Consider the following 57,090-nt stretch of genomic DNA (forward strand, 5'->3'; position numbering starts at 1 on the left):
GCGATTTCGGCGTCGACTTCGCACAGGGCTACTTCCTCGGCCGGCCGGAGGCGTTCCCGAAGCCGCCGTCGGGCTGAACCCCCTTCGTAGCGGGACGTGGCTTCCTGCGCGAGACCGTCCGAAGTTGAAAACGCGAGTTCACCCGCAAACCCCTCGGCATCGAGTTACGGGAGTGAACCCGCTCTGCACGGGTGCTAGTCTGAGTAGCACAATGATTCGCGTGCGCATCGACCGTGCCGACCCCGCGCTTCTCCACGATCAGGTCGCGGGCGACATCCGGCGCGCGATCGCGGAGGGGGAGGCGGCCGCGGGAGAGAGGCTCCCGCCCGCCCGCGACCTCGCGGCGGTGCTCGGCGTGAACACCAACACCGTGCTCCGGGCGCTGCGGATGCTGCGGGAAGAAGGCGTCCTCGAGTTCCAACGCGGGCGCGGCATCACCGTCGCCGGTCGAGCGCAGGAGAAGAGCGTGGTGCTCGCGAAGGCCCGCGAGCTCGTGCAGCTCGCCCGCCTCCAGGGCTACCGCCGCGAGGAGCTGATCCGCCTCATCGAGGGTCTCGCGTAGGCGGCCGGGGCACCCGCCGCGGCGCCGGCGTCGCCCGCGGGACCGCTCCTCAGAGCTGCGAGGTCGACCAGTTCACGTTCTTGAACGAGACCGCGGGCTTGCCCACGTCGAGCTGGATGTCGACGTGCGATCCGAGGGTCACCGAACGGGGGTTGCCGCGGTAACTGCGGCCGTTCACGTAGGTCGTCACCGTGCCGCGCGCCGCGCCGACCCCGTCGGGGGAGAGCGACTGGCGCCAGATGTCGAAGAACTCGCCGAGGGTGTAGGTGCGCGCGCCCGGCGACTCGATGTGGATCACGCCGTCCTGGGTGTGCACGTGCAGCCAGTAGTAGCAGGTGGTGGCGCCGTAGAAGGGGCCGTAGGCGGTCTGCTCGCCGACCGGGACGACGAGGCCGACGCCCGGCGGGAGGGGGCGCAGCGACCCGTCCACGTAGATCGCGAGGTGCGTGTGCACGTGGTAGGCGACCTGCTCGTGCGCGTCACAGGCGATCCCGTCGACGGTCTTACCCTGTGCCGCCGTCGAGGCCGGCGCGAGCACCTTGCCGATCTCGAGGGGGATGCCCTCCGGCCCCATCGGCGCCGCCGAGGCGGCGCGCGCCACCCCGGCGAAGGTGAACGGGGCGAGCAAGAGCAGCAGCAGTGCGGCGAGGCGGCGCATCGCCTCACCCTAGGGGGGCGCGTCCCCGCCCCCGTCGCCGCGCCGGGTGGTCGGGGGTGGGTCGTCGTCGCGCCGCGGCGGCTCAGCGGTGCGGCGCCCGCTCGCTCTCGCGCAGCAGCGCTTCGGGAGTCGGCGGGGGCACGGTCTGGTCGACGATCCGCCCGTCACGGATGAAGACCACCCGATCGGCCCACGAGGCGAGCTGCGCGTCGTGGGTGACGACGACCGCGGCGACCCCCTGCTTGCAGGCGCCGAGCACCATCCGCATCACCGCCTCGCCGTTCGTCGAGTCGAGCGCCCCGGAGGGCTCGTCGGCGAGCAGCAGGCTGCGCTCCCCGACGATCGCGCGCGCGATGGAGACGCGTTGGCGCTCGCCGCCCGAGAGCTGGTCGGGGTAGTGCGTCGCGCGGTCGGCGAGGCCGAGCTCCTCGAGCACCTCCATCCCGGTCGCGTGGGCCTTCTTCGCGGCGACGCCGTCGAGCTCGAGGGGGAGCGAGACGTTCTCGACGGCGGTGAGCCCGGCGAGCAGGTTGAAGTCCTGGAAGACGTAGCCAATGGTGCGCCGCCGCAGACGGGCCTGCGCGTTGCGGGACATCGCCTGCACCGAGGCACCCTCGATCAGCACCTCCCCCGCCGAGGGGTCCTCGAGGCTGCCGGCGATGGTGAGCAGCGTCGACTTGCCCGAGCCGCTCGGGCCCATCACCGCGACGAGGTCACCGCGCTCGACCCAGAGGTCGACGTCGCGCAGCGCGTGCACCTCGGCGGCGCCCTCCCCGTAGGACTTGGAGACGCCCCGCAGCTCGAGGTAGCTCACCGCCGCACGACCAGCCGCCGCGAGAGGCGCGGCAGCGGCGAGGGACGGGGCGGCTCGAGGGCGGCCCGCTTCAGGCGGCCGTCGGCGGTGTCGAGCCAGCGCACGACCGAGTCCAGCCGGAAGAGCTCCGCGTCGACGACGAGGGCGAAGGAGAGGTCGAACTCGGCCTCGTCCTCCTTCAGGCGCGTCCACTGCTGCATCAGCTCGACGAGGTAACGGCGATGGACCTGGATCACGTCGTGCACCGAGACGCCCGGCACGCGCAGCGCGGAGAGCACCTTGATCACGAGCTCGTCGCGCGGCGGGGAGGTCATGTCGGGCGGGGTGTTCAGCCACGAGGAGAGCTCGACCGAGCCGGCTTCGGTGATCCGGAAGCCCTTCTGCGGCCCCTCCGTCTCGGCCTCGTCGGACTCGACGAGGCCGTCGCGCTCGAGGCGCTGGAGCGTCGTGTACACCTGGCCGATGTTGAGCGGCCACACCTCGCCGGTGTTGGACTCGAACTCCTTCTGGAGCTGCAGGCCGTACTTCGGGCCCTCGCTCAGCAGGGCGAGGATCGCGTGGCGGACGCTCACTGCGTGGCCGAGTCGTTGAACATACGCAGTATGGTACAAGGACTCGCGGCCGGGTCAAGCCCTGTCCCCCACTGCCTGCGCCGTCGAGCGAGAATGGGATGGTGCAGCGCCGGACCACCGCCCTCACCGCCCTCGCCTCCCTCGCCGCCCTCGCGGGGGCGCTCCTCGTCGCTCCCCGCGGCGCCGGCGCGGCGCCGCTCTTCCCGCTGCCGGTGACCGCCGTGCAGCCCGAGCCCTGCCCGCCCCCCTACCACCCGCCGGGCCCCCCTCCCCCGCCCCTCGCCGCCCCCGCCGTGGCCGAGGCGGCGATCCCCCTCGCCGCGGCACCGGCGCGGCGGCACGTGAACCTCGCGGCGATCTCCGGGAAGGGGATCTGGGTGACCCCCTTCCCCGGCGCCCCCGCCAACGTCGCGGCCGTCGTCGCCGCGGCGCGCGCCGCGGGCCTGCAGCAGATCTGGATCCGCACCGGGAGCACCCACGACGGCTACTACGGCGCGCCGACGCTCGCGCGCCTCCTCCCCGCGGCGCACGCGCTCGGGATCGACGTCATCGCCTGGGACTTCCCGACGCTCTCCAACCCCGCGGCCGACGCGGCGCGCGCCGCGGCGACGCTCGCGAGCGGGATCGACGGCTTCAGCGCGGACATCGAGGAGCACCCCGAGGGGACCTACGACACGGCCCGGCGGGTCACCGACTACCTCTCGCTCGTCCGCCGGGCGGCGGGCCACCGCCCCGTCGTGGCGACCGTTCCCCGCCCCCTGTCGGTCTCGCTCACCGGCTTCCCCTACGCCGCCGCGGCCCCCTACGTCGACGCCTTCGCCCCGATGATCTACTGGTCCTGCAACGAGCCCGGCGTCGTCACCGAGCTCGCGCTGCGCGCCCTCAACCGCCTCGGGAGGGTCGCCCCGATCGGCCAGGACTACAACATGGCCGACGAAGGCGGCCGCGTCGGCCTCCCGAGCGAGCGGGAGATCTGGCGCTTCCTCGACGTCGCACGGCGCGGCGGCGCGATCGGCGCCAGCCTCTATGACCTCGAGTCCGGCGGCGCGACCGACCTCGCGGCCCTCGCCGCCTACCCCTGGACGAGGCGCTGAGGCCGGGCGGGTTCAGGCCGGGCGGGTTCAGGCCAGGCGCGTTCAGGCCAGGCGCGTTCAGGCCAGGCGCGTTTAGGCCATGCGCACCAGCTCGACCGAGACGTCGAGCGACTCGAGCGCACCGCCCTGGTACACGCCGCGGAAGGGCGCCACGTCGGCGTAGTCCCGGCCGCGGGCGACGGTCACGTGGCGATCGCCGACGGCCTCGCCGTGGGTGGGGTCGATCGGCAGCCAGTCGCCGAGCCAGCACTCGATCCAGGCGTGTCCCGCCCCCGCGACCGTCGTCCCGATCTCGGCCTCGCGCGAGGGGTGCAGGTAGCCCGAGACGTAGCGCGCGGGGATCCCGAGGGAGCGCAGCAGCACGAGGCCGATGTGCGCGAAGTCCTGACAGACGCCGCGCCGGGCGTGCCAGGCCTCGAGCGCCGAGGTGGAGACGGCGGTGGCGCCGAGCTCGTAGGTCATCTCGGCGCGGATCCACCCGCTCGCGCCCTCGACGGCCTCGCTCGGCGAGGCGGCGACGCGAAAGCCCTTGGCGACCGCGAGGAGCTCGTCGTCGCCGGTCGTGAAGGGCGTCGGGCGGAGGTACTCGATGAAGCGCTCCCCCTCGGCGAGGGAGGCGAGGCCCTCCCAGGTGAGCGCGGCGGGAAGGGGCCGCGCCGAGGCGGTCTCGACGGTCGAGGTGCCGATCACCACCAGCTGGTCGTGCGGCTCGGGGATGTCGAAGGCGACGACGGCGCTCCCGAAGTAGTCCCGGTAGTGGTAGAGCGCGGTCTGCGGGTGGACCGCCACCGCCGACTCGAGGACGCGCTGGCCGTCGCGCTCCTGGGGGGTGATGCGGGCCTCGTTGTAGGAGGCGACGACCGGCGCCCCGTAGCGGTAGGTCGAGGTGTGCCGGGTCGCGATCCGCCAGCTCATCGCGCCGCCTCGGCCTCGCTGGAGGGGGCGCTGCCGGTCCGCCAGGCGAGGGTCGAGTCGCGCTGGAAGTAGCTCGTCGCGATCGCGTGGCTCGCCGCCGCGCAGGCCGCCTGCACCTCGGCGAGGTGGCGCGGCACCTGCTCGAGGATCTCCTCCGCGGTGTGGTAGCCGAGCGCGGTGCGGGCGCGACCGACGATGCGCGCCGCCTCGTCGCCCGGGCCAGCGCGGCTCGGCTGCTGCTCGAGCGCGAGGAGGCAGTGCTCGGCGGTCGCGAGCGCGTAGTAGATGCTGCGCGGGAAGTTGCGGTCGAGGATCAGGAACTCGAGGGTGTTCGCCGCGCTCATCGCCCCGCGGTAGGTGCGCAGGCAGGCCTCGTAGGCCGAGCAGGCGCGCAGCGTCGTCGGCCAGTCGGGCTCCCCGCGCGGGTCGTCGAGGCGGGCGGCGAGGAGGCGGGCGGTCATGTCGGCGCGCTCGATGCTGCGGCCGAGGACGAGGAACTGCCAGCCGTCGTCGCGGTACATCGTCGCGTCGGCGAGTCCGGCGGCGATCGCCACCCGCTCGCGGACGAACAGCGAGAAGCGGAAGAACTCGTGCGGGCCGATCTGCTCGCCGGTCGCGATGCGCGCGTCGAGGGCGACGATCGTTCCGTTGAGGCACTCCCAGAACTCCGAGGAGAGCGACTCGCGGATCCCCCGCGCGTTCTCGCGCGCGCCGCGCAGCGAGCAGGCGATCGAGCTCTGCTGACGGGGCGAGAGCGCGAGCAGCGCCGTCACCCGGCCGAGCTCGAGCGCCCCCTCGGGCTCGGGGACCCCCATCACCTGCAGCAGCGTCGCCGAGACCGCGGCCTCGTCGAGCGTGGCGTCCTCGAGGTGCTGGTGGATCTGCACATCGAGCAGGCGCGCCGTGTCCTCGGCCCGCTCGAGGTAGCGGCCGATCCAAAAGAGCGACTCCGCGATGCGGCTCAGCACGGCGGCTGCTGTTGCTGCTGTTGTTGCTGCTGGGTGCCGCCGAAGCCGGGGCCCTGCTCCGGCTCGGGAGCGGCCGCGAGGGCGCCCGCCGCCGGCAGCGGCGAGGGGCGGGCCGGGACCTCGACGATCGCCGCGGGGCGCGCCGGCGCGAGCACCCAGGTGTCCTTCGAGCCGCCCCCCTGGCTCGAGTTCACGACGCTCGAGCCCTCCCGGAGCGCGACGCGGGTGAGGCCTCCGGGCGCGACCCACACCGAGGTGCCGTCGTTCACCGCGAAGGGGCGGAGGTCGACGTGGCGGGCGACGAGGCCGCTCCCCGCCTTGGTCGGGACGGTCGACAGGTCGACGAACTCCTGGGCGATGAAGTCCCGTGGCGCGGCCGTGATCGCCGCCGCCGCGGCGGCGAGCTCCTCGTCCCCCGCGGTCGGCCCGACGACGAGGCCGTAGCCGCCGGAACCGTCGACGGGCTTCACCACCAGGCGGTCGAGGCGGCCGAGGGCGTGCGCCAGCTGGTCGGGGTCCTCGAGGCGGTAGGTGTCGACGTTGGCGAGGATCGGCTCCTGCCCGAGGTAGTAGGAGATGAGCTCGGGGACGTAGGTGTAGAGGAGCTTGTCGTCGGCGACGCCGTTGCCGATCGCGTTGGCGACCGTCACGTTGCCGGCGCGGGCGGCGTTCACCACGCCGGCGCAGCCGACGAGCGACTCCGGGCGGAAGTGCACCGGGTCGAGGTAGTCGTCGTCGACGCGGCGGTAGATGACGTCGACGCGCCGCTCCCCCGCCGTCATCCGCATGTAGACGACGTTGTGGCGGACGACGAGGTCGCGCCCCTCGACGAGCTCCACGCCCATCTGGCGGGCGAGGAAGGAGTGCTCGAAGTACGCCGAGTTGTGCACCCCCGGCGTGAGCACGACCACCGTCGGGTCGGCGCCCGCGCCGAGCGGGGCGGCGGCGCGCAGCGCCGTGAGCAGCCGTTGGGGGTAGTTGGCGACGGGGCGGATGCGGTGGCTGGCGAAGAGCTCGGGGAAGATGCGCGCCATCGTGCGGCGGTTCTCGACGACGTAGGAGCTCCCCGAGGGGACGCGCACGTTGTCCTCGAGGACCCGGAAGGCGCCCTCGCGGTCGCGCACGAGGTCGATCCCCGCGACGTGGATCCGCACGTGGTTCGGGGGCTCGACCCCGGCGCTCGCGCGCTGGTAGTGGCGCGAGGTGAGGACGAGGCGTCGGGGTACGACGCCGTCGGAGAAGACCTCGCCGGCGCCGTAGACGTCGCGCAGGAACAGCTCGAGCGCCCGCACCCGCTGCGCCACCCCGGCCTCGATCGTGGCCCACTCCTCGGCGTCGATGAGGCGCGGCACCGGGTCGAGCGGGAAGGGGAGCTCCTCCCCGGAGTGGGCGAAGGTCACCCCGCGGTCGCGCAGCGACCGGTCCCGCTCCGCGCAGCGCTCCTCGAACTCCTCGGGGGACATCGAACGGAGCGCGTCGTAGAGGCCGAAGGAGGCCGCACGGGGCTGCCCGACGCTCTCGAACATCTCGTCCCAGGCCGCTCCGAGGGTGTAGCCCGAGAACAGATCGTCACCCACTGGCTACAACTTCTACCAAGTGAGTGTTGCCGCGGTGTTTCGGAGGGCCACTCCCCCTCGGAGCGGCCCGGTTATCCGGCGGCGAGCGCGGGGTCAAGGGCCGGGATCGTGTCGCGCGTCGCGGTCACGAAGATCGCCACCGCGAGGCCCGCGAGGGCGAGCAGGGCGGAGGAGACCATGAAGCCCGTCGTGTAGCCGTGCACCTGCGCCTTGGCCACCTCGGCGGCCGTGTGGCCGTGCGCGCTGAGGTACCCCGCCGTCGCGGTGGCGGCGATCGTGTTGAGGAGCGCGGTGCCGAGCGAGCCGCCGACCTGCTGGGTCGCGTTCAGCGTCGCCGAGGCGACGCCGGCGTCATGGTGCGAGACCCCGATGAGGGCGGTGCTGCTCATCGGGACGAAGATGAAGCCGAAGCCGAGGCTCATCACGATCTCCGAGGGCAGCACGTGCGAGACGTAGCTCGTGTGCACGCCGATCCGGGTGAGCCACAGCAGCCCGACGACCGCCGCCGCGAAGCCGCCGACCATCGGCGCGCGGGCGCCGATGCGCGGCAGCACCTTGCTCGCGATGCCCGCCGCCACGATGATCCCGCCCGAGAACGGCAGGAAGGCGAAGCCGGCCTTCAGCGCGCTGTAGTGGAGCGTGATCTGCAGGTAGAAGGTGAGGAAGAGGAACATCCCGAACATCGCCACGCCGGCGAGGAACGAGGCGAGGAAGGAGCCGCCTCGGTTGCGGTCGAGGAGGACCCGCATCGGCAACAGCGGCGCCGGCGAGCGGCGCTCGATGACGACGAAGGCCGAGATGAGCACGACGGCGAGGACGAGGCAGACGACCGTGCTGCGCGCGCTCCACCCCGCCTCGCTCGCCTTGGTGAAGCCGTAGACGAGAAAGGCGAGGCCGGCGGTCGCCGAGAAGGCACCGGGGAGGTCGTAGCTCGTGTCCCCCGTCGCCCGGCTCTCGCGCACGATGCGCTGCGCCGAGATCGCGGCGAAGACCGAGATCGGCACGTTGACGAGCAGGCACCAGCGCCAGGAGGCGAACTCGGTGAGCACGCCACCGAGGATCAGGCCGATCGCCGCGCCGCCGCCGGCGATGCCGCCGTAGACGCCGAAGGCCTTTGCCCGTTCGTGGGGCTCGGTGAAGGTCACCGAGATCAACGACAGTGCCGCCGGCGCCATCAGCGCCCCGAAGGCCCCCTGCAGGGCACGGGCCGCGAAGAGCATCCCGCCGTTCTGGGCGGCTCCGCCGAAGGCCGAGGCGGCGGCGAAGCCGAGCAGGCCGACGATGAAGATCCGCTTCCGCCCGGAGTAGTCAGCGATGCGCCCCCCGAGGAGGAGCAGACCGCCGAAGGCGAGGGTGTAGGCGGTGATCACCCACTGGCGGTTGGCGGTCGAGATGTGCAGCGAGTGCTGCGCGGAGGGCAGCGCGATGTTCACGATCGTCGCGTCGAGCACCACCATCAGCTGGGCGATGGCGATGATGGCGAGCGCGAGCCAGCGCCGGGGGTCGGGCTCGGTCTCGGCGGTCGGAAGGAACGGGGCGGTCACGACGTGCTCCTCTTGCTCGGGATCTCGGGGGTGGCGGTCCTCGGCGCAGCGGTGCCTGTCACGGCGCGGCCCGAGCTTCGCGTCCGGCTGTGACGGAGCGGCGGGGGCGGCGCGCCGCGGTGGGTGAGCAGCGGGACGACGATGTCGTCGACGAGGTGCCGGCGGAAGGCGGCGTCGGGCTTGGCGCGGACGACGGTCAGCCGGTGGAGCACGACGGCGCAGCAGACCTCGCAGGCGAGCGACACGCCGCTCGCGTCGGCCACCTCCCCGCGCTCGACGGCGCGCTCCACGATCTCCCGGAGCGCCCGCTGTTTGGACTCCCACATCCGCTCGTTGAGCAGCGCCGCGATGACCTCGTCCGAGCGCGCCGCATTCATCAGACCGGCGAGGAGGCCACTGTCGACTCCGGCGGAGTGCGCGGCGCGCTCGGCATAGGCGAGGAGGTCGCCGCGCAGCGATCCGGTGTCGACCGTCGGTGCCGCGGCCGCTTGCTCACAGCCGATCGCCGCGGCGACGATCGCCGCCTTGTCGGGGAAGTGCCGGTAGATCGTCGCCTTGCTGGCCCGCGCCCGCTCCGCCACGGCGTCGATGGTCATCCGGTCGTAGCCGACCTCGAGGAGGAGCTCCAGGGCGGCGCCGAGGATCGCGCCCTCGCGGGCCTGGGCGCGCGCGCCGCTCGGCGGGGAGAGGGCGGGGTGGGTGGTGAGCGGAGGAGCGGCCACGGAGCCTCGGGGGGGATAACTGAACGGAACGGTTTCGTACAGTTTGTACGACGTCCCGCCGTTCCGCAAGAGGCGGTTGCCGGGCTTGGCCGGTCGGTGCCTCCCGCTCAGCTCCCCGACCAGGCGAACTCGGCGCCCCAGCCCACCTCGCCGTAGTACGCGCTCCAGGCACCGGCGGAGAACAGCGACCCGGCGACCTCGACCGGCGGCTCGCCGACGCGCGCGATGAGGAAGAGCTTGTCGTCCCGCACGAACAGGAGGCTCTTCGAGTCGCTCGACCACACGGGCTGCGCCGCACCCGAAGTGCCCGCGACCGCGGTCGGCCGCGAGGCGCCCGCCGCGAGCAGGTCGAGCTCGTGGGTGGCGTACCAGGAGGACACCTGGGCCTGGCCGATCATCCCCGCGGGCTCGGCCCGCGCCTCGACGAAGGCGAGCGTCGTTCGGTCCGGCGACCAGGCCGGCGAAAGGCTGAGACTGCCCGCCGGCGTCCGCAGCACCTCGCAGGCGGCGGTGGCGGCGTCGCAGAGCTCGACGTGCTTTCCCACCCAGGCGTAGCGATCGCCTCCCCCCGCGAAGGCGAAGGTCGCGGCGGGCCCGAAGGTCGGGGTGACGGCCCCCAACGCCGGCGCGAGCGGCCGAGGCGTCCCGCCGGGCGACTGCAGCTCGTAGAGCTCGCCACCGTCGGCGTAGTCACAGCAGAAGTGGTGGATCCGCAGGAGCAGGGCGCCCGAGGGGAGCTCGGCGACGACACTGACGAACGTGCCCTGCAGCCCGCCGCCGACGTCGAAATGCTGCGCGCCCCTGAACCACGCGGTGCGCGGCCCGCTCGCGGTCGCCGCGGTCTCGATCGTGACCACTCCTGCAGCGGCGCGCGGTGGGTCGACCCGCAGCGAGTCCTCGACGAAGAGGTAGCGGTCGCTCCCCGCGGCGGCGAACTCCGCGGCGGCCACGCTGCCGCCACGGCGGACGAGGCCGCCCGTGTGGCTGAGCGCGTAGGTCGTGCTGGCCCCGTTCCCGCCGGTGGTGACGAGCTCGCTGTCGGGGAGCCACCGCGCGGCGCCCGGGAGGCGGCGGGCGTGGCTACCGTCGGCCCGCGCGACAAAGGCCGCAGAGCCCGCGCCCTCGGCGAACAACAGCCATTTCCCGTCCGGCGAGAACTTCGGCGCGCTCGCCTGATGGCCGGGGCCGCTCGCATTGGTGATCTTCCCGTTCGCGCCGTCGATGACGAACAGGTCGCCGCCCGAGACGAACGCCAGTTCACCGTGCCCCCGCATCGCCGTGACGTCGGCGACGGTGAACGCGGGGGCACCGGCGACATGGCGCAGCCCACCCGCGGCGCGCGGTGTCCCACCCGAGGTCACGAGCAGCGCGCACGCGCCGGCGAGGAGGACGGCTGCGAGGAGCAGCGCCCGTCGGCGGTGGCGCTGGCGCTGGCGCGCCTCCTCGATCAGGACCTCGGTCGGCGGCTGCCCGCCGGGGGCGCGACGCGGCGGCGCGAGGAGCGTCATCGGCGGGGCCGAGAGAGAGTCACTGGCGCTACTATGGCTAGCACGATCGACCCCGTCAAGCGCGGCCTCGCGGCCCCGCTACCAGCTGCCGCGGTGGTCCGGGACGGTGTAGATGAAGGGCACCGCGAGGAGCAGCAGCGCCCCCACGACCACGTAGCCGATGGCGAGCGCGAGGCCGGCGTCGCTCACGCGGTTGAGGACGGCGGTCATCACCTCGACGGCGATGATCGAGCCGGTGTTGCGGAACATCCCCCGCGTCCCGGTGATCACTGCCACGTTCTCGGTGGCGAGCGAGAGGGTCGCGTTGTTCGTCGCCGGCATCGCCATCCCCATCCCGAGGCCGGTGATCGCGGTGGCGAGCGCGACCCAGGCGTAGGTGCCGAGGAGCTGCGGGGGCGCGGCGAGCATCCCGGAGCCGAGCGCGATCGTCACGAAGCCGACGGCCATCGGCAGGCGGTAGCCGATACGGCGGAGGAGGAACGAGGTCACCCCGGCGACGAGGATCGTCCCCACCGCCCTCGCCGTGAGCACGGTGCCGGAGCTCAGCGCGCTGAAGTGGTAGCGGTCCTCGGCGTAGAGGGGGACGAGGGCCCCGATGCCGAGGACCGCCGCGCCGTAGAGGACGTTCAGCAGGTTCATCACGAGGAACTGGCGCATCCGGAAGAGCTCGATCGGGAGGATCGCCTCCCCGGTGGTGCGCAGGTGGCCGATGAGGTGCCAGCCGACGAGGAGGGCGGCGATCTCGGGAGGGAGCACCGTCGGCGACCAGAGCGCCGCGTGCCCGTCCCCGAGGCTCGTCACGCCGAACATCGCGAGCAGTACCGTCGCGCCGAGCAGCGCGACCCCCTTCAGGTCGGCACGCGCTCCCGGCTTGGGCCCCGAGTAGGGGATCAGGCGGGCGCCCGCGACCACGACGAGCAGTCCGAGCGGGACGTTCACGAAGAAGATCCACCGCCAGGACCAGTAGGCGACGAAGATCCCGCCGAGGACCGGGCCGATGATCCCCCCGGCGGGGAGCACGCTCGTGAACATCGCGATCGCCCGGTCGCGGTTTCGGCCGAAGTGGTCCGAGACGATCCCCGTCGCCGACGGCATGAAGGCACCGCCGCCGATCGCCTGCACCGCACGCAGCGCGATGAGCTCGTAGATGTTCGTCGCGAGGCCACACGCGAGGGAGGCGACGGTGAAGAGCACGGCGCAGCTGAGGAAGACCTTCTTCCGTCCGAACTGGTCCGAGAGGCGTCCGGCGACGGGCATCGTGATCAGCATCCCGAGGGTGAAGGCCGTGATCGTCCAGCCCGTCCAGTTGAGGGGGGCGTGCAAGGAGCGGTGGATCGGGCGGATCGCCGTCGAGATGATCGTCATGTCGATCGACGTCATGAACAGCGCGGTGGCGACGATCGCGAAGATCGTCCAGCGGCGCGCGGTGCTGATCTGGGCGGGACCCTCGGGAGCCGTCGGGCCGGGCGCGGCGGAGGACGGGACCTCGGTCAGCGCCACCAAGAGAAGGTAGCGCCTGGGTCTCGGGCCGCTCCGCTTCGAGCGGCCGCGTGCTTCAGCTGAAGTGCTGCTCGGGGAGGGTCGCGAAGCCCTCCCCGATGAGCCCGGCGGCCCGCCGCAGCTGCTTTCGCAGGCGGCCGCGTCGCTCGTCGGGGCCCTGAGCGTCCGCCCCACCCTGCAGGAGGACGAGGCGCGGGCGGGGCCGAGCCGAGCCGGCCGGGTGTCGCCGCGTCGCCGCCAACCGCTCGCTCGTCAGTCGCTCGCTCATCTGGCCTGAGCGTAGAGAGGCGAGCTGAACGGAGGGTCAAGACGACCTCGACGGTCGGTGAACTTTCGGTGGTGTGTCCGTTGGCGAACCCACGCTGGAGGCATCGGCAGCTTCGAGAGGCGATGCTGATCGCCGAATCCGCGCTGGTGGGCATTTCGGCTCTATCGCTCAAGATGGAACAATCTGTTCCAGGCGGTGAGCAGGCAAGGTGACCCCGCCTCGGCGCCAGCACTGGCGCGATAGCTCGAGGCCCAGCGTGCGCCAGGTCGGTCGCGGCGTCGGAAAACGCGAACCGTCCAATCTGGAGACGCGTGACGCTCCCCGTCGACCGAGAAGGCTCATATATAAGCCTTCTAGCAAATAGGGCACAGAAGGCTTATACTGGCTGCATGGAAGCTATGACGTTGGGGACGAGACGCTGGGGAGCGGCGACTTCGCAAGTCGTGCGCGCTCTCACGCTGCGCCCGACCCCGAGCCTACAGGTGGACCTTGCTCAGGAGTTCGGGGTGTCGCAGCCCCGCATCTCCCAGATCGGCCGACTGCTGTCGGCCGAAGGCGTGCGCTTCGCCGAGGTCCATGAAGCGGACCAGCGAGCGCTGCTTGCCTACCTCTATGTCGCCCACCACCGACCGCAGGTCTTGCGCGAGACCTACTGGTACGGCCTCGACCGGCAGCTCGAGCAAGCGGAGCTCGCCGCCGAGCGCCTCGAGGCGACGGGGGCGCATGTCGTCGTCTCGGCCGACGCGGGACCGGACTACGTCGCCCCCTACCGCTCGCCGACCCTGAGCGTCGTCTACAGCGACACGCCGCCCGACCTCGGTGCGGTGGGCTTCGTGCCGGCGCTCGGCCTCGGCGACGCGAGCATCGTCGTGCGCGAGGTGACGGACCCGAGCCTCCTCGAGCCGTGGGCTCCACCTCGGGCGGCGCCATTCCCGGTGGCTCACCCTCTCCAGCAGGTCTGGGACCTCTGCCATCTCGGCGGCGTCGATCGCAAGGAGGCCGCCGACCGGGTCGTGCGCTACCTCGTGATGCACCCCGAGGAACGGTGAAGCAACAGGAGGTGGCTGGCCGATGACGACGCGAACGTGCATGTCGACCGAGACGGTGGACGGAACCCCGTGCCGCCAGGAGGTTGACATCCACTCGGGGTTCTGTGAAGCGGGCCACCTTTGCGTCGTTCCAGCTGTTTCAGCCTCGTTCTCCTCGCCGCCGACCGGCCAGGTGCTGCTCGGTGAACAACTCCCGCCACTGCCTGGCGACGAGGATGCGCGACTGAACCTGACCAGTCCCTCTGCGGCGGACGACGGTAGGTTCGTGGCGATGGCCGACGTCGCCTTGGCGGCGCGGCGTGCCGGCGTCGGGGACGACTACCGCTTCCTTGGCGGCATCGCCGTCATGCTCCACGTCCAGCGGCTTGGCCTCGACATCCCGCTACGCGAGACGCGCGACGCCGATCTCGGCATCCCTCCGCACGTGCTTCGCTCGGGACGGCTCGTCGAAGAGCTCGAAGGGATGCACTACGAGAAGACGTCGGGCTCACATGGCGCGTCCGCTCGTAGCGGGCGACGACTCGAGGATGGCTGAAACCGACCTGCTCATCCCGGCCTACACCTCGCGTGCTCGCAGAGACAAGCAAGTGGGAAACGTCAACACCACCGAGGTGCCGGGTCTGGCCAAAGCGCTCGCCCGCCCCCCGGTCCGTCTGCCGCTGCACTTCGTTCTGACAGCTGGACAGACGATCGACAGCGAGGTGCTACTTCCCGACGCCGTCGGCATGCTGCTCTTGAAGTCCGGGGCGCGAAAGGTGCGGGACGAGGACCGCGACTGCACTGACCTGTGGCGGTGCCTCGAGGTGGCCGCCGCCGAGAACGTGCAACCGTCCGACCTGCCGGATGACCCCATCGTCGGGGACTTGGGCACGTTCCTTCGCCAGCACCTCGGACGCGGCGGGCGGGCGATGGAGGCCATCCTTCGCAACCTCACCCCAGAGGCAGCCGCCGAGCGCGAGACCCGCATCCAGGCACTCCTCTTGCGGGTGGCGGGACCTGCCTGAGCACCGGTTCTGGGATCGCCCCGGCCAGGCATGACATTTCAAGGTCCACAAACCTCAGTGGCCATCGCCGAATACGCTCGATTGCTGCCGCATTATGCCGAAAGCGTGCCTCACTCCATTTGGAGCGCCGTGGCGACTAACGGGGCAGGTCAGCCCCTACTTCGGTGGAAATGGGTTCGCCAACGGACACATCGCCGAACTTTCGGTGCCCCCGCGCGCCATCGCGTACCCTCGGCTCCCGTGGCCCTCCCCGTGCAACCACCGGTCTCGCCGATGCTCGCCAAGGCCGCCCGCAGCCTCCCCGAGCGCGACGGCCTCGTCTACGAGCCGAAGTGGGACGGCTTCCGCTCGATCGTCTTTCGTGACGGGGAGGAGCTCGAGCTCGCGAGCCGCAACGAGCGCCCCCTCACCCGCTACTTCCCCGAGCTCACCACCCCCCTCCTCGATGGCCTCCCCGAGCGCTGCGTCCTCGACGGCGAGATCGTGATCGTCTCGCCCTCCGGCCTCGACTTCGACGCGCTGCTGCAGCGCATCCATCCCGCCGCGAGCCGCATCGCCCGCCTCGCCGCCGAGACGCCGGCGACCTTCATCGCCTTTGACCTCCTCGCGCTCGGTGACGAGGACCTGCGGCCGGCGCCCTTCTCGCGCCGACGGGCCCTCCTCGAGGAGCTGATCGGCGAGCGGCGCGGCCAGCTGCAGCTCACGCCGGCGACGACCGACGTCGCGCAGGCCCTCGAGTGGTTCAACCGCTTCGAGGGCGCCGGCCTCGACGGCGTGGTCGCGAAGGACCCCGCCCTCCCCTACTGCGAGGGCGAGCGGGTGATGACCAAGGTGAAGCACGAGCGCACCGCCGACTGCGTCGTCGGCGGCTACCGCGTCCTCAAGGGCACCGAGGACGCGATCGGCTCCCTCCTCCTCGGCCTCTACGACGACGAGGGCGTCCTCCACCACGTCGGCGTGACCTCGTCGTTCACCAGGGCACGCCGCGTCGAGCTCTTCGGCGAGCTGCAGCCGCTGCGCCAGGGGGTCGGCGACGAGCACCCGTGGTTCTTCGAGGAGGCCGAGCGGCGCCCCGACGCCGGCTCGCGCTGGACGGCGCACAAGGACCTCTCCTGGACGCCGCTGCGCCTCGAGCTCGTCGTCGAGGTCGCCTACGACCACCTGCAGGGCGACCGCTTCCGCCACGCCACCACCTTCCGCCGCTTCCGGGGCGACCGCACCCCGGACAGCTGCACCTACGCGCAGCTCGACTCCCCGGTCCCCGCTGAGCTCGCCGACCTCGCGGCGCGCACCGTCACCGCGGGCGGCTGAGCGGCCCGCGCACCGCCGCGGAGCGGGCAGTATGAAGCCGTCGGCACCGGCGCCGTCGAGCCGCAAGAGAGGGGCAACCTATGAGGATCGTGCTGGCCTCTGACCACGCGGGCGTGCACCTGAAGGCTGCCATCGCCGAGCACCTCGCGGCGACCACCAGCCACCAGGTCGAGGACATCGGCACCCACACCGAGGAGCCCGTCGACTACCCGCCGATCTGCGCCGACGCGGCGCGCCACGTGGCGCGCGGCAACGCGGACTTCGCGGTCGTGATGGGCGGGAGCGGCCAGGGCGAGGCGATCGCCGCCAACAAGGTGCACGGGATCCGCGCCGCCCTCTGCCACGACGAGTACACGGCGCGCTTCGCGCGCCGGCACAACGACGCCAACGTCCTCTCGCTCGGTGCCCGCCTCCTCGCCCCCGAGCTCGCCTGCGCGATCCTCGACGTCTTCCTCGCCACCAGCTTCGACGGCGGCCGCCACGCGAACCGCATCGCCGAGCTCGAGGAGATCGAGATCTTCGAGGCGGGCGGGACGATCGAGTAGCGCTCAGGCGCGCCCCAGGCGCTCCTCGACGGCGGCGCGCCCCGGTGCCGCCGCGCCGCGGGCAGCGCAGGTGAGCGAGGCCGCCGCGGCGGCGAAGCGCAGCGCCCCGGCGAGCTCGCCGGGGGCGAGTCCACCGAGCGAGCCGGCGAGGAGCAGCCCGGCGTCGCCGAGGGCGACGAGCAGGCCGGCCATGAAGCTGTCACCGGCCCCGACGGCATCGCCGCCGGGCGCCGCCGGGTAGGCGGGGACCGCGAGGTCGCCGGAGCGCAGGTGCAGGCGGGCGCCACGCGCCCCGTCGGTGAGGACGACCGCGCCGCAGCCGCTTGCGAGCAGCGCCGCGGCGAGCGCGGCGGGGGCCTCGCCGGGCGCGAGGGCCGCCGCGTCCTCCCCGCTCAGTTTCACGAGGTCCGCACGCGCCGCCACCCGCCGAAGGCGGGACCGCCAGGCGGGGAGGTCGCCGATCGCGAACGGGCGGGCGTTCGGGTCGAGCGAGAGGAAGCCCGGAAACGCCGTCGCGGCGCGGGCGACCGCCTCCGCCGCCGGGCTGCGGGCGAGGACGAGCGAGCCGACGTGCAGCGCCGCCACACCCGCGAGGCCGCTCGGGGCGAGGTGGCGGTCGGCAGAGTCGTCGGGGCTGAAGCGGTAGTCGGTCACCCCGTCGTGCACCCGCACCTCGGCGGTGAGGAGCGGCCACGGCACCCGCTGCAGGTGGGCGAGCGAGACGCCGGCCGAGACGAGCGCCTCGAGGAAGGGCGCCGCCTGCTCGCCTTCGGGGAGGGCACCGAGGAAGGCGCTCTCCCCACCGAGGCGGGCGACGCCGAGGGCGACGTTGAAGGGCGAGCCGCCGAGCGCCCGAGCGCCAGAGGGGAGCAGGTCGAGGACGGCCTCCCCGCAGCTCGCGATCACCGCCCGCTCCGGTCGCTCAGCGGCCGCCGAGGCGCTCGAGGTGGCGCCGGAGGGCCGCCTCGAGCGCCTCCGGGTCGAGCGCCGGGGCCACCACCCCGCTGGCGAGGGCCGCCGCGGCGCGCGTCCGCTCGTCGGGATCGAGGGCGAGCAGGGCCGCCTCCTCGGTGGGGGCGCTCACGAGCGGCGCCATCGTGAAGAACCAGGCACCGGCGCGGTTGCGCCGCTGGGAGAGGCCGACCACCTTGCGCCTCCCGAAGGTGACCTCACCGGGGCCGAGGCCGAGGAAGCAGAGCTGGCGGGAGTAGGGGGCGGCGACGAGGCCGCCGCGGTGCACCGCGAGCAGCGCCGGGTCGAGGCCGCAGTCGGCGAGCGCGGCGCGCCAGGCCTCCCCGAGCGGCGCCGCGGCGCGGCCGACGTCACGGTCGAACAGGGGGTCGGCCGCGGGGACGAAGAAGTCCACCCACAGCTGGCGGCCGGGGCCGACGAAGACCGCTCCCCCGCCGCTGCGCCGCCGCACGAGTGAGCGCCCCGTGGCGGCCACGGCCGCGGCGTCGAAGTCCGCCTCGGGCTGGGTGCTGCCGAGGACGACGGCCCCGTCGCTCGGCCGCGCGACGACCATCGTCGGGGCGGGGAAGTCAGGAGGGGTGACGACGAGCTCTCCGACGGGCGCCTCCCGCCGCACCACCAGCACCGGTGGCTAGAGGCCGACGGCGTGCTCGAGCGCGGGGGCCACGTAGGGCTCCCACTCCGAGCGGATCTCGCCGCTCGCGGCGAGGAGCCACACCCCCGAGCGGGGCGCGCGTGGCAGGTGGCGCAGGGTGAAGCCGGAGTCCTCGAGGAGTTGGTCCTCCTTGGCCGCGTTGCAGCGGCGGCAGGCGGCGACGACGTTCTCCCAGGTGTGGGTGCCGCCGCGGCTGCGCGGCAGCACGTGGTCGATGTTCTCGGCCTGCGCCCCGCAGTACTGGCAGCGGTGGCCGTCGCGGGCGAAGACCGAGCGGCGGGTGATCGCGACGCGGGTCTGGCGCGGCACTTTCACGTACTGCGAGAGGCGGACGACGGAGGGCTCGGGGAAGCTCGAGCGGGCGGAGCGGAAGACCTCGCCGCTGTCGTGCACCAGCTCGGCCTTGGCGTTCAGCACCAGGCAGAGGGCGCGGCGGGACGTGACCACACAGATCGGCTCGAACGTCGCGTTGAGGACGAGAGAACGGCCGATCACCGGGGCTACCTGACCCTTCGGGCCTGTCTGTGCGCCATCACGGCCGAGAGTAGCGCGCGCTCCCGCGCGCGCCGGGGCTCGCCGCGGCGGGCGGGCTCACCGGCCGCGGCGCAGCAGCCGCTGCTCGCGCACGAAGGTGAGGTAGCCGACCACATCGGCGGGGCCCGGCGGCGGCGCAGCCTTGCCGTAGGCGGTCTCCATCCGAAAGGCGAGCCAGCGCGCCGAGGGAACGGGAAGGTGCGGCGGACGACGCCACCAGCGGCGGGGCACGAGGCCGACCGCGACCGCGAGCGCGCTCCTCCACAGGCGTGGGCGGAGGAGGACCGCGGGGAGGGCGCCCGCGAGGGCGCCGGGGCGGGCGACCGGGTGCTCGCTGCTCAGTGCTGCTGGAAGAAGCGGGAGCGGAGGCGGCGGCCCATCGTCGAGATGTCGCCGCCGAGGGAGCGGCCGGAGCGGAGGCCGTCGTCGCCCCCGCCGAAGGCGTGGCGTGCGCCCCGCTCGAAGAGCAGGGCGGCGAAGACCATGATCAAAAAGCCGAAGGTGGCGAGCAGCAGCGAGGAGCTGAAGGAGAGCAGGACGATCGCCAGCCCGGCGACGAAGATGCCGACCGACCAGCGCATCGGCCGGTGCAGGCCGTGTGAGGAGCGGACCCGCTCCGCGAAGCCGCGGTCGTGCTCGTAGAGCTTCTGCTCCATCTCGTGGAGGATGCGCTGTTCGTCCTCGGAAAGTGGCACCTCGTCTCCCCTTCCCGGCATCGGTCGCTCGGGCCCGGCGCCTGCCGCGGCGACCCGGCCCGCCGGGATTTTCGCGCAGCCCGCTCTCGGCGACAACGCCTCCCGGCACTCAAAGGTTACCCGCGGTGCCGCCCCTCCAGTCCCCGCGCCCCGTCTGCGAGGGTCGAGGCCGCGGAGATGGCGTCGCTCCCGAACCGCTCGCGGATCGAGTCGGTGACGGACTCGATCGCCTTGCGCTGATCGTGCCCCATGGCGGGGGCGCCGTCCTCGGCGAAGAGGGCGAGCTGGCGGGCCTCCTCACCGCTCTCGAGGTTCGCCACGGAGACGCCGAGCAGGCGGACGCCCTGGGTCCACTCGAGCTTCCCGAGCAGCTCGACGGCGATCTCCGCGATCTCCGCGGCGCTCGTCACCCGGTGGCCGGCGGTGCGTGAGCGGGTGATGGTCGTGAAGTCGGCGAACTTGAGCTTCACCTGCACGGTGCGGCCGAAGAGCTCGGCCCGCCTGCAGCGGGCGGCCACCGACTCGGACTGCCGGCGGGCGTGGCCCTCGAGCGCGACGAGGGTCGTCACGTCGCGGTCGAAGGTCTCCTCGTGGCCGATCGAGCGCAGCCCCCGGTTCGGCTCGACGGGCCGCTCGTCGATCCCGTTCGCGAGCGCGGCGAGCGCCGCGCCCTGGCGCTTGCCGAACAGCGAAACTAGGCGCTCGACGGGGAGGGCGGCGAGCTCGCCCACGCCGCGGATGCCGAGGCGGGCGAGCTTCTCGGCGGTGCGCGGGCCGATCCCCGGGATCGCCCGCACGGCGTGGCCGTGGATGAAGGCGAGCTCCTCGGCGGGGTCGACGATCAGCACCCCGAGGCCCGGGCGCGGCCCCTCGGGGGCGATCTCCGGCTTGGCCGCCTTGGAGGCGAGCTTGGCGACGAGCTTGCTGCTCCCTCCGCCGACGGCGCAGTCGAGGCCGAGCTGCTCGCGCACGGTGCGGCGCAGCGCGTCGGCGATCTCGTGGCTCGGCCCGGCGATGCGGTGCGCCCCGGAGATGTCGAGGAAGGCCTCGTCCACCGAGATCGGCTCGACGACCGGGGTCACCTCGTGGAGGAGCTCGAGCAGCTGCGCGGAGACCTCGCCGTAGCGGTCGTGGCGGGGCGAGAGGAAGTGCGCGGTCGGGCAGAGCCGCCGCGCCTCGGCGGTCGGCATCGCCGAGTGCACCCCGAAGCCGCGCGCCTCGTAGGACGCGGAGGAGACGACGCCGCGGTTCCCGACGCCGCCGACGATGACCGGCCTGCCGGCGAGCGCCGGGTCGTCGAGCACCTCCACCGCGGCGAAGAAGCAGTCCATGTCGAGGTGCAGGATGTCGGCGCGGCGCGCGGGCCCGGCCGCGCTCACGACGCGATCCGGATGCGGCGGAAGGCCTCGGCGTAGGGGACGCCGGCGGCCCGCCCGGCCTGCTCGGCACGGTCGCTCACGACCTCGCGGAACCACTCGCCGGTCTCGCCGAGCTGGCTCGCGTGGCAGAGGATCGCCTCCGCCTTCTTCCCGACGGTCGCGCCGATGTCGACGTAGACCCCCGGCTCGAGCGAGCCGGAGAGATAGGCGAAGGCGGGCGAGAAGGCGCTCCCCTGCTCGGGGAAGTAGAGGGGGGAGCCGGCCGCCGGGCAGGCGGCGTCGAGGGCCGCCGCGCCGACCACCCGGTGGTCGCGGTGGTTGTAGTAGTGCTCGCCGAAGAACAGCGCGAGCGGGTCGGGGCAGACGACGACCTCGGGGCGCAGGCGGCGGATCAGGCCGACGAGGCGCGCCCGCAGCTCACGGTCGTTCTCGACCTCCCCGTCGGGGTAGCCGAGCTCTTCCACCCCGGCGAGGCCGAGCACCTCCGCGGCCGCGGCCACCTCGAGGTGGCGGCGGGCGACGAGCGCTCCCGGATCGGCGGCCGGCTCCGAGCTCCCCTTGTCCCCCGAGGTGCAGATCACGAGGTGCACGGGCGCGCCCGCCTGCGCCCAGGCCGCGAGCGTCCCCCCGCAGGAGACGTCGGCGTCGTCGGGGTGCGCGTAGATCGCGAGCGCGCTCGTGGGCACCGCGGAGAGCAGCTCGGCCGCCACCGGGTTCGCGGCCCCGCTCAGGCCAGCTCGTGCTGCTTCGGCGCGGTCTGCTTGGTGAGCAGCCCCGCCTCGCGCGCGAAGTCCCCGGCCTCCTCGAAGCCCTTGTAGACGCTGGCGAAGCGCAGGTAGGCGACGTCGTCGAGCTCTCGCAGGTGGTCGAGGACGGCCACGCCGACCTGTTGGCTCGAGACCTCCGGCCCGGCGGTGCGCAGCTGCTGTTCGACCGCGGCGGCGAGTCGCTCGATCGCCCCGGGTGTCACCGGCCGGTTCTTGCACGCCGAACGGACGCCCGCCGCGACCTTCTCCCGGTCGAAGGGCTCGCGCTCCCCGGAGCGCTTCTTCACGAACAACAGGCTCGCCGAGAGGCGCTCGAAGGTGGTGAAGCGGTAGCCGCAGCGACGGCACTCCCGGCGACGGCGGATCGCGGCACCGTGCTCCACCTCGCGCGAGTCGACGACGCGGTCCTCGTCGCCGCCACAGGAGGGACACCGCATCGCGCCGAGGCTAATGGGCGCGTCCGGGGGCGCCGGAGAGGCGGTGCGGGGGGCGGGGGGCCCTCTCCCACTCAGGGAAGGTGCAGCGTCTCCCCGACGACGAGCGTGCCGTCGGACGTCTCTGCCTGAAGAGCGTTGACGAGGGGCCGCGGGTCCGCGTCCGGCTCGAGGCGGGTGGCGATCGACCAGAGGGTGTCGCCCGGGCGGACGACGTAGACGACCGCCCTCCCGCTCACCGTCGAGCCTGCGAGGTGGGCGGGGACGGGGGCGCCGCCGCGCAGCGCGCCGGCGCCGAACCAGGTGGCGAGGAGGAGGGCGAAGGTCGCGCAGGCGGGGAGCAGGCCGTGCCTGCGGTGGCGCGCCGGGGCGCTCGACAGGGCGCGGGTCGGTGACGAGTGCTCGGACCGGGCGGGGTGGAGAGAGGTGGCCGCCCGGCCCGAGCCCTGCGCCACGGGTCGCGGGCGTGGCGCCGCCTCGCGTCCGATCGGCGCGTACGCGACGGGAGAGGCGGAGCGGCGGGTGCTGGGCTCGCCGCCCGTCACCAGGCGGAGCGCCGGCCGCGCCGAGGGGTGTCGCCGGGTGCCGGGGAACGTCGTGGGCAGCGCCGCCATCGCCTCTTCCTTTCGTCGTACGTATGTTCGATTTCTGGGAGAATCGTTGCACGAACACCTGTTCGGTGTCAAACTCTGTCGAACGGGTGTTCCCACGAACAGATGTTCGCGAACGGGTGTGACACCCGCCCCTGACAAGGAGATCCGATGGCCCAACAGACGCTCAGCGGCAAGCGTCGCCAGATCCTCGAGTTCATCGCCGAGGAGATCCGCGAGCGCGGCTACCCGCCGTCGGTGCGCGAGATCGGCGAGGCGGTGGGGCTCACCTCGTCCTCCACCGTGCACAGCCATCTGCAGGTGCTCCAGCGCGAGGGCTTCCTGCGCCGCGACCCCACCAAGCCGCGGGCGATCGCCGTCTCGTTCGAGCCGAGCTCCGGCGCGGCGATGGCGGCGCGGCCGGTCGTGCACGTCCCACTCGTCGGCGACGTCGCCGCCGGCGTCGGTGTCCTCGCCGAGGAGAACGTGGAGGACGTCCTCCCCCTCCCCGAGGACCTCACCGGGCTGGGCGAGCTGTTCATGCTGCGGGTGCGCGGCGACTCGATGATCGACCTCGCGATCCTGGAGGGCGACTACGTCGTCGTCCGACGCCAACAGGCCGCGGAGGACGGCGAGGTGGTCGTGGCCGGCATCGGCGACGGCGAGGCGACGGTGAAGACCCTCCGCCACGAGGGGCGCGAGGTCGTGCTCGAGCCGGCGAACGCCGCCTACCAGCCGATGCGCTTCTCCCCCGACGAGGTCCAGGTCTACGGCAAGGTCGTCACCGTGATGCGGCGCGTCGGCCACTGACGCCACGGCGCCGCTCGGGCAACGGCGCCTGCCTCCTCAGCCGTAGAGCACCCCGGCGAGCGCCCGGCGCACCTCCTCGAGGTCCTGGCGGGTGACCTGCTCGTCGGGATGGTGCGCGAGCAGCGGGTCACCGGGGCCGAAGTTCGCGGCGGGCACCCCGAGCTCGGAGAAGAAGGCCACGTCGGTCCAGGCGATCTTCGCCGCTGGAGGCTGACCGCTCGCCGCGACGAGCTCGGCGAGGACCGGGTGGCCGAGGCTCGGTGCCGCCGCCGGCGCCGAGTCGAGGACCTCGAGGCGGTCGCCGAGCGAGGAGTCGAGGGCCGGCGCGAGCAGTATCCCGATCGCCTCGGCGGCCTGGTTCTCGTCGCGGTCGGGGGCGAAGCGGTGGCTGAGGACGAGGCGCGCCTCGTCGGGGACGACGTTGCCGGCGACGCCCGCCCGCACGTCCACGGCCTGCAGGCTCTCGCGGTACTCACAGCCGTCGATCACCGGCCGCCGTTCCTCGAAGGAGGCGACCGCCTCGAGGACCGGTGCCAGGCGGTGCACGGCGTTCACCCCCGCCCAGGGGCGCGCCGAGTGGGCGCGGCGGCCGCCGAGGACGACCTCGAACCGCACCATGCCCTGGCAGCCCGCCTCGATGCAGGCGTTCGTCGGTTCGAGGAGGATCGCCGCGTCGCCGGCGAGGAGGCCGGGGTCGGCGGCGGCGAGCTCGCGCAGGCCGGAATAGGAGCGGGCGATCTCCTCGCAGGCGTAGAAGACGAAGGTGAGGTCGCGCCGCGGGGCCTCGATCCCCCACGCGAGGGCGAGCAGCACCGCGAGGCCGCCCTTCATGTCGGCGCTGCCGAGGCCGTGGCAGACGTCGCCCTCGACGCGCGAGCGCTCGTTGCCGGCCGGCGGGACGGTGTCGAGGTGGCCGGCGAGCACCACCCGCCCCGCGAGGCCGAGGGCGGTGCGGGCGACGACGTTGTTGCCGACGCGCACCACCTCGAGGCCGGGGAGCGCGCGCAGCTCCTCCTCGACGAGATCGGCCATCGCCGCCTCGTCGCGGCTCACCGAGGGGACGTCGACGAGGCGCGCGGTCTCGAGGAGGAGGTCCTCGTGCATCTCCCCCGCCTCAGGTGGAAACGCCGTGCGCCCGCAGGACCTCGTTCAGCTGCGCCTTGTCGTGGCGCTCGCCCTCGGCGAGGCGGCGGAGGACGAGGACGCACGGGAGGAAGTACTCCCCGCCGGGCAGCTCGCGGCGGCGGTAGGCGCCGACGGCCACGCTCCAGGGGGGCACCACGCCGCGGGAGAGCTCCTCGCCGCTCTCGCCGTCGATCACCGGGATCGAGGGGTTGAGGATCGTCCCCTCGCCGATCACCGCGCCCCGCCCGACGCGCGCGCCCTGGGTGATCATGCAGCGGCTGCCGACGAGGGCGTCGTCCTCGATGACGACGGGGGTCGCGTTCGGCGGCTCGAGGACGCCGCCGATCCCCACCCCGCCCGAGAGGTGGACGTTGGCGCCGATCTGCGCGCAGGAGCCGACCGTCGCCCAGGTGTCGACCATCGTCTTCTCACCGACGCGCGCCCCGATGTTGGTGTAGCTCGGCATCAGCACGACGCCCGGCGCGAGGTACGAGCCGTAGCGGGCAGAGGCGCCGGGGACGACCCGCACCCCGAGCTTCTCGTAGCCGTGCTTCAAGGGGATGCGGTCGTGGAACTCGAAGGGGCCGAGGTCGGTGGTCTCCATCTCGCGCACCCGGAAGTAGAGGAGGATCGCCTCCTTCAGCCATTCGTGGACGACGACCTCGTCGCTCGCCGGGTCGACCTCGGCGACGCGCGCCTCGCCGCTGTCGAGGAGGCCGATGGCCTCCTCGATGAGCGCGACCTGCTCGGCGTCGCGGGGGGTCACTTCGCCGATGCGCGCGAAGAGTTCATGGATCGAGCCTTCGAGGGTTGCCACGTGCGCCTCCTTCTCGGCCGAGCAGACTACAAGGCCGCCCGCCGTCCCCCCGGGCCGCTCAGCCGGCGGCGGCGAGGCGCTCGGCGGCGAGCTCGATGCGCTCGTCGGGCTGGACCACGGCGATGCGCACGTAGCCCCGCCCGGCGGGGCCGTAGAAGTCGCCGGGGCTGACGAGCATCCCCGCCGTGCGCGCGAGCCAGCGGGTGAAGCCCCACTCCGGCCCCTCCCCCTCCTCGCGCTCCGACGAGCGCTCGTCGTCGGGGGCGGGCACCCAGAGGTAGAACGAGCCCCCCGCGATGCTCGCCTTCACCCCGACGCCCGAGAGCATCTCGACGACCCGCTCGAGGCGGGTGAGGTAGCGGGCGCGCTGCTCGGCGACGTGCGCGTCGTCCTCGAGGGCGAGCGCGCCGGCGAGCTGGATCGGCCCGGGGACCATGAAGCCGGCGTGCCGACGGACCTCGACGAGGTAATGCACGAGCTCGGGGTCGCCGGCGTAGAAGCCGACGCGCAGCCCGGCGCAGTTCGAGCGCTTGGAGATCGAGTGCACCGCGAGCAGCCCCTCGGTGCCGTGCTCGAGGATCGTGCGCGGCCTGCCCTCCCAGGTGTACTCGGCGTAGCACTCGTCAGAGAGCACGGGCACGCCCCGCGCCCGCCCCCAGGCCGCGGCGGCGCCGAGGTCGTCGAGCGCCCCGGTCGGGTTGGAGGGGCTGTTCAGCCAGAGGCAGAGCGCGCGCGCCGCGTCCGCCTCGCTCACCGAGTCGAGGTCGAGCGAGCCGTCGGCGCGGGCCGCGACGGCGACCGCCCGGCAGCCGGCGAGGAGCGCCCCCATCTCGTAGGTCGGGTAGGCGATCCCCGGGTAGAGCACGGTGTCGCGGGAGGGGTCGCGCAGCTTCAGCCACTGCGGGATGCCGGCCACGAACTCCTTGGTGCCGATGCAGATCGCGACGTGGCGACGCTCGAGCTCGACGTCGAAGCGGCGGCCGACGTAGGCCCGCGCCGCCTCGAGGAGGCGGGGGCTGCCGAGCGAGGGCGGGTAGCCGCGCTCCGCGCCGGAGGTGCCGAGCGCCTCGACGACCTGCGGCGGCGGCGGGTCGCCGGGGGTCCCGACCGAGAGGTCGACCATCCCCCCGGGGAGCGCCTCGCAGATCGCCTCGATCGGCGCCAGCCGGTCGTAGGGGTAGGTCGGCGGGATGAAGCCCGACGGTGCCTCGCTCACTTCACGACCTCTTTCTCTCGCTCGGACGGCGCCTGTCTGTCCCGCGCGGACGGCGCCTGCGCCCCGCGCCGCGGGGGGCCCGGCGGCTGGGCGCTCGGCGGCTGGGGGCTCGGCGGCAGGAACTCGGCGAAGCGGCGCCGCGAGGCGTCGTCGAGGCGGACGCGCACCACCGTGTGCCCGTCCTCGTCACGGCGCTCGAGGACCTCGCCCGAGCGGTGCAGGGCGGCGAGCACGTCGCCGCGGGCGTAGGGGACGACGAGCTCGACGGCGCGGTCGGTCGCCCGCAGCTGCGCGGCGACGACGTCGAGCAGCTCGGGGATCCCCTCCCCCGTGAGGCCGGAGCAGGAGACGGCGCCGTCGTGCGCGGCGAGCAGGCGCTTCGCGCTGTCGGGGTCGCGGTCGGCCTTGTTGAAGGCGAGCAGCTCCGGCACGTCGGCGGCGCCGATCTCCCCGAGGACGCCGCGCACCGCCTCCATGTGCCCCTCGGGGTCTGCGCCGGCGACGTCGACGACGTGCACGAGGAGGTCGGAGTCGGCGACGACCTCGAGGGTCGAGTGGAAGGCCTCCACGAGCTGGTGCGGGAGGCGGCTCACGAAGCCGACGGTGTCGGTGCAGACGATCGTCTCGCCGCCGGGCAGCTCGAGGCGCCGGGTACGCGGGTCGAGCGTCGCGAAGAGGCGGTTCTCGACGAGCACGTCGGAGTCGGTGAGGGTGTTGAGGAGCGTCGACTTGCCACCGTTGGTGTAGCCGACGAGCGAGACGCTGCGGTGCGCGCCGCGCCGGCGCTGCCGGCGCTGGGTGCGGCGCGTCGCCTCCAGGCCGGCGAGCTCCACCTCGAGCTTCGCGATGCGGCGGGTGATCCGTCGGCGGTCCTGCTCGAGCTGGGTCTCGCCGGGGCCACGGGTGCCGATCCGCCCGGCCTGCTGGGAGAGGGTGAGCCCGCGGCCGCGAAGGCGGGGCAGGCGGTAGCGCAGGAGCGCCAGCTCGACCTGGGCGCGGCCCTCCTCAGAACGGGCGTTCTGGGCGAAGATGTCGAGGATCACCGCCGAGCGGTCGATCGCCGTGCGGCCGAGGATGCGCTCGAGGTTGCGCTGCTGGGCCGGTGACAGCTCGTCGTCGAAGACAACGGTGTCGGCGTCGACCTCCTCGCAGATGCGGTGCAGCTCCTCGGCCTTGCCCCGTCCGATGTAGGTCGCCGGGTCGGGGCTCTCGCGCGCCTGCAGCACCCGCTCGGCCTCGTCGGCCCCCGCGGTGTCGATCAGCAGCGCAAGCTCGTCGAGGCTCGCCTCCACCTCGGAGAGGGTGCGGGGGAACGAGACCACCCCGACGAGGACGATGCGCTCCCGAAAGCTCCGCTCGATCAGCGTCACGAGAAGGCGCCGACCTCCTCGAGCTCGACAACGACCGCGGCGACGTGGCGCGCCGGCCCGCTCAGCGCCGCGCTCGGCGGCGAACCGGAGAGCTCGACGGTGAGGTCGCCGCCGGGGTTACGCACCACGACCACGGCCTCGGTGAGGCCCACGGCGTGCGTCGCGGCCGCAGCCGCCGCGGAGCCCGAACCGCAGGCCTCGGTGATCCCGGCCCCCCGCTCGTAGACCTCGAGGTCGAGCGCGGCGCGCCCCAGCACGCTCACCAGCTCGACGTTCTGGCCGCCCTCGACGGCGCGCTCCAGGCCGGGGCCGACGCCCTCGATTGTCACGTCCCCGCGCTCGCCGACGAGGACGAGGTGGGGGTTGCCGATGTCGACCGCGAAGGCGCGGCGCGAGGCGAGCGGCGAGGGCACCTCCGCGACGCGCACCTCGCCCATCTCGACGCGCACCTCGGCCCGCCCCCCGCCCGCCTCGGGCTTCACCGTGCAGTGGGAGGCGGCCGCGGCGGTGGTGATCAACGGCGCCGTGCTCCCGCTCTCGCGGTAGGCGGCGAGCGCCGCGCAGCGCAGGCCGTTGCCGCTCGTCTCGGCGGTGCTGCCGTCCGCGTTCCACAGCTCCATCGCGAAGGCCGCGGGGCCGCCGGTGAGGCGGATGAGGCCGTCGGCACCGATGCCGCGGCGGCGGTCGCAGAGCGCGCTCGCGAGCGCCGCCGAGGGCGCCGGCCCCCCCTCGTGGTCGACGAGCACGAGGAAGTCGTTGCCGAGCGCCTCGTACTTGTCGAGGTCGATCCTGCCCACGCCCGAGTCTCTCACGTGCCGGCCCCGGCCCCGGCCTCCGCGAGCAGCGCGCGCGCCCGCTCGCGAAGGTCGGGGGCGGTGGCGTCGAGCCAGTGCACGCGGGGGTCGCGGCCGAACCAGGACTGCTGCCGGCGGGCGAAGCGCCGGGTCCGCCTGAGGATCTCGGCACGCACCGAGGCGAGGTCGCCCCCCGTGTCGAGGTGGGCGAGCAGCTCGCGGTAGCCGAGCGCCTGGCGGACCGTGCGCGAGAGGCCGCCGGGGCGGCCCGACAGCTCCCGCACCTCCTCGAGGAAGCCGGCGGCGAGCTGGCGGTCGAGGCGCGCCTCGATGCGGCGATCGAGCTCGGGGCGCTCGACGGCGAGGCCGATCTGCAGCACCGGGCTCGGCGGGTAGCGCTCGAGGCCGGGGCCGGCGGCACTGAAGGGGCGCCCCGAGCCGAGGGTGACCTCGAGGGCGCGCACGATGCGGCGGCGGTTCCCGGCCTCGATGCGGCCGGCGGCGAGGGGGTCGAGGTCCTGCAGGCGGGCGTAGAGGGGGGCGAGGCCGGAGGCGTCGGCCTCGGCCTCGAGGAGGGCGGCGACCTCGGGGTAGCGGGGCGGCATCGCCAGCTCGTCGACGAGCGCCCGCTGGTACAGGCCGCTCCCCCCCACCAGCCCGGCGCGCGCGGCGCGCCCGGCGATCTCGGAGCGCGCGGCGCGCGCCAACGCAGCGAAGGCCGACGCGGAGAACTCCTCGTCGAGCTCGGCGACGTCGAGGAGGTGCCACGCGACCGCGGCGCGCGCCGCCGCGTCCGGCTTGTCGCTGCCGATGTCGAGGCCGCGGTAGACCGCGATCGCGTCGACCGAGACGAGCTCCACCGAGCCGAGATCAAGGGCGAGCTGCTGCGCGAGGGCGCTCTTGCCGCTCGCCGTCGGGCCGACGATCGCGAAGCTCGAAGGGATGCTCACCGCAGCGCCAGCGCAGGTCGGCCCGGAGCGGCTGACCTGGTCTTTGACCCCACACTCGCCCGCTGAGGAGCTGGCACGCCCGGTGGTGGCGACCGGCGGACCGGCCCGGCACCGCCGGAAGTGGCGCGCTTCCCCCCTTCTCCGTCCCGTGCCGCGGATCGGCGCGTGGACGGGCGGGGCTTACCTCTAAGCCGCACCATGCTCAGCAACCACGGGTTGCCTTACGTGGGTCGTTTCGCCTGCGACTGGCATCGACTTGCAACCACAGACCCGCTCCGGGCCGCCCGCAGTGTAGGCCGGCGCCGCCGCTCAGCTGCCCGCGGCGCCCGCCCCGCCGGTGCCGGTCTCGACGGCCGCTTCGCGCCGCCCCTCGTAGGCCGCGTGCTCCTCGTCGCCGACGGCGACGCCCTCGGAGATCAGCAGGATCGGGATGCCGTCGCGGATCTCGTAGCGGCGCTGCAGCCGCGGGTTGTAGAGGACCTCGTCGCCCTCGAAGTACCACAGCGGCTGCTTGTCCTCCGGGTCGACGAGGATTTCGATGAGCAGTTGGTCGAGCGCCACGCCCACTCCCTTTCTCGGAGGCGGCCCGAGGGGGCCGCCCGGCCAGTCCTTCGGTCAGCCGCGCACCAGCGCGAGCACCTCGGCGACGCGCCGCTCCAGCTCCGCGTCGGTGCGCGCCTCCACGTTCAGGCGCAGCAGCGGCTCGGTGTTCGAGGGGCGGAGGTTGAACCACCACGTCGGGTAGTCGGCGGTGAGGCCGTCGAGGTGGTCGAGCTCGGCGCCGTTCGCCGCCGCGTAGGCCTCGACGCCGGCGAGCGCGCCCTGCGGGTCGTCGACGACGCTGTTGATCTCGCCGGAGTCGGCGTAGCGCTCGAAGGGGCGGCGCAGCTCGGAGAGCGTCGTCCCCGAGCGGCAGAGCAGCTCGAGGAGGACCATCGCGGCGATGATCCCCGAGTCGGCGCGGTAGTTGTCGGCGAAGTAGTAGTGGCCGGAGTGCTCGCCGCCGAAGACGGCGCCGCTCTCGGCCATCACCCCTTTGATGAAGGAGTGGCCGACGCGGGTGCGGATCCCCTTGCCGCCGTTCTCGGCGATCACCTCGCGCACCGTGCGCGAGCAGATGCAGTTGTAGAGGATCGTCGCGCCGGAGTGCTTCTCGAGCATCGCCTTGGCGACGATCGCCGTGGTGAGCGAGCCCGAGAGCGGCACCCCCAGCTCGTCGACGAGGAAGACGCGGTCGGCGTCGCCGTCGAAGGCGAGGCCGACGTCGGCGCCGCTGCGGAGGATCGCCTCGCGCAGGTCGACGAGGTTCGCCTCCTGGATCGGGTCGGCGGGGTGGTTCGGGAAGGTGCCGTCGAGCTCGCCGTAGAGGACGTCGAGGGAGAAGGGCAGGCCGTTGAAGACCTGCGGCGCGACGAGGCCGCCCATGCCGTTCGCCGTGTCGGCGACGACGTGCAGCGGCCTCAGGGCGCCGAGGTCGATGAAGGAGCGGACGTGCTCGGCGAAGGCCTCGAGGAGGTCGCGGTGCTCCGGCTCGACCGCCGGGCGGGCCGCGGCCGGCGCGCCGGCGAGCGCCTCGAGCGCGTGGTCGCGCACCTGGAACAGGCCGCTGTCCTCGCCGATCGGGCGCGCCCCGGGGAGGCAGAGCTTCATCCCGTTGTAGTCCGCGGGGTTGTGCGAGGCGGTGAGCATCGCCCCGGCGGCGTCGAGCGAGCCGGAGGCGAAGTACAACAGGTCCGTCGAGCCGAGGCCGAGGTCGGTCACCGTGCAGCCGGCCTGCTGCGCACCGGCGGTGAGCGCCGCGGCGAGCCCCACCCCCGAGCTGCGCATGTCCCGGCAGACGACGAGGCGCGGCGCCGCGCCGCCCTGCTCGGTGAGGAAGCGGCCGAAGCCGACGCCGATCGCGTAGGCGGCCTGCTCGTCGAGCTCGTCGGGAACGATGCCGCGCACGTCGTAGGCCTTGAAGATCGCGCCGAGCGCTTCCGCGGAGGCCATGTCGCCCCAGCCTACCGCCCCGTCGGCGGCGGCCCCGGGGGCCGCGGGCGCTCAGTGCGAGCGCGCGAGGGAGATGATCGTGAGCGCGTTGAAGGTCGCGTGGGCGAACATCCCCGCCCCGAGGCGCCCGGTCCGCAGCGCGAGCACGCAGAGCACGCAGCCGAAGCCGGCGAGCGCGAGCAGCTCGATCGGCTGGAAGTGGGCGAGGCCGAAGAGCGCGCCGGTAACGAGGACCGCGCCGACGGTCCCGGCGCGCCCGCCGCCGAGGCGGCCGAGCGCCGCCCGCAGCACGAGGCCGCGGAAGAAGAGCTCCTCGACGACCGGCGTGCCGACGCAGACGAGCAGCGCGAGGGCCACGTAGCCGGTGCCGTCGACGTGCTCGGCGAGCTGCTTGGAGGGCGCCGAGAGGCGCTCGGAGAGGTGGTGGACGAAGGGGGTGAGCGGGAGGGTGAGGGCGGGCACCAGCAGGTAGGCCGAGGCGAGGCCGACGGCGATGCCGAGGGGGATGTCGCTCGGCCGCAGCGCGAGGCCGTAGTCGGCGTGCAGCCGATCGAGCACGCCCGGGCGCTCGCCGCGGCGGCGCGCCGCCGAGGAGGCGGCGAGGACGGCGGCGAGGAGGCCGAGCCACAGGCCGACGAGTCCTCCGACGTCCTCGCCGAGACGGCTCGTGTGGCCGGCGAGGGCGTTCGCCGCGCCGGCGAGGAGGGAGCCGGCGAGCTCGCCCCCGAGGAAGCCGAAGAGCGCCTCGACGAGCCCGAAGCGGTTGGCGAGGCCGGAGGGGCGCTCGTCTGGGACCTCGGCCATGCCTGAGCGTCCCCGTTTCGAGGGCTGCGGTCAACTCGGCGGGCCGGGGGCGGCGGGGCCGGGGCGGGCGCGGGGCGCGGGGCGCGCGGCAGCTCCGCGGGGGGCGGTGCCTACGATGTACTGGTGAGTCGACAACCGCAGGATCTGCGCCCCGGCGGCCCCGGCAAGGGCCTCGGAGGGCCCGGCCGCAACAACAACACCGGCACGCCGGGCTCGGGCGACGCCACCTGGCGGTGGTTCGCGGCGCTGCTCGCGGTGGTGGTGATCATCGCCCTCTTCTCGACCTCGCTCGCCGGCCACTCGAGCGCGACCCACCTCACCTACACCCAGTTCCAGTCCGACCTCGCGCAGAACCAGGTGAAGACGGCGGTGGTCGACAACTCCTCGGGCAACATCACCGGCGTGCTCGCCGACGGCTCGAACTACACCACGACCGGCCCGCCCCCGAGCGACGCCGAGATCGCCGCGATCCAGAAGTCCAAGGCCACCCTCAGCTTCTCCTCGCCCTCCTCGAGCATCCTCCCGACGCTCCTTCTCTACCTGCTGCCGGTCGGGATCTTCATCGCCTTCTTCTTGTGGCTGAACCGCCGCGCGCAGGGGCAGATGTCGGGGATCATGTCGATCGGCCGCAGCCGGGCGAAGGTCTATTCCACCGAGCGGCCGCGCACGACCTTCTCCGACGTCGCCGGCTACAACGGCGTGAAACAGGAGATCTCCGAGGTCGTCGACTTCTTGAAGTCGCCGGGGCGCTTCCGCGAGATCGGCGCCCGCATCCCGAAGGGCGTGCTGCTCGTCGGCCCGCCGGGGACGGGCAAGACGCTGCTCGCGCGCGCCGTCGCCGGCGAGGCGGGGGTCCCCTTCCTCTCGGTGAGCGGCTCGGACTTCATGGAGATGTTCGTCGGCGTCGGCGCGAGCCGGGTGCGCGACCTGTTCCAGACAGCCCGCAAGCAGGCGCCGGCGATCATCTTCGTCGACGAGATCGACTCCATCGGCCGAAAGCGCGGCGCCGGCCTCGGCGGCGGCCACGACGAGCGCGAGCAGACCCTCAACCAGATGCTGAACGAGATGGACGGCTTCGACCCCGCCGAGGGCGTGGTGATGATGGCGGCGACGAACCGCCCCGACATCCTCGATCCCGCGCTGCTCCGCCCCGGGCGCTTCGACCGCCAGATCGTCGTCCCCCTCCCCGACCTCGAGGAGCGCAAGCCGATCCTGCAGGTGCACTGCCGGGACAAGCGCATTGGCCCCGACGTCGACCTCGAGCTCGTGGCGCGCGGCACGCCCGGGATGTCTGGCGCGGACCTCGCGAACCTCGTCAACGAGGCGGCGTTGCACGCCGTGCGGCGCGGCAGCCAGATGGTCGAGATGCGCGACTTCGACGCCGCGCGCGACCGCGTCCTCATGGGCCAGCAGCGCGACAGCCTCGTCCTCTCCGAGGAGGAGAAGGCGCGCGTCGCCTACCACGAGTCCGGCCACGCCGTCCTCTCCTACGTGCTCCCGAACGCCGACCCGCTGCTGAAGGTGAGCATCATCCCGACCGGCATGGCGCTCGGCGTCACCCAGCAGCTCCCCCTCGAGGAGCGCCACATCTACCGCCGCGAGTACATCGAGGACTCGCTCGCGGTGCGCATGGGCGGGCGCGTCGCCGAGCTGCTCGTCTACGGCGACCTCTCGACCGGGGCCAGCGACGACCTGCAGCGCAATACCGAGCTCGCCCGCAAGATGGTCCGCGAGTGGGGGATGTCGGCGCGCGTCGGCCCGATGGCCTGGGGCCAGCAGGGCACGGTCTTCCTCGGCGAGGACCTGATGCACACCCGCGACTACTCCGAGGACACGAGCCGCGTCGTCGACGAGGAGGTGGCGACGATCCTGCGCGACCAGGAGGAGCGGGCCCGCCAGGTCCTCTCCGAGCACCGCTCCGGCCTCGAGGCGGTCGCCCACCAGCTCCTCGAGAAGGAGAGCGTCGACGGCGAGGAGGTCGCCCGCCTGATCGACGAGGCCTTCGGGCGCCCCGTGCACGACATCGACTCGGCGATCCCGCACTTCGCCCGCGGCATCCGCGATGCGCCCCTCGCGCCGCCGCTCGCCCCCCCGGTCACGGCCGCCTCAGGGGGCGCGGAGGCTCACGCGAGCGGGATCGCCGCCGAGGAGTTGAAGCCGACCGACCCCTTCCCCCGCGCGTAGAGGTCGGCGCCGCACTCGAACGAGCCGTCGGCGCGCGCCACGAGGGTGAGCGCGGGGGCGCCGGCGACGACGCCGGAGAGGTCGAGCGCCAGCACGCTGTGCGGCGCGAGGCCGATCCTCGCCACCCTCGCGAGCGAGGCCCTCGTCCGCTGGTCGGCGCCGAGGGCCGAGAGGTGCACCGTGAGCGGCGCGTCGCCGGGGTTGGCGAAGGTGACCACCTCGCCCGCGCTCGCGTCGCTCTCTCCGCCACCGAGCAGCCAGCCGCGCGCGAGCAGCGGCGTCCCCTCCTCGCTGCTCTCCCCCGCCGGCACCGTGGGCGGCAGCTGGTAGGCGGAGCGGGCGCGCGCCGCTCCCTTCGGCGGCGCGCTGAGCAGCGCCGGGACGGCGGTCGCCCTCGGGATCACGAGCGAGCGCTCGACGACCACCCCGTCCCCCGCCGTGACGCTCACGTGCCCCCAGCGCAGCGCCCCCGGGCTCGGGTCGCGGGCGAGGTTGAACTGAGCGGTGGCGCCGGCGGCGACCTGGCGGACGGTGGTCGCGGCGCCGAGGAAGCCGCTCGTCGAGGCGGTGTGCACCGCCACCTCGGCGGCGCGCGTCGAGGTGTTGACGACGAGCAGCGAGAGCGTCGCCGCGCCGCCGCTCGGGACCGGCGGTAGGTACCAGTCGCGCGCCGCGGTCGCGATGCCTGACGAGAAGGCGAGGGTGCGGGCGTGCTGCAGGACGTCGGAGTCCATCTCCCCGACGACGATGCGCCCCCCCGAGCTCGCGACGAAGCTCGTCACCGCCTGCTGCTCGGGGAGGTACTCGCCGACGTTCTCGACGATCAGCTGGCCGGCGCCGATCGCGAGCCCCTGGAAGGCGGGGGGCGCGACGTTGCTGCCGCTGCTCGTCGTGAAGCTCACGTTGGCGACGGCGGGGGTCGCCCCCGGGTCGTAGAGGGCGAGGGCGATGTTCGCCGCCTTCGTCGTGGCGCCGCCGGCGACGGTGGCGTTCGTCCCGACCGACGTCGTGCAGGCCGTGGCGACGGGCCCCGCCGAGCCGTGCTCGATCTCGGTGACGCCGACGCCGCGGCTGTCGAGGAGCACCGAGGCCGCCCCCCAGCCGGGGCGCTTCGGCGTCGGGAAGGCCTGCCGGAGGGTCGAGTGCGGGGCGAGGCGCACCTGGTGGACGAGGTTCAGGCCGCGGTCGGTGACGAGGTCGAGCTCGCCGCGCACCGCCCTCCCCGAGACGTTCGCGAGCTCGACGGCGGCGGTGTCCTTGCCGACGTCGAGGGGGAGCGGCCCCGGGCAGTACCAGGCCGACGAGCTCGCCTCCCCGGAGAGGAAGACCTGGCCGACGGCGCGCGTCGGCGCGTTCGCGGCCGAGGCGCGGCGGTGGCGGACGGTCGCGTTGGCGTAGCCGGCGAGGGCGAGCAGCGCGAGCACGACGACGAGCGCGACGTGGCCCCGGCGGTCGCCGCCGAGCGGTGAGGGGCGCGTCGCCATCAGCTCTGCACGCCGCTCACCAGCGCCCCGTCGGCACGCTCCTCGTGGAGGTGCACGGCGTGGTGCGGCTGGCGGAGGTGACGCGAGCGGGCCGCCTGGCGGCGCGCCCGGCGCCCCCGCAGGAGGGAGCGGGCGAGGAGCGCCCACCCCGCGAGCTCGAAGGCGACGAGGAGGCTTCGCCCGAGTGGCGGCAGCGCGTGGGCCGGAGCCGCGACCCGCCCCGCGCTCGGCCTCCAGGCGGTGTTGCGGAACACGGCCGCTCCCCCCTCGACCGGCAGCTCCTGCAGGTCGGTCTGGTCCGCGAGCGCGTCGAGGACGAGCTGGGGGGCGGGGGCGGCGACGACGGGGGTGCCCCCCGAGAGGAGGGGCGCGGGGGCCGAGGGGACGACGACGTAGCGCACCGCGTACGGCGCGAGCAGCGAGCCGAGGCGGACCGTCGTCCCCGACTCGGCGGAGCCGACCGCCGCGGCCATCGCGCGCACCGTGCCCGGGTCCGGACTCGGGAAGAGGCTGGTGGCGGTCGGCAGTCCCCCCTCGGAGAGCGCGAGCGCGAGCCCCGGCCGCTGCTGCCAGGAGCCCCCCGGCAGCGAGACCGGGTCGCCGAGCCACAACAGCCGCGTCCCGGTCGCCTGGCGCGGCGGGGCGGCGGTCCAGGCGAGGACCGAGTCGTAGCCGGTCTCGGGGAGCGAGTAGCGGCCGGGCAGCGAGGCGCCGAGCACCGGCAGCAGGCCGGCGAGGAAGCAGAGCGTGAAGGCGGTCGCGGTGAGGTGGTGGCGGCCGAGGTGGACCGAGCGGACCTCCTCGAGGACGATCCCCGCGCCGAGGCCGACGAGCACCGCCACCGCGACCGCGAGCGGGGTGACGATGACGCGCACCGCGCCGCCGCCCGGCCCGAGCCAGCCGGCGGCGAGCGCCCAGGTGACGAGGGCGAAGGCGAGGAGCAGCGCCCACATGCGGATCGCGAGCGCGAGCCGCGCCCCGGTCCCCGAGACGAGCACGAAGAGCGCCGCGGCGAGGAAGGCCCAGCCGAGGGTCCCCTTGCCGACCGGCCCGAGGTAGAGGCGGAGGATCTGGCCGAGGACGGGCGCGTGGTCGGGGTCCGTCGCCGCGCCGGTGAGCACCGACCACGCCGTGTCGCGCTGCAGGAAGGTCGCCGACCACGGCAGGAGCAGCACGACCGCCCCGAGCGTGGAGGCGCCGGTGACGCCGAGCAGCCGGCGCGGGGCGCGGCGCCCGTCGGTGAACAGCGCCGCCCAGGCGACGACGAGGGCGACGAGCGGCGTCATCAGCAGCACCGTCGGCACGAAGGCGCCGACGAGGGCGAGGAGCACCGAGAAGCCGACGACCTCGCGCCGCAGCGCCTGGCCGTCGGCCGCCCCCGCGGCGGCGAAGGGCGGCTCGCCCGCGGCGCGCAGCACGCGCGCGACGAGGAAGGGCATCCCCGCGAAGCAGATGAGGCCGGGGAGGTCCCCGGCCGCGAGGTCGTTCCAGGCGAGAGGGAGGAAGAGGTAGCAGGCGGCCGCCGCGAGGCGCGCCGCGGGGGTGACGAAGGGGCGCGCCAGGCGCGCGATCCCGATCGGGCCGGCGACGAAGGTGACGATGAGGACGAGCTTCAGCAGCACCCCCATCGCCCCGAAGGTGACGAGGCCGGCGAGGCCGAGGAGGAGGAAGGCGGGCGAGGCGGGGCCGGGGCTCTGGCTCCCGGCGTCGTCGAAGCCGCCGAAGAAGTGGCCGAGGAGGGTCGCCGGCGAGGGCAGCGGCTGCAGGTTGCCGACCGCCGGCAGGTGGCCGACGAGCAGCGAGCGGGCGCCGAAGACGAAGATGCAGACGAGCGCGACGACGAGGCTCGAGAGCTCGCGGCGCTGCGGGGTGCGGCGGTGGCGGAGGTGGTCGACCCCCCGCTCGGCGCGCAGCCGAGAGTCGCGCGAGAGGCGCAGCGCGCGCGCCTCGACGTTGCGCGCCAGCGAGCGCCAGAGGCGGAAGGTGCGGTGGCTCATGAGCGAGCAGACCTCGCGGTCGGGCAGCCGCCGGAGCGCCGCGACCTCGAGGCGCGCCGCGGCGAGGCCGCGCTCGGAGGAGAGGTTCCAGCGCCACGCCCCCGAGACCTGGTGGACGCGGTCGCGCCGGCCGATCACGAAGAAGTAGGCGATCTCGAGCGCCGAGAGCACGGCGAGCTGGGCGAGCACGACCGTGCGCCGCCAGCGGCCGTAGTTCTTCAGCACGGCGCGCAGCTCGTGGCGCCACTGCAGCGAGCGGGACTCGGGGAGGGGGCGGCGGCGCGCCGCGGTCGCCTCCAGGTGGCGGGCGACCGCCGTCGGGACGACGACGATGCGCGCCGAGGCGAGGCGCGCCCGCCAGCAGAGGTCGACGTCCTCGCCGAACATCGAGATCTGCGGGTCGAAGCCGCCGATCGCCGCGAAGAGGTCGGCGCGGATGAGGGTGCAGGCGCCGGGGACGGCGAAGACCTCGCTCACCTCGTCGTGCTGGGCCTGGTCGAACTCGTGGCGCTCCACCCGTCGCAGCGGTGCGGCGAAGCGGTCGACGCCGAGGCCGAGCTGCAGCAGGCGGTTGGGGGCGTTGTGGTCGACGAGCTTCGGGCCGGTGATGCCGGCGTTGGAGCGGAAGGACTCCTCGACGAGGCGGCGCACGACGTCGGCCTCGAGGACGACGTCGTCGTGGCAGAAGCAGTAGTAGGAGGCGCCCGAGACGAGGCCCGTGACGCTGTTCGCCGAGGGGCCGAAGCCGAGGTTGTCCTCCAGGCGGTGGAGGAAGAAGTCGGGCGCGACGGCGGCCACCCGCGGCGCGACCGGCCGCTCGCTCGCGGCGTCGACGACGAGGACCGAGAGCTGGGGGTAGTCCTGGGCGGCGAGCGAGGAGAGGCACTCCTCGAGCCAGGGGCCGGGGTCCTGGCAGACGACGACCGCGACGACCGGAGGAACTAGCTCGTCCGGCACGGGGCGCAAACTTACCGGTTGGGCGGAGCAGTGGGCGCGCCGCGGCGCGAGAGCGGCGTCGTCGTCAGCCCGCCTCTTGCTCCCGGTAGGCGGCGAGCACGTCGTCGAGGGTCCGCTCGAGGTCGATCTCGGGCCGCCAGCCGGTGAGCGCCTCGAGGCGCTTGCCGCTGCCGGACAGGAGGGGGATGTCGACGGGGCGGAAGAGCGCGGGGTCGACGACGGCGCGGATCTCCGCCGGCGAGCGCGCGATCAGCCCCTCGAGCAGCGAGGCGATCGTGCGCGGCCGCCCCGAGCAGACGTTGTAGACGCCCCCCGCCTCCCCCTCGGTGACGAGCAGGCGGTAGGCGCGCACGACGTCGCGCACGTCGGTGAAGTCGCGCGCCGCGCCGAGGTTGCCGACCCGCACCTCGCCCCCGCCGGCCCGCTCGGCCTCGACGACGCGGAGGGCGAGCGCGGAGACGACGAAGGCGTCGCTCTGGCCCGGGCCGACGTGGTTGAAGGGCCGGGCGCGCACCACCGGCAGGCCGCGGCCGAGGAAGGCCTGTAGCCCGAGGTACTCGGCGGAGACCTTGCTCGCCGCATAGGGGCTGATCGGCCGCAGCGGCGCTTCCTCGTCGAGCTCGCGCCCCTCCCCCGCGCCGTAGACCTCGGCCGAGGAGACGAGCAGGACGCGCGGCGAGCCGAGCGTGCGCGCTGCCTCCAGCAGCTCGAGGGTGCCGAGCACGTTCACCCGCATCGTCTCGGCGGGGTCCTCCCAGGAGCGCCCGACATGCGTCAGCGCCGCGAGGTGGTAGATCGCCTCCGGCGCCGCCGCCGCGAGCTGCTCGCGCAGCGCCTCGCGGTCGAGCAGGTCGTTGTGGCCGTCGAGCGCGCTCACCTCGTCGCCGCTCGCGGTGAGGTGCGCCGCGAGGTGGCCGCCGACGAAGCCGGAGGCGCCCGTGAGGAAGGCCCGCACCGCGGCCTAGGCCGTCCCGGCGCGCGCGGGCGCCGCCTCGTCCGACCGCCGCGCCAGCGCCACCCCGCCGAGCCTACTGGCGCCCACCGGCGCGCCCCCGGTGCGGTGCGGGATGGCAACCCCCTGCTGCGGGGCGCTCAAGCGAGCGCGTCGCGATAGCAGGCGACGTGGCCGGCCGCGCTCTGTTCCCAGGTGAACTCGGCGGCGCGGGCGATCCCCTCGGCGCGTCGCGCGCCGGGGGCGGCGAGCGCCGCCGAGAGCGCCTCGGCGAGGGCGCCGGGCGTCGCGTCGGCGCTCCACGCAGCCGTGCCGGCGAGCTCGGCCATCACGCTGTCGGCGCTCGTCACGAGGGGCGCCCCGCAGGCGAGCGCCTCGAGGGCGGGAAGGCCGAAGCCCTCCTCCTTGGAGGGGTAGGCGACGGCGGCGGCGTTGCGCAGCAGCGCCGGGGCGGCGGCGTCGCTCACGTAGCCGAGGCGGTGGATGCGCGCCCGGTGCCCGGAGCGGTCGATCGCCTCCTCGAGGGGGCGGTTCCCCCACCCCGCCCTGCCGGCGAGGACGAGGCGCAGCTCGCGGTCGTTCGCCGCGAGCCGGTCGAAGGCCTCGACGAGGGCGACGAGGTTCTTCCTCGGCTCGAGGGTGCCGAGGAAGAGCACGTAGCGCTCGCCCGGCGCGAGGGGCGCGAGCGCGGCGGCGTCGTGGCCCGGGGCGGGCTCTTCGGGGCGGAAGCGCTCGTGGTCGACCCCGTGCGGGACCACCACCACCGGGCAGGCGGGCGAGTAGCGGGCCCGCAGCCGCTGCGCGGTGTGCTCGCTCACACAGACGAGAAGGGCGGCGTGGCGCGCCGCGTGGCCGATCGCCCTGCGGAAGTAGCGGACCTTGCTCGCCTCGTGCCACTCGGGGTGCTCGACGAGGGTGAGGTCGTGGATCGTGACGACGACGGGGAGCTCGCCGCCGCGGGGCATCGTGTAGTGCGGCCCGTGCAGCAGCTCGGGAGCGTCCCTGCGGAGCGCCCGCCCGAGGGCGAGCTCGCCGAAGGCGAGGCGGGCCACCCGGTTCCCGGGGGCGACGGCGCGCACCGCGGCCGGCGCGAGCGCCTCCCAGCGCGCCGCGTCGCGGCGGCGCGTCACGAGCTCGAGCGCGACGTCGTCGCGCTGGACGAGCGCCCTCGCGAGCTCGCGCACGTAGACGCCGGCACCGGTCAGCTGCTCGGGGACGGCGGTGACGTCGAGGGCGACGCGCAGCGCGCTCACCGCGGGGGGGCGAGGGCGTCCCACAGCGCCACGTGCTCGGTCGCCGCCCGCCGCCAGGTGAGGCGCTCAGCGCGGCGACGGCCCGCCTCGACGAGGCGTCCCCGCAGGCCGGCGTCGCCGGCGAGCGCCACCAGGCCGTCGGCGATCGCCGCGACGTCGCGGGGGTCGACGGTGAGGGCGGCGTCGCCGGCGACGGGCGCCCTCCCCGCGAGCACCGGCAACCCCGCCGCCATCGCCTCCGCGACGGGGAGGCCGAAGCCCTCGCCGAGCGAGACGTAGCAGAGGGCGAGCGCGCCGGCGTAGAGGCCGGAGAGGACCGCCTCGGGGACCCGCCCGGTGAAGAACACGCCGGGCGCCTCGCCCGCGACCGGGAGCGGCCCCCACCCCTCCGGGCCGCAGAGGACGAGCGACGGCCGCCCCGGCAGGCGCTCGCGCACGGACTGGTAGGCGGCGACGAGGCGCGGCAGGTTCTTGCGCGGCTCGAGCGTGCCGACCGCGAGCAGGTAGTCGCCGGAGACCCCGAGCGAGGAGACGAGGGCGGCGGCGGCGGCGTGGTCCGGGGCGGCGCGGTGGTCGGCGCCCATCTCGATGAGGGCGATCTCCCGACCCTCGCCGACGACCTCGGCGAGCGAGTCGCCGACCTCGGCGGAGGTGACCACGAAGGCGGCGGCGCGGCGCACGGCGCGGCGCAGCGCCCCCTCGTGCCAGGCCCTGCCGTGGCGGCCGTAGGCCTCGGGGAGCTCGCGCCAGAGCAGGTCGTGGACGGTGACGACGAGCGGGCCGGCGACCGGCGGGATGTCGAAGCCGGTCGTGTGCACGAGGCGGTAGCCGCGCAGCGCCGCCGCGCCGAGCGCCCAGGCACGGGTGAGGAGCGGCTCGGGGAGGCCGAGGGCGGCGACGGGCTCGCCGAGGGCCTCGAGGGGGTCCGGGCGCCGCGGCGGGCGGCTGGCGACGAGCACGACGGGCGGCGCGGCCTGTTCGCCGAGCTCCGCGAGGCCCGCGAGGAGGCCGCGGATGTGCGTGCCGACCCCGCCCGGGACGGCGCGGCGGAGCTGTTCGACGACGATGCCGATGCTCGTCGCGCGCAACGTGTCGGCGGGAGCGCCCGACAGCCGGATCAACGGAAGAGGTCCTCGCCGGGCGGGCGCACGATCTCCCTGCGCACCGAGGACTCCCGAAAGGCGGCGGGGTCGATGCCGCGCACGACGCCGACGGGGTAGCCGGAGGACTTCCCCATCACGAGCTCGGCCGCTCCGGCGATCTCGTCCGCGACGCAGACCTCGGTGGCCACGAGCTCGCGCCCGAGGGCGTCGCGCTCGCCGCGCAGGTCGACCACGGCGGCGATCCCCGCGCAGCCGATCGCGACGTCGGTGAGGCCGCGCCGCCAGACCCGGCCGAAGGTGTCGGAGATGATCACCCCGACCTCGACGCCGGCGAGCACCCGCAGCGCGTCGCGGATGCCGCGCGCCGAGCGGTCGGGGTCGACCGGGAGCAGCACGGCGAAGCCCTCCTCGACGTTGGAGAGGTCGACGCCGGAGTTCGCGCAGACAAAGCCGTGGCGGGTCTCGGTGATCACGAGGTCGCCGCGACGGCGCAGCACCCGCACCGCCTCGGACTCGGCGAGGCGGCGCTTGGCGCTGGCGTCGGTCGGGTCGACGGCGACGATGCGCCCCTCGGCCTTGGAGACGATCTTCTGCGTCACGACGAGGACGTCGCGGTCCTCGAGGGAGGCCTGGGCGGCGATCAGCTCGCCGATCTTGTCGCCGGGGCGCACCTCGGGGAGGCCCTCGACCGGGAAGACCTGCAGCATCAGCGACCTCTGGAGCGGCGGTGGAGGCTCATCTCGGCCCCAGTCTTACCGGGCGCCACGATCAGGGTCGGGCGGCGGCGATCGCCACCTCGGTGAGCGCCTCGGCGACGGCGGGATCGCGCATCACGGTGTCGGCGACGACCGCCCGCATCCCCTCGGCCTCCACCTCGCCGGCGAGCGCCGCGTCGGCGCGGTCGATCACGAGCGTGCCGGCGACCTCGGCGAGGCACTCGGCGACGCCGCCCACCGAGGAGCGGCCGCCGAGCTCGACGAGCAACCGGTCGGCGGGCCCCTTCAGCGCCACGCCGCCGACGATCGGCGAGACGGCGACGACCGAGGAGCGGCGGGCGAAGAGCGCGTCGGCCACCCCGGGCACCGAGAGGATCGGGCCGATGGAGACGATCGGGTTCGAGGGGGCGATCAGCACCACCTCGGCCGCGGCGAGGGCCTCGGCGACGCCGGGTGCGGGGGTGGCGAGCTCGGCGCCCTCGTAGTGCACCTCGTCGACGGCGACGCTGTGGCGCCGGTGCACGAAGTACTCCTGGAAGGCGACCTCCTCGCCGCCCTCTAAGCGCAGCCGGGTGCGCACGCGGTCGTCGGTCATCGGCAGCAGCCGCGTCGTCACGCCGAAGGCGGCGGCGATCTCGGCCGTGACCTCCGAGAGGCACGCCCCCTCGGCGAGGCGGCCGCTCCGGTAGAGGTGGGTCGCGAGGTCGAGGTCACCGAGGCCGAACCAGGTCGGCGCGCCGAAGCGCCCGAGCTCGCCGAGGGCCCGGAAGCTCTCCCCCCGCCGCCCCCAGCCGCTCTCGGGGTTCATCTCGCCGGCGAGGGTGTAGGTGATCGTGTCGAGGTCCGGGGAGACCGAGAGGCCGAAGAGCTCGAGGTCGTCGCCGGTGTTCACCACCGCGACGAGCTCGCCGCCGGCCACCACCCGGCGCGCCCCGGCGAGCAGGCGCGCCGCCCCGACGCCGCCACAGAGGACGGCGATCACCGGGGCACGCCGCTGCGGCAGGCCTCGACGACGAGCGCGAGGCCCTCGTCGAGGGGGGTCCACGGCTTCCAGCCGAGGTGCAGCGCGGCGCGCCCGGCGTCGAGCACGCTGACGCGCGCGTCGCCGGGGCGCGCCGGGGCGCGCCTCGGCTTGGCCCTCGATCCGGTGAGCACCCGCAGCCGCTCGTAGAGCTCGGCGATCGTCGTCCCGACACCGGTCCCGATGTTGAGCACCAGGCCCGAGCCTCGCCCGGCGGCGCGGGAGAAGGCGTCGACCACGTCGTCGACGAAGACGAAGTCGCGCACCTGGCTGCCGTCGCCGTGGATCTCGCAGGGCTCGCCGGCGAGCAGCCGCGTCGCGAAGATCGCCACCACTCCCCCCTCGCCGCTCGCGTCCTGGCGGGGCCCGTAGACGTTGCCGAGCGCGAGGGCGCTGTACTCGAGGCCGTAGAGCTCGCGGTAGCAGGCGAGGTAGTCGAGCATCGCCCGCTTGGCGGCGCCGTAGGGCGAGCGGACGAGGCGCGGGGCGCGCTCGTCGACGGGGCGCGCGCCGGCGGCCGGCTCATCGTAGAGGGCGCCCCCCGAGGCGGCGAAGACCACCTTCTTCACCCCGCCGGCGCGCGCCGCGTCGAGGAGGCGCAGCCCGCCGAGGACGTTGACCTCCGCGTCGCGCAGCGGGTGCTCGGTCGAGACGAGGACGCTCGACTGCGCGGCGAGGTGGAAGACCACCTCGGGACGGTGGAGCGCGAGGTGCTCGGTGAGCGCCGGGTCGCGCACGTCGAGCTGGGTGAAGCTGAAGCCCCTGCCGCGGCGCCGTGCCTCGGCGAGGTTCGCCAGTGAGCCGCTCGAAAGGTCGTCGACGGCGTCGACGACGTGGCCCTCGGCGAGAAGGCGGTCGACGAGCGCGGAGCCGATGAACCCCGCGCCCCCGGTGACGAGCGCGCGCACCCTGGCCTACGAGGGCGGGTCGCCGCGCAGCTCGGCGCCGGGCTCGACGGTCGCCCCGTGGCCGATGATCGCCCCCGAGACGAGGGCGCCGGCGCCGACGAGCGCGCCCGGGCCGATCACCGCGGCCTCGACCACGGCGCCCTTCGCGATCTCGGCGTCGGCGAGCACGACGGCGTCGCGCACGGTCGCGCCCGAGGCGACGACGACCCGTTCACCGATCGTCGAGTCGGTGACGCTGGCCCCCTTTTCGACGAGCGCCCCGGCGCCGAGGAGCACCTCGCCCGCGGCCTCGCCGAGGAGCTGCGCGCCCTCGCCGAGGAACAGGCCGGGGCGCAGCTCGGTGGCGTCGGGCACGACGACGTCGGGGCGCAGGCCGCGCAGCACGTCGAGCTGGGCCTGCCGGTAGCGCTCCGGGGTGCCGGTGTCGATCCAGTAGGCGTCGGACTCCATCGCGTAGAGACGGCCCGCGGCGACGAGCTGCGGGAAGGTCTCGCGCTCGATCGAGACCCGCCCCTCGGGGGCGATCATCGCCAGCGCCTCGGGCTCAAGGACGTAGGTGCCGGCGTTGATGAGGTTGGTCGGCTCGGCGCCCGGGGCGGGCTTCTCGATGAAGGCCAGCACCTCGCCGTCGGCGGCCTTGTCGACCACGCCGTAGGCCGAGGGGTCCTCGACGGGGGTGAGCGCGATCGACGCGCAGGCGCCGCGGGCCTCGTGGAAGGCGATCAGCGCGCCGAGGTCGAGGTCGGTGAGGATGTCGCCGTTCACGACCACGATCCGCTCGTCGCTCATCGCCGACTGCGCCGCGGCGTAGCGGATCGCCCCCGCGGTGTCGAGCGGCTCGCTCTCCACCGCGTAGCGGAGGCGCACGCCGGCCACCTCGCCGCTCGGGAAGGTGTCGAGGAAGGGCTGGGGGAGGTAGCCGAGGGAGAGGGTCGCCTCGCAGACGCCGTGGCGGCCCAGCCACTCGAGGATGCGAGCGATGATCGGCCGGCCGGCGACGGGGAGCATCGGCTTCGGGATGTCGTAGGTGAGCGGCCGCAGCCGCGTGCCCTGGCCGCCGACGAGGACGAGTGCCCGCATCGGCCGCGCCCCCGCCGCCGTCACGTCGTGGTCGTCGACTTCGACTTCGCGGAGGTCGTGGTCGTCGCCTTCGGCGCGGTGGTCGACGTCGAGGAGGTGCTGGTCGAGGAGGTGCTCGTCGAGGGCGACGCCGAGCTGCCGCCGCCGAGGAAGGTGACGAGCGCGGCGCGCACCGCGGAGGAGGGCTTGGGGATGCTCGCGCCGCTCGGCACGAAGGCGACGGTGATCATCTCGCCGTTGGTGAGGTGGAGCGCGCCCGGGTTGCCCGACAGCAGGTGGCCGGTGGCCGTCGGCGAGGGCCACACCTTGGTCTGCAGCTGGCCGACGGTCTTCCCGCACTTCGCGCCGTTCGCGTAGAGGGTCTGGCCCTTGCCGGGCATCTTCACCGAGGTGGCGGTGAGGGTGAGGCCTGGGTAGTTCTTCACGAACAGCCCGAGCGTGGCCTTCTTGCCCTCGAAGTTCGCGGGGGTGGTCGCGGCCGCGGGGTCGATGTCGATCAGCCCGTCGCCGAAGGTGCGCAGCCCGGTCGCGAGGGTGGGGTTCGCCGCGAGGGGCGGCTGCAGCTTCCCACAGAGGTCGACGGCGAGCGCGGCCTTCCAGTGGTCCGCGGCCTGCGGCCCCTCGGTGACGGGGTGCAGGCGCTCGTGGCGGCTGTAGACGATGAGGCCGATCCCGACCACGCAGATGAGGGCCAGCACCCCGTACCAGGCGTAGGGGCGGCGGGCCCGGTAGGCCTTGCCGCCACCCGCCGCGGCGGCGCGCGCGACCGAACGGCTGAAGCTTCCCCGTGTCATTGCCGCGGAGCTTAGCCCTGCCTCTCCGGCCGCTCCGTCCGCCCGCGGGCCAGCTCACGCACCCCGGTGACCCCGAGTCGCGCCAGCAACGCGAGGCCGATCACGGGCAGCAGGGCCCGCTCGAGGCCGCGGGCGTGGCGGCACTCGAAGCGCCACGTGGAGCGGTGGTGGGCGGCGAGCATGCGCAGCGGATGGCGGGCCGCCGACTGGCCCTGCTCGTGCACGATCACCGCCTCGGGGGCGTAGCGGACCTTCCAGCCGGCGCGCCCGAGGCGCCAGCAGAGGTCGAGGTCCTCGACGTACATGAAGTAGCGCTCGTCGAAGCCGCCGACGCTCTCGAAGGCGACGCGCCGCAGCAGGAGGAAGGCGCCCGAGACCCAGTCGACCTCGCGCCCACTGCCGGGGTCCGCCTCCGCGAGGCGGTAGGAGCGCGTCCAGGGGTTGTCGGGGAAGAAGGGGGCGAGGAGCGCGTGCCCCGCGCCGGTGACGAGGCTCGGGATGGCGCGCGCCGAGGGGTAGACGGCGCCGTGCACGTCGAGGATCTTCGGGCCGACCGCCGCGACCTCCGGGCGCTGCTCGAGCTCGGCCACGAGCACCTTCACCGCGTCGGCGTGAGCGACGAGGTCGGGGTTGCAGACGAGCAGGTAGGGGGCCTCGGTGCGGGCCGCGCCGCGGTTCGCGGCGCGCCCGTAGCCGAGGTTCTCGCCCGTCGGCACGAGGCGCGCCGCCGGGTCGGCGGCGACGAGGCGCGCCGGCGAGCCGTCCGAGGAGGCGTTGTCGACCACCACGACTTGCTCGACGCCGGCGGCGCGCAGGCTCTCGACACAGCCGAGGAGGGAGTCCCCCCCGTCCCGGTTGACGACCACCGCGGCGACGGCCGCCCCCTCAGCCACGGGAGGCTCCGAGGAGGGCGACGAGGCGCTCCGTCGACTCCTCCCAGGGGGGAAGGAGGGCGAGGCCGGAGGCGACGAGGGCCGCGTTCTCGAGGACCGAGTTGGCCGGTCGCGGCGCGGGGCGGGGCGGGTCGAGCTCGGCGGTGGTGATCGGCTCGACGCGGCCCTCGGGGTAGCCGGCGAAGCGGGCGACGGCGCGCACGAAGCCGTACCAGCTCGTCGCGCCGCTGTTGGTGACGTGGAAGAGGCCGGGGCGGCGCGCCAGCGCGAGGTCGCAGAGCGCGACGGCGAGGTCCGAGGCGATCGTCGGGCTGCCGCGCTGGTCGTCCACGAAGCGCAGCGGGGCGACGCCCGCGCCGAGGAGCCGGAGCGCGGTCTTCACGATGTTCGCCCCGCGGCTGCCGCAGACCCAGGAGGTGCGGACGATCGTCGCCTCCGCGCCGAGCTCGCGCTCGCCTCCGAGCTTGGAGGCGCCGTACACCGAGCGCGGGTTCGGCAGGTCCCACTCGCAGTAGGCGGTCGCCTTCTCGCCGTCGAAGACGTAGTCGGTCGAGACGTAGGTGAGGTGCGCACCGGCGAGGCGGCAGCCCTCGGCCACGTGGCGGGTGCCGAGCGCGTTCACCGCGAAGGCACGCCCCGGCTCGCGCTCGCACTCGTCGACCGCGGTGAAGGCGGCGGAGTGGATGACGACGTCGGGCGCGAAGGTGTCGAGGACGCCGAGCACCGCGTCGCGGTCGGTGACGTCGAGGTGCGCGTGGTCGGCGGCGAGCACGTCCAGCCCGCCGCCGCGCCGCGCCGCGCCCGAGCGCCGCGCCAGCTCCTCGACGACCTCGGCGCCGAGCTGTCCGGAGGCGCCGGTGACCAGGACGCGGACCGCGCTCAGCTCGCCCCCGAGCCCTGCCAGCTGCCCTCGGCGACCGGCGAGCGGCCGATGAGCGGTCGCCACCAGGTCTCGTTGGCCGCGTACCAGGCGACGGTCTCGGCGAGCCCCTGCTCGAAGGTGACCGTCGGCGCCCAGCCGAGCTCGCGGCGGATCTTGCTCGAGTCGAGGAGGTAGCGGCGATCGTGGCCGGGGCGGTCGGGGACGATCGTCTTCAGCGAGGCGTCGCGGCCGGTCGCCGCGAGCACGCCGTCGGCGATCTCCATGATGCTCGCCTCCTCGCCGGAGCCGACGTGGTAGGTCTCGCCGGCCGCGCCGTCGAGGAGCACGAGCTCGACGGCGCGGCAGTGGTCGCGCACGTGCAGCCACTCGCGGCGGTTCTCCGTCGAGGCGTAGAGGGTGAGCGGCGAGTCCGAGAGCGCGAGCGCGCTGAAGAGCGGGATCACCTTCTCGGGGAACTGGTACGGGCCGTAGTTGTTGCAGCAGTTGGTGATCGTCGCCTCGAGGCCGAAGGTCTCCCCGTAGGAGCGCACGACGTGGTCCGAGCCGGCCTTGGAGGCGTTGTAGGGGGTGCGCGGCCGGTAGGGGGACTCCTCGTTGAAGGACTCGTCGCTGTCGAGGGCGAGGTCCCCGTAGACCTCACAGGTCGAGATGTGGTGGAAGCGCTCGACGCCGACCTTGCGCGCCGCGTCGCAGAGCGCCTGGGTGCCGAGGACGTTGGTGCGGAAAAAGCGCGCCGGGTCGAGGATCGCGAGGCTGTTGTGGGACTCGGCGGCGAAGTTCACCACCGTCGTGATCGCCTCGGACTCGAGGAGGTGCTCGACGAGCTCCTGGTTGGCGATGTCGCCGCGCACGAAGCTCACCGCTCCCTTGCCCTCGACGCCCTCCAGGTTCGCCCTGTTGCCGGCGTAGGTGAGGGCGTCGAGCACGACGACGCGGTCGTCGGGGTGCTCGCTCGCCCAGTAGCGGACGAAGTTCGACCCGATGAAGCCGGCACCGCCGGTGACGAGGAGACGCATGGGTGAGAGGCTACTTGCGCGCCTCAGCCCTCCACGGCGGCGCGCAGGTGGACGACGTCGGCGGCGTCGAGGCTCCGCAGGGCGTCGCCGCGGCGCACGAGGAGCCGCCCCCGGCCGTCCACGCCCTCGGCGAGGCCCTCCCACTCCCCCGCGGCCTCGCTCACCCGCACCCGCTGGCCGATCGTCGCACAGCGTGTCCGGTAGTCCGCGAGGAGCCCGCCGGCGCCGTCGGCGACGAGCGCCCCGTAGCGCTCGCCGAACTCGTCGAGCAGCGCAGCGAGCAGCTCGTCGCGCCCGAGCGGCGCCCCGCTCGCGGCGAGCGTCGTCGCCTGCGCGAGGAGCCCCGCCGCCTCATGCCGCGGGTCGAAGGCCGCGGGCCAGGCGAGGTTCACCCCGATCCCGACGACCACCGCGGGGCGCGCCGGCCCGTCGCCGGGGACGACCTCGGCGAGGATGCCGGCGACCTTCTTCTCCCCGACGAGGAGGTCGTTCGGCCATTTCACGGCGAGCGCCGCGCCCCCGAGGTGGGCGACCGCGGCCTGCCCGGCGAGCGCCGCCGCGAGGCCGAGGAGCGCGAGCTCCTCCACCGGGAGCTCGGGGCGGAGCAGCAGCGAGCAGAGCAGGGCCGAGCCCGGCGGCGCCACCCAGCTGCGGCCGAGGCGGCCGCGCCCCTCCTCCTGGCGGTCGGCGACGACGACGAGGCCCTCCGCCGCGCCGGCGCGCGCCGCCTCGGCGGCGTAGCGGTTCGTCGAGTCGACCACGGTGAGGTGGATGAGCTCCCAGGGACGTGCCGTCGTTCAGTAGCCTCCTCGGGCGGCGGGGTGCTCCCGCGACGGCCACCGGCTCGACGCAGGGTAGGCCGAGGAAGAGGAGATGTTCGACCGAGTCCTCATCGCGAACCGCGGGGAGATCGCGCTGCGCGTCACCCGCAGCTGTCGCGAGCTCGGCGTGCGCGCCATCGCCTGCTACACCGACGCCGACTTCGACGCGCTGCACGTGCGGCGCGCCGACGAGGCCTACCGGATCGACTCCGAGCGCGCGACGGCGGGCTACCTCGACATCGAGGCGATCGTCGCGCTCGGCGTGCGGGTCGGCGCCGAGGCGGTCCACCCCGGCTACGGCTTCCTCGCCGAGAACGCCGCGTTCGCGCGCGCCGTACACGAGGCGGGGATGGCCTTCATCGGCCCGAAGCCCGAGACGATCGAGCTGATGGGCTCGAAGGTCGCGGCCCGCGAGGCCGCCGAGCGCGCCGGCGTGCGCAGCGTCCCGGGCACGACGGCGGCGGTCGAGACGCTCGACGAGGTCGTGGCCTTCGGCGAGGAGTTCGGCTGGCCGGTGGCGATCAAGGCCTCCTACGGCGGCGGCGGGCGCGGCATGAAGGTCGTCGAGGGGCCCGGCGGGGCCGAGGAGGCCCTCGCCTCCGCGCGCCGGGAGGCGATGGGGGCCTTCGGGCGCGACGAGGTCTACCTGGAGCGCTACCTGAGCACCCCGCGCCACATCGAGATGCAGATCTTCGGCGACCGCCTCGGCAACCTGATCTGGCTGGGCGAGCGGGACTGCACCGCCCAGCGGCGCCACCAGAAGCTCGTCGAGGAGAGCCCCGCCGCGCACTTCGACGAGGCGACGCGCGCCGCGATGGGCGGGGCGGCGGTGCGCCTCGGCGCGGCGTGCCGCTACGAGGGCGCGGGCACCGTCGAGTTCCTCTTCGACTCGGGCGAGTTCTACTTCCTCGAGATGAACACCCGGCTGCAGGTGGAGCACCCCGTCACCGAGCTCGTCACCGGCATCGACCTCGTCGCCCTGCAGCTGCGGGTCGCCGCCGGCGAGCCCCTCGGCCTCGCGCAGGGCGACGTCTCGCCGCGGGGCCACGCCATCGAGTGCCGCCTGAACGCCGAGGACCCCTCGCGGGGCGAGTTCCTGCCGACGCCGGGGCGGATCTCGGCCTTCAGCCGCCCCGACGGTTTCGGCGTCCGCCTGGACGCCGGCTACGAGGCCGGCGACACCGTGAGCCCCCACTACGACAACCTCATCGGCAAGCTCACGGTCTGGGGCACCGACCGCGAGGACGCCCGCCGGCGGATGCTGCGCTGCCTCGACGAGACCCTCATCACCGGGGTCCCGACGACGGTGCCCGCGGCGCGCGCCATCCTCTCGGCCCCGGCCTTCATCGAGGGGACCCACTCGACGCGCCTCGTCGAGCACGAGATCGACTGGTCCAACGTCGTCCACCCCGACGCCGAGGGCAGCCGCGACGAGGACGGGCGCGTGCTGCGCAGCGTCGACGCGGAGGTCGACGGACGCCGCCACCGTGTCCGCCTCTACGTCCCCGAAGGTCCCGCCGGCCAGAAGGCGGCGCGGCGGGCGCCGCGCAGCGTCGGCACCGTCGAGGGCGACGGCACGGTCGCCGCGCCGATGCAGGGCACGATCGTGAAAGTCCTCGTGGCCGAGGGGGATAGCGTGCAGGCGGGCGACACGATCTGCGTCCTCGAGGCGATGAAGATGGAGAACCCCATCCGCACCAGCGCGTCCGGCATCGTCACCTCGTTGCGCGTCGAGCTCGGATCGACCCTCGGCCCGGGCGACGTGATCGCCCTCGTGCAGTGAGCGGGGCCAGGCAGGCCGCCGAAGCCGCGCTGCACGCCGCGGCGGAGGAGATCGTCGCCCTCTCGCACGAGATCCACGGCCACCCCGAGCTCGCCTTCGAGGAGGAGCTGGCTGCGGGCTGGTGCTCGGGCGCGCTCTCCGACGCCGGCTTCACCGTCGAGCAGGGGATCTGCGGCCTCGAGACCGCCTTCTCGGCCTCGATCGGCTCCGGCCCGCTGCAGATCGGCATCTGCTGTGAGTACGACGCCCTCCCCGACATCGGCCACGCCTGCGGCCACAACGTGATCGCCGCCGCGGCGGTCGGCGCCGGGCGGGCGCTCGCCGGGGTGGCCGACGACCTCGGCCTCACCGTCCGCGTCCTCGGCACGCCCGCCGAGGAGGGTGGGGGCGGGAAGATCCTGATGCTCGAGCGCGGCGGCTTCGACGGCCTCCACGCCTCGATGATGGTCCACCCCTGGCCGGGCGAGCTGATCCAGATGCCCTGCCTCGCCGTCGCCCACTTCGACGTCCTGGTCACCGGGGCCGAGGCGCACGCCTCGGCCTACCCCGAGCTCGGCCGCAACGCCGCGGACGCCCTCACCGTGGCGCAGGTGGCGGTCGGCCTCCTCCGCCAGCACGCCTACCCCGGCGACCAGGTGCACGGCATCGTCACCTACGGCGGGGCGGCTCCGAACATCGTCCCCAACCGCGCCGAGGCGAAGTTCTACGTCCGCTCGGCGAACCTCGCCCGCCTCGCCGAGTGGCAGCCGCGCATCCTCGACTGCTTCAAGGCGGGCGCGATCGCTACCGGGACCGAGGTGGAGATCACCGAGCAGTCCCCCGCCTACTCGGAGTTCGTGCTCGACGAGGTGATGGCGGGGCTGTACCGCGCGAACGCCGAGGCGCTCGGACGGGTCTTCCCGCCGCCGCCCTCGCGGGCGGTCACCGCCTCGACCGACATGGCGAACGTCTCGCTGGTGATGCCGGCGATCCACCCCACCCTCGGCCTCGACTCGCTGCCGGCGGTCAACCACCAGGCGACCTTCGCCGCGCACTGCGCGACGCCGGTCGCCGACAAGGCGGCCCTCGACGGCGCGCTCGCGATGGCCTGGACGGCGATCGACCTCGCCTCCGACGAGGGTGAGCGCAGCCGCCTCGGCGAGCGCGCCTACCAGCACTGAGCGCGGCGGCCGCTCCCGCTCCTCGGCGGGCGGGCGGCGCTCGCGGGTGGTCCCTAGCCCCGCGCCTTTCCCATGACGACCAGCTGGATGCCGGCGGAGTCGACCATCCGTGAGAGCTCGCGGTAGCCGCGGCGCTCGTACATCGAGCGGTTGGCCTCGCTCTTTGCTCCCGCGGCGAGTCGAAACTCCTGCACGCTCGGCGGAGCGGCCGCCTCGATGGCACGGAGCAGGCCGGAGGCGATCCCCTGACCCTGCTGGTCAGGGGCGACCGCCACCCGGCTGATCCAGCCGACCGGGCCGTCGACGGTGAGGCGGAGCGCGCCGACGAGCCGTGAGCCCCGGAAGGCGCCGAGTGAGTAGGTCGCCTCGATCTCCGCGCGCAGCTCGTCGAACGACTCGAGCAGCGGAGGGATGTCCGTCGTCCGGTACAGCTGCGCCTCGGCGAGAAACGCGGCGCGCTGGAGCGTCAGCACCTCCCCCGCGTCCTCGGGGACGAGCTTCTGGTGGGAGACCTCGCTCACCGGCCCATCGTCGCAGCCGCGCGGCCGCGACGACACCTCCCCGCCCCGGCACCCGCGTGCCGGGGCGGGGAGGCGCAGCGGAGGTGGAAAGCTCGCGCCGTGGTGACCGTCGAGGAGGTGCGGCGCATCGCCTGCGAGCTGCCGCGCTCGTACGAGGCCGTGGTGCGCGACCGCGTGAAGTTCCGCGTCGGCCGCCTCGTCTACCTCGCCTTCTCGCGCGACGAGAGCGTGATGGGCTTCGCCTTCCCGCGAGGAGAGCGCGAGCTGCTCGTCGCGTCGCAACCGCACAAGTTCCTGATGCCCGGAAAGTCGGACCTCCGTTACCAATGGGTCGAGGTGCGCCTCGACGCCATCGACCTCGCGGAGCTGCGCGCCCTCGTGCTGGAGGCGTGGAGCATGGTCGTGCCGAAGAGCGTCGCGGCCAGCTACACCGGGTCGATCTCGACCGCCTGACTCCACTCGACGTAGCTCGAGCCCCCGCCTGCGGCTGGGTCATCGCGCGGGCCTGCGCGCCCCCGGAGGGGAGCTCACCTCATTCGATCGCCTGGTGCGCGATCGCCGCCGGCTCGCGCCCGGCGAAGAGCCAGCCGACGATCGCCGCGAACGCCGGCATGGCGAGCAGCAGGAAGACGAGATCCGCGACGGGAACGTTCCTGAGCGCGGCGATCCCTCCGTTCAGCGAGTCGCTCCGCAGCCAGCCGATCATCGCGACGTAGCCGCCGACCACCCCGAGGAGCGCCCCGAGGAAGCCGAGCGCTCCGGCCGTCACGGCAGTGAGCGTGCGCCGCGTGTAGCTCGACGCGCCCGTCGCGGCGAGCGTGCGGAGGTCGTTCGCCGTCTCGCTGCGGACGAGCCCGACGGACATGCCGAGCACACCGAGGGCGATGATGATCCCGAAGAGCGTCGCCGAGCCGATGACCGTCGAGGAGGTCGGCTGGTCGTTCCTCGACTCCACCGCGAGCTGGGTCGTCGACGCAGTGAGCTGGGCGCTGCTGATCTGCGAGGCGGTGAACGGCTGGGAGCCCTGCACCAACCAGTTCGAGGTGCTCGTCGTGAGGTGGAACTCGCGCATCGCGTGCTCGGTGATCAGCGTGTTCGGTGCCGATGTCCCGCCCGGCAGCGCCCCGACCTCCTGGACGACGGGGTCCGGGAGGCAGCTGACGGCGGCGGTGCACGGCGCCTGCCCGGAGTTGCCATCGGGCCCGTTCCCGGAGCTGCCACCCGACCCGTAGACGAGGCCGAGGCCCGAGGCGACGCCCGAGAGGCCGGGACGCGAGCTCAGGACGTCCGCGTTCGGGTCGATCTCAGAGGGGGTGACCCCGAAGGCCCGCAGCAGCTGCGGCGTCGCGACGTAGACGGCACCGTTCCAGTTGCGGCCCCCGTTGTTGTTGATCGCGGTCAGCCCCGCGCTCGGCGACTCGAGGGGGATGAGCTGGGCGCCGAGCGCCTTCGCGATCTGCCCGGCGCTCGCCGCGAGCTGCGTGGGGGTCGCCGTCTCCACCGGCGCGTTCTTCACCGGGACGAGCTGGCCCTGGGCGTTCATCTGCATGACCTTCTGGCCGGCCGGCGGAGCGCTCGGGCTGAGCGCGAGCTCACTCGAGGAGAGGTTCGGGCCCGCGTAGTCCAAGACGTCGCCGTAGCGCGAGGACGCGGCGAGCATCACGATCACCGCGACCAGCACGCCGACGCTGATCGCCGCGAGCGCCGAGCCCGAGCGCGCCCGGTAGCGGGCGAGGTCGCGCAGCGCGAGGCGGCTCGCGATCGGCGCACGACGACCGACGCGGGCGGTCAGGGACAGGAAGAACGGGGCGAGCAGGATCAGTCCCGGGACGAGGAGCAGGAGCCCGAAGAGCAGTTCCGGCGCGCTGCCGCCGCCGTGGCCGTGGTTCGTGCCGCCAGCGAAGCCGAGCAGCAGGAAGGCGGCGACGAGGAAGACGATGCCGGGGAGCGCGGAGCGGTGGATCTGGCGGGGCGCCGCCGGGCGGCCCGACAACGCCTGCACGATCGGCACCTTGGTGATCGCCCGCGCCGGGCGGGAGGCCGCGAAGTACGCGGCCACGACCGAGAGCGCCATCGCCGCGGCGACGACGACCCACGGCAGCGCGAGCACGCCGATCAGGTGGTGCGAGCTCTGCTCCAGGCTCGGCCGGTAGGCGAGCCAGGCGACGAGCCCGAGGACGAAGCCGAGGACCGCGCCGACGACACCGACGACCGTGCCGTTCGCGCTGATCACCAGGCGGACGTGGCGGTCCGTGGCGCCGGTCGATTCGAGCATCCCGATCGAGCGCAGGCGCCGCTGCGCGAGGACCGTGAAGCCACCGACCGAGACGAGCGCGATCAGCAGCATCCCGAGGACCAGCGCGGCGAGCGAGATCGTCTCGGGGTTCAGGGGGTTGGACTGCGCGACCGACGCGGGGGTCTGCACCTGCACGCCCTTGCCGAACGAGTCGAGCGGCACCCCCGGCGCGTCGAACAGCGCCGTGACCCCCGTGGGGGCGGTGACCAGGCCGGGCGCGACGAGCGCGAACTCGTCGAGGAGGCTCTGCGGGTTCTGCACGATGCCGACCACCTGGCGCTCGACGCCGCCGACGCGCCACGTCGCTCCCACCCTCAGGTGGAACGCCGACGCGAGGCCGCTCGTCACGGCGACCTGGCCGGCGCCCGACGGGAAGCGCCCGGAGACGAGCGAGAGCATCGGGCCACTGAAGGGGCCGTGCGGGTCCTGCGCGCGGATCTGGTAGGTGTTGATCGATCCCGGGATCGACTGCGTCTCGTTCTCGATCAGCTCGACGCGGCCGAAGCGGTGCTCGAGGCCGGCGACCGCGGTCGCCGTCTGCGCGTCGTAGGCCCTGAACGAGGCGGCGTCCTGTGCGCTGCCGAAGTCCGAGCTCTTGGCCGGCGGGTTGTTGGTCGCCACCGACGAGCCGACGATCGTCGCCGCGACCGCGACGGTGATGAGGGCGAGGATCAGGAACTGCTGACGCCATTCGCGTCGGAAGAGGCGCCACGCCCAGCGGACGACGGCACGACGGGCCGGCGCGCCACCATC

56 protein-coding genes (1 of these 56 only partly in view) are annotated in these 57,090 nt (G+C 74.2%); 12 read left to right on the plus strand and 44 right to left on the minus strand.

Annotated elements, in window-relative coordinates; translation table 11 throughout:
• Positions 1–220 precede the first annotated feature (220 nt).
• On the plus strand, positions 221–562 hold the full coding sequence (locus tag VNF07_11395) for a GntR family transcriptional regulator (protein ID HVB06838.1): 342 nt from the start codon (positions 221–223) through the stop codon (positions 560–562).
• A gap of 49 nt (positions 563–611) precedes the next feature.
• Here the strand turns inward: VNF07_11395 and VNF07_11400 are convergent, their stop codons facing one another.
• The 3 genes from VNF07_11400 to VNF07_11410 all read right to left on the minus strand — a co-directional run bounded on the left by VNF07_11400 (position 612) and on the right by VNF07_11410 (position 2,606).
• Complete coding sequence (locus tag VNF07_11400; GenBank protein ID HVB06839.1) at positions 612–1,220, minus strand: hypothetical protein; 609 nt, start codon at positions 1,218–1,220, stop codon at positions 612–614.
• Positions 1,221–1,302: 82 nt separating this feature from the next.
• Positions 1,303–2,034: an ABC transporter ATP-binding protein gene (locus VNF07_11405; GenBank protein HVB06840.1), complete on the minus strand. Its 732-nt coding sequence runs from the start codon at positions 2,032–2,034 to the stop codon at positions 1,303–1,305.
• A complete protein-coding gene (locus VNF07_11410) occupies positions 2,031–2,606 on the minus strand; it encodes a PadR family transcriptional regulator (protein HVB06841.1) in 576 nt (191 codons plus the stop codon). The genes VNF07_11405 and VNF07_11410 overlap by 4 nt, the downstream gene beginning before the upstream one ends.
• 98 nt (positions 2,607–2,704) lie before the next feature.
• On the opposite strand from VNF07_11410, the gene VNF07_11415 reads away from it, so the two are divergent.
• Positions 2,705–3,700: a hypothetical protein gene (locus VNF07_11415; protein ID HVB06842.1), complete on the plus strand. Its 996-nt coding sequence runs from the start codon at positions 2,705–2,707 to the stop codon at positions 3,698–3,700.
• Between the two features lie 72 nt (positions 3,701–3,772).
• On the opposite strand, the gene VNF07_11420 is transcribed toward VNF07_11415, so the two are convergent.
• The 8 genes from VNF07_11420 to VNF07_11455 all read right to left on the minus strand — a co-directional run bounded on the left by VNF07_11420 (position 3,773) and on the right by VNF07_11455 (position 12,702).
• A complete protein-coding gene (locus VNF07_11420; protein ID HVB06843.1) occupies positions 3,773–4,615 on the minus strand; it encodes a transglutaminase family protein in 843 nt (280 codons plus the stop codon).
• Positions 4,612–5,583, minus strand: a complete 972-nt coding sequence (locus VNF07_11425) for an alpha-E domain-containing protein (GenBank protein ID HVB06844.1) — start codon at positions 5,581–5,583, stop codon at positions 4,612–4,614. Before VNF07_11425 ends, VNF07_11420 begins: the two co-directional genes overlap by 4 nt.
• Entirely contained in the window at positions 5,577–7,160 is a 1,584-nt protein-coding gene (locus VNF07_11430; protein HVB06845.1) for a circularly permuted type 2 ATP-grasp protein, read from the minus strand. Before VNF07_11430 ends, VNF07_11425 begins: the two co-directional genes overlap by 7 nt.
• Positions 7,161–7,231: 71 nt before the next feature.
• On the minus strand, positions 7,232–8,704 hold the full coding sequence (locus VNF07_11435; protein HVB06846.1) for an MFS transporter: 1,473 nt from the start codon (positions 8,702–8,704) through the stop codon (positions 7,232–7,234).
• Positions 8,701–9,426, minus strand: coding sequence for a TetR/AcrR family transcriptional regulator (locus VNF07_11440; protein HVB06847.1), 726 nt, complete (start codon positions 9,424–9,426; stop codon positions 8,701–8,703). Before VNF07_11440 ends, VNF07_11435 begins: the two co-directional genes overlap by 4 nt.
• A gap of 107 nt (positions 9,427–9,533) precedes the next feature.
• The gene (locus tag VNF07_11445) at positions 9,534–10,934 is read right to left on the minus strand and encodes a hypothetical protein (GenBank protein ID HVB06848.1); all 1,401 of its coding nucleotides are present in this window, start codon (positions 10,932–10,934) and stop codon (positions 9,534–9,536) included.
• 78 nt (positions 10,935–11,012) lie between these two features.
• Complete coding sequence (locus VNF07_11450; GenBank protein ID HVB06849.1) at positions 11,013–12,434, minus strand: MFS transporter; 1,422 nt, start codon at positions 12,432–12,434, stop codon at positions 11,013–11,015.
• Positions 12,435–12,489: 55 nt separating this feature from the next.
• On the minus strand, positions 12,490–12,702 hold the full coding sequence (locus tag VNF07_11455; protein HVB06850.1) for a hypothetical protein: 213 nt from the start codon (positions 12,700–12,702) through the stop codon (positions 12,490–12,492).
• A 506-nt stretch (positions 12,703–13,208) separates the two neighbouring features.
• Here VNF07_11455 and VNF07_11460 point away from each other — a divergent pair.
• The 5 genes from VNF07_11460 to rpiB all read left to right on the plus strand — a co-directional run bounded on the left by VNF07_11460 (position 13,209) and on the right by rpiB (position 16,611).
• Entirely contained in the window at positions 13,209–13,751 is a 543-nt protein-coding gene (locus VNF07_11460; GenBank protein ID HVB06851.1) for a hypothetical protein, read from the plus strand.
• Between the two features lie 22 nt (positions 13,752–13,773).
• Entirely contained in the window at positions 13,774–14,286 is a 513-nt protein-coding gene (locus tag VNF07_11465; protein HVB06852.1) for a hypothetical protein, read from the plus strand.
• Positions 14,279–14,755: a hypothetical protein gene (locus VNF07_11470; protein ID HVB06853.1), complete on the plus strand. Its 477-nt coding sequence runs from the start codon at positions 14,279–14,281 to the stop codon at positions 14,753–14,755. The genes VNF07_11465 and VNF07_11470 overlap by 8 nt, the downstream gene beginning before the upstream one ends.
• A gap of 240 nt (positions 14,756–14,995) precedes the next feature.
• Entirely contained in the window at positions 14,996–16,066 is a 1,071-nt protein-coding gene (locus VNF07_11475) for an ATP-dependent DNA ligase (GenBank protein ID HVB06854.1), read from the plus strand.
• Between the two features lie 80 nt (positions 16,067–16,146).
• Positions 16,147–16,611 (plus strand): ribose 5-phosphate isomerase B, encoded by a 465-nt coding sequence (rpiB, locus tag VNF07_11480; GenBank protein HVB06855.1) that lies wholly within the window; start codon positions 16,147–16,149, stop codon positions 16,609–16,611.
• 3 nt (positions 16,612–16,614) lie between these two features.
• On the opposite strand, the gene VNF07_11485 is transcribed toward rpiB, so the two are convergent.
• From VNF07_11485 to VNF07_11520, 8 genes are all read right to left on the minus strand, one after another.
• On the minus strand, positions 16,615–17,517 hold the full coding sequence (locus VNF07_11485) for a PfkB family carbohydrate kinase (GenBank protein HVB06856.1): 903 nt from the start codon (positions 17,515–17,517) through the stop codon (positions 16,615–16,617).
• 16 nt (positions 17,518–17,533) lie between these two features.
• On the minus strand, positions 17,534–18,202 hold the full coding sequence (locus VNF07_11490; GenBank protein ID HVB06857.1) for a hypothetical protein: 669 nt from the start codon (positions 18,200–18,202) through the stop codon (positions 17,534–17,536).
• 12 nt (positions 18,203–18,214) lie between these two features.
• Positions 18,215–18,733 carry an HNH endonuclease gene (locus VNF07_11495; protein ID HVB06858.1) on the minus strand — a complete coding sequence of 173 codons (519 nt, stop codon included), beginning with the start codon at positions 18,731–18,733 and terminating at the stop codon, positions 18,215–18,217.
• A 377-nt stretch (positions 18,734–19,110) separates the two neighbouring features.
• On the minus strand, positions 19,111–19,467 hold the full coding sequence (locus VNF07_11500) for a DUF3040 domain-containing protein (protein HVB06859.1): 357 nt from the start codon (positions 19,465–19,467) through the stop codon (positions 19,111–19,113).
• Between the two features lie 116 nt (positions 19,468–19,583).
• Positions 19,584–20,846 (minus strand): DNA polymerase IV, encoded by a 1,263-nt coding sequence (locus VNF07_11505; protein ID HVB06860.1) that lies wholly within the window; start codon positions 20,844–20,846, stop codon positions 19,584–19,586.
• Entirely contained in the window at positions 20,843–21,556 is a 714-nt protein-coding gene (locus tag VNF07_11510) for a PIG-L deacetylase family protein (GenBank protein HVB06861.1), read from the minus strand. Before VNF07_11510 ends, VNF07_11505 begins: the two co-directional genes overlap by 4 nt.
• Positions 21,557–21,573: 17 nt before the next feature.
• The gene (nrdR, locus tag VNF07_11515; protein ID HVB06862.1) at positions 21,574–22,050 is read right to left on the minus strand and encodes a transcriptional regulator NrdR; all 477 of its coding nucleotides are present in this window, start codon (positions 22,048–22,050) and stop codon (positions 21,574–21,576) included.
• 71 nt (positions 22,051–22,121) lie between these two features.
• Positions 22,122–22,661 (minus strand): LysM domain-containing protein, encoded by a 540-nt coding sequence (locus VNF07_11520; protein ID HVB06863.1) that lies wholly within the window; start codon positions 22,659–22,661, stop codon positions 22,122–22,124.
• 147 nt (positions 22,662–22,808) lie between these two features.
• Between VNF07_11520 and lexA the strand changes: the two genes are divergently transcribed.
• A complete protein-coding gene (lexA, locus tag VNF07_11525) occupies positions 22,809–23,447 on the plus strand; it encodes a transcriptional repressor LexA (GenBank protein HVB06864.1) in 639 nt (212 codons plus the stop codon).
• Positions 23,448–23,483: 36 nt separating this feature from the next.
• Here lexA and dapE read toward each other — a convergent pair whose 3' ends face one another.
• The 9 genes from dapE to VNF07_11570 form a co-directional block, all read right to left on the minus strand.
• Positions 23,484–24,551 carry a succinyl-diaminopimelate desuccinylase gene (gene dapE, locus VNF07_11530; protein ID HVB06865.1) on the minus strand — a complete coding sequence of 356 codons (1,068 nt, stop codon included), beginning with the start codon at positions 24,549–24,551 and terminating at the stop codon, positions 23,484–23,486.
• 10 nt (positions 24,552–24,561) lie between these two features.
• Positions 24,562–25,389, minus strand: coding sequence for a 2,3,4,5-tetrahydropyridine-2,6-dicarboxylate N-succinyltransferase (locus VNF07_11535; protein HVB06866.1), 828 nt, complete (start codon positions 25,387–25,389; stop codon positions 24,562–24,564).
• Between the two features lie 58 nt (positions 25,390–25,447).
• Complete coding sequence (locus tag VNF07_11540; GenBank protein ID HVB06867.1) at positions 25,448–26,605, minus strand: aminotransferase class I/II-fold pyridoxal phosphate-dependent enzyme; 1,158 nt, start codon at positions 26,603–26,605, stop codon at positions 25,448–25,450.
• Positions 26,602–27,975, minus strand: coding sequence for a GTPase HflX (gene hflX / locus VNF07_11545; protein ID HVB06868.1), 1,374 nt, complete (start codon positions 27,973–27,975; stop codon positions 26,602–26,604). Before hflX ends, VNF07_11540 begins: the two co-directional genes overlap by 4 nt.
• Positions 27,972–28,772 (minus strand): diaminopimelate epimerase, encoded by an 801-nt coding sequence (dapF, locus tag VNF07_11550; protein HVB06869.1) that lies wholly within the window; start codon positions 28,770–28,772, stop codon positions 27,972–27,974. Before dapF ends, hflX begins: the two co-directional genes overlap by 4 nt.
• A gap of 11 nt (positions 28,773–28,783) precedes the next feature.
• Complete coding sequence (gene miaA, locus VNF07_11555) at positions 28,784–29,719, minus strand: tRNA (adenosine(37)-N6)-dimethylallyltransferase MiaA (protein HVB06870.1); 936 nt, start codon at positions 29,717–29,719, stop codon at positions 28,784–28,786.
• Between the two features lie 309 nt (positions 29,720–30,028).
• Entirely contained in the window at positions 30,029–30,280 is a 252-nt protein-coding gene (locus VNF07_11560; protein HVB06871.1) for a Trm112 family protein, read from the minus strand.
• Positions 30,281–30,334: 54 nt separating this feature from the next.
• Entirely contained in the window at positions 30,335–31,711 is a 1,377-nt protein-coding gene (gene manB / locus VNF07_11565; GenBank protein ID HVB06872.1) for a phosphomannomutase/phosphoglucomutase, read from the minus strand.
• Positions 31,712–31,762: 51 nt separating this feature from the next.
• The gene (locus VNF07_11570) at positions 31,763–32,515 is read right to left on the minus strand and encodes a CPBP family intramembrane glutamic endopeptidase (GenBank protein ID HVB06873.1); all 753 of its coding nucleotides are present in this window, start codon (positions 32,513–32,515) and stop codon (positions 31,763–31,765) included.
• Between the two features lie 123 nt (positions 32,516–32,638).
• Between VNF07_11570 and ftsH the strand changes: the two genes are divergently transcribed.
• Positions 32,639–34,699 (plus strand): ATP-dependent zinc metalloprotease FtsH, encoded by a 2,061-nt coding sequence (gene ftsH / locus VNF07_11575; GenBank protein ID HVB06874.1) that lies wholly within the window; start codon positions 32,639–32,641, stop codon positions 34,697–34,699.
• On the opposite strand, the gene VNF07_11580 is transcribed toward ftsH, so the two are convergent.
• From VNF07_11580 to VNF07_11645, 14 genes are all read right to left on the minus strand, one after another.
• Positions 34,639–36,183 (minus strand): DUF5719 family protein, encoded by a 1,545-nt coding sequence (locus VNF07_11580; GenBank protein ID HVB06875.1) that lies wholly within the window; start codon positions 36,181–36,183, stop codon positions 34,639–34,641. The two genes, ftsH and VNF07_11580, sit on opposite strands and share 61 nt — an antisense overlap.
• The gene (locus tag VNF07_11585) at positions 36,183–39,137 is read right to left on the minus strand and encodes a glycosyltransferase family 2 protein (GenBank protein ID HVB06876.1); all 2,955 of its coding nucleotides are present in this window, start codon (positions 39,135–39,137) and stop codon (positions 36,183–36,185) included. Before VNF07_11585 ends, VNF07_11580 begins: the two co-directional genes overlap by 1 nt.
• 64 nt (positions 39,138–39,201) lie before the next feature.
• Positions 39,202–40,092: a GDP-mannose 4,6-dehydratase gene (locus tag VNF07_11590; protein HVB06877.1), complete on the minus strand. Its 891-nt coding sequence runs from the start codon at positions 40,090–40,092 to the stop codon at positions 39,202–39,204.
• A gap of 137 nt (positions 40,093–40,229) precedes the next feature.
• Entirely contained in the window at positions 40,230–41,342 is a 1,113-nt protein-coding gene (locus tag VNF07_11595; protein HVB06878.1) for a glycosyltransferase family 1 protein, read from the minus strand.
• A complete protein-coding gene (locus tag VNF07_11600) occupies positions 41,339–42,463 on the minus strand; it encodes a glycosyltransferase family 1 protein (protein HVB06879.1) in 1,125 nt (374 codons plus the stop codon). The genes VNF07_11595 and VNF07_11600 overlap by 4 nt, the downstream gene beginning before the upstream one ends.
• Complete coding sequence (gene cofE / locus VNF07_11605) at positions 42,460–43,152, minus strand: coenzyme F420-0:L-glutamate ligase (protein HVB06880.1); 693 nt, start codon at positions 43,150–43,152, stop codon at positions 42,460–42,462. The genes VNF07_11600 and cofE overlap by 4 nt, the downstream gene beginning before the upstream one ends.
• A gap of 61 nt (positions 43,153–43,213) precedes the next feature.
• Positions 43,214–44,143: a 2-phospho-L-lactate transferase gene (gene cofD, locus VNF07_11610; protein ID HVB06881.1), complete on the minus strand. Its 930-nt coding sequence runs from the start codon at positions 44,141–44,143 to the stop codon at positions 43,214–43,216.
• A complete protein-coding gene (locus VNF07_11615; GenBank protein ID HVB06882.1) occupies positions 44,140–45,090 on the minus strand; it encodes an NAD-dependent epimerase/dehydratase family protein in 951 nt (316 codons plus the stop codon). The genes cofD and VNF07_11615 overlap by 4 nt, the downstream gene beginning before the upstream one ends.
• A gap of 6 nt (positions 45,091–45,096) precedes the next feature.
• Positions 45,097–46,170, minus strand: a complete 1,074-nt coding sequence (locus VNF07_11620; protein ID HVB06883.1) for an NDP-sugar synthase — start codon at positions 46,168–46,170, stop codon at positions 45,097–45,099.
• A gap of 20 nt (positions 46,171–46,190) precedes the next feature.
• Positions 46,191–46,964, minus strand: coding sequence for a hypothetical protein (locus VNF07_11625; GenBank protein HVB06884.1), 774 nt, complete (start codon positions 46,962–46,964; stop codon positions 46,191–46,193).
• Positions 46,965–46,975: 11 nt separating this feature from the next.
• Complete coding sequence (locus VNF07_11630; GenBank protein ID HVB06885.1) at positions 46,976–47,857, minus strand: glycosyltransferase family 2 protein; 882 nt, start codon at positions 47,855–47,857, stop codon at positions 46,976–46,978.
• Positions 47,850–48,803, minus strand: a complete 954-nt coding sequence (gene rfbD / locus VNF07_11635) for a dTDP-4-dehydrorhamnose reductase (protein HVB06886.1) — start codon at positions 48,801–48,803, stop codon at positions 47,850–47,852. The genes VNF07_11630 and rfbD overlap by 8 nt, the downstream gene beginning before the upstream one ends.
• On the minus strand, positions 48,737–49,756 hold the full coding sequence (gene rfbB / locus VNF07_11640; GenBank protein ID HVB06887.1) for a dTDP-glucose 4,6-dehydratase: 1,020 nt from the start codon (positions 49,754–49,756) through the stop codon (positions 48,737–48,739). Before rfbB ends, rfbD begins: the two co-directional genes overlap by 67 nt.
• Before the next feature lie 23 nt (positions 49,757–49,779).
• Positions 49,780–50,529, minus strand: coding sequence for a biotin--[acetyl-CoA-carboxylase] ligase (locus VNF07_11645; GenBank protein ID HVB06888.1), 750 nt, complete (start codon positions 50,527–50,529; stop codon positions 49,780–49,782).
• 100 nt (positions 50,530–50,629) lie between these two features.
• Here VNF07_11645 and VNF07_11650 point away from each other — a divergent pair, with 100 nt between their 5' ends.
• Together VNF07_11650 and VNF07_11655 are read left to right on the plus strand one after the other, a co-directional pair.
• Positions 50,630–52,360, plus strand: coding sequence for a biotin carboxylase N-terminal domain-containing protein (locus VNF07_11650; GenBank protein HVB06889.1), 1,731 nt, complete (start codon positions 50,630–50,632; stop codon positions 52,358–52,360).
• Positions 52,357–53,520 carry a M20 family metallopeptidase gene (locus VNF07_11655; GenBank protein HVB06890.1) on the plus strand — a complete coding sequence of 388 codons (1,164 nt, stop codon included), beginning with the start codon at positions 52,357–52,359 and terminating at the stop codon, positions 53,518–53,520. The genes VNF07_11650 and VNF07_11655 overlap by 4 nt, the downstream gene beginning before the upstream one ends.
• A gap of 53 nt (positions 53,521–53,573) precedes the next feature.
• Here the strand turns inward: VNF07_11655 and VNF07_11660 are convergent, their stop codons facing one another.
• A complete protein-coding gene (locus VNF07_11660; GenBank protein HVB06891.1) occupies positions 53,574–54,041 on the minus strand; it encodes a GNAT family N-acetyltransferase in 468 nt (155 codons plus the stop codon).
• A gap of 99 nt (positions 54,042–54,140) precedes the next feature.
• Between VNF07_11660 and VNF07_11665 the strand changes: the two genes are divergently transcribed.
• Positions 54,141–54,494, plus strand: a complete 354-nt coding sequence (locus VNF07_11665) for a hypothetical protein (protein HVB06892.1) — start codon at positions 54,141–54,143, stop codon at positions 54,492–54,494.
• A 79-nt stretch (positions 54,495–54,573) separates the two neighbouring features.
• Here VNF07_11665 and VNF07_11670 read toward each other — a convergent pair whose 3' ends face one another.
• A protein-coding gene (locus VNF07_11670) for an FtsX-like permease family protein (protein ID HVB06893.1) crosses the window boundary here: on the minus strand, positions 54,574–57,090 show its 3' portion. Its footprint extends 45 nt past the window's final position; the window shows 2,517 of its 2,562 coding nt (coding positions 46–2,562); its start codon lies beyond the right edge, outside the window — the gene reads right to left on this strand; it ends in the stop codon at positions 54,574–54,576.

The sequence above is a fragment of the Acidimicrobiales bacterium genome (genome assembly GCA_035533595.1).
Classification (GTDB): domain Bacteria; phylum Actinomycetota; class Acidimicrobiia; order Acidimicrobiales; family Bog-793; genus DATLTN01.

Bases quoted from the DNA above. Each gene is read 5' to 3' on its own strand.
- VNF07_11400 (HVB06839.1), bottom strand. From the start codon at position 1,220: ATGCGCCGCCTCGCCGCACTGCTGCTGCTCTTGCTCGCCCCGTTCACC.
- VNF07_11415 (HVB06842.1), top strand. From the start codon at position 2,705: ATGGTGCAGCGCCGGACCACCGCCCTCACCGCCCTCGCCTCCCTCGCC.
- VNF07_11420 (HVB06843.1), bottom strand. From the start codon at position 4,615: ATGAGCTGGCGGATCGCGACCCGGCACACCTCGACCTACCGCTACGGG.
- VNF07_11445 (HVB06848.1), bottom strand. From the start codon at position 10,934: ATGACGCTCCTCGCGCCGCCGCGTCGCGCCCCCGGCGGGCAGCCGCCG.
- VNF07_11455 (HVB06850.1), bottom strand. From the start codon at position 12,702: ATGAGCGAGCGACTGACGAGCGAGCGGTTGGCGGCGACGCGGCGACAC.
- VNF07_11465 (HVB06852.1), top strand. From the start codon at position 13,774: ATGACGACGCGAACGTGCATGTCGACCGAGACGGTGGACGGAACCCCG.
- VNF07_11470 (HVB06853.1), top strand. From the start codon at position 14,279: ATGGCTGAAACCGACCTGCTCATCCCGGCCTACACCTCGCGTGCTCGC.
- rpiB (HVB06855.1), top strand. From the start codon at position 16,147: ATGAGGATCGTGCTGGCCTCTGACCACGCGGGCGTGCACCTGAAGGCT.
- nrdR (HVB06862.1), bottom strand. From the start codon at position 22,050: ATGCGGTGTCCCTCCTGTGGCGGCGACGAGGACCGCGTCGTCGACTCG.
- VNF07_11520 (HVB06863.1), bottom strand. From the start codon at position 22,661: ATGGCGGCGCTGCCCACGACGTTCCCCGGCACCCGGCGACACCCCTCG.
- lexA (HVB06864.1), top strand. From the start codon at position 22,809: ATGGCCCAACAGACGCTCAGCGGCAAGCGTCGCCAGATCCTCGAGTTC.
- dapE (HVB06865.1), bottom strand. From the start codon at position 24,551: ATGCACGAGGACCTCCTCCTCGAGACCGCGCGCCTCGTCGACGTCCCC.
- manB (HVB06872.1), bottom strand. From the start codon at position 31,711: ATGGCCTCCGCGGAAGCGCTCGGCGCGATCTTCAAGGCCTACGACGTG.
- VNF07_11570 (HVB06873.1), bottom strand. From the start codon at position 32,515: ATGGCCGAGGTCCCAGACGAGCGCCCCTCCGGCCTCGCCAACCGCTTC.
- VNF07_11580 (HVB06875.1), bottom strand. From the start codon at position 36,183: ATGGCGACGCGCCCCTCACCGCTCGGCGGCGACCGCCGGGGCCACGTC.
- cofE (HVB06880.1), bottom strand. From the start codon at position 43,152: ATGCTGCAGGTCTTCCCGGTCGAGGGCCTCCCCGAGGTGCGCCCCGGC.
- VNF07_11620 (HVB06883.1), bottom strand. From the start codon at position 46,170: ATGCGGGCACTCGTCCTCGTCGGCGGCCAGGGCACGCGGCTGCGGCCG.
- VNF07_11625 (HVB06884.1), bottom strand. From the start codon at position 46,964: ATGACACGGGGAAGCTTCAGCCGTTCGGTCGCGCGCGCCGCCGCGGCG.
- rfbB (HVB06887.1), bottom strand. From the start codon at position 49,756: ATGCGTCTCCTCGTCACCGGCGGTGCCGGCTTCATCGGGTCGAACTTC.
- VNF07_11650 (HVB06889.1), top strand. From the start codon at position 50,630: ATGTTCGACCGAGTCCTCATCGCGAACCGCGGGGAGATCGCGCTGCGC.